The sequence below is a fragment of the Nocardia amamiensis genome, from assembly GCF_015477605.1.
GTDB lineage: Bacteria > Actinomycetota > Actinomycetes > Mycobacteriales > Mycobacteriaceae > Nocardia > Nocardia amamiensis_A.
Window position 1 is genome coordinate 1 of sequence record NZ_JADLQX010000040.1, and the last position, 53673, is coordinate 53673.

At 66.6% G+C, this 53673-nt stretch carries 68 protein-coding genes and 1 pseudogene; 19 read left to right on the top strand and 50 right to left on the bottom strand.

The window, feature by feature from the left end:
* Positions 1-108: 108 nt before the first annotated feature.
* From IU459_RS32605 to mobF, 3 genes are all read left to right on the top strand, one after another.
* Positions 109-1320 carry a hypothetical protein gene (locus IU459_RS32605; RefSeq protein ID WP_195133438.1) on the top strand — a complete coding sequence of 404 codons (1212 nt, stop codon included), beginning with the start codon at positions 109-111 and terminating at the stop codon, positions 1318-1320.
* 20 nt (positions 1321-1340) lie between these two features.
* Positions 1341-2234, top strand: a complete 894-nt coding sequence (locus IU459_RS39860; protein ID WP_324199116.1) for a hypothetical protein — start codon at positions 1341-1343, stop codon at positions 2232-2234.
* A gap of 334 nt (positions 2235-2568) precedes the next feature.
* Positions 2569-7275: a MobF family relaxase gene (gene mobF / locus IU459_RS32615; protein WP_195133439.1), complete on the top strand. Its 4707-nt coding sequence runs from the start codon at positions 2569-2571 to the stop codon at positions 7273-7275.
* 939 nt (positions 7276-8214) lie between these two features.
* Here the strand turns inward: mobF and IU459_RS32620 are convergent.
* Complete coding sequence (locus IU459_RS32620) at positions 8215-8841, bottom strand: hypothetical protein (protein WP_195133440.1); 627 nt, start codon at positions 8839-8841, stop codon at positions 8215-8217.
* A gap of 364 nt (positions 8842-9205) precedes the next feature.
* Here IU459_RS32620 and IU459_RS32625 point away from each other — a divergent pair, with 364 nt between their 5' ends.
* From IU459_RS32625 to IU459_RS32635, 3 genes are all read left to right on the top strand, one after another.
* Complete coding sequence (locus tag IU459_RS32625) at positions 9206-9922, top strand: hypothetical protein (protein WP_195133441.1); 717 nt, start codon at positions 9206-9208, stop codon at positions 9920-9922.
* A gap of 224 nt (positions 9923-10146) precedes the next feature.
* Positions 10147-10557: a hypothetical protein gene (locus tag IU459_RS32630; RefSeq protein WP_195133442.1), complete on the top strand. Its 411-nt coding sequence runs from the start codon at positions 10147-10149 to the stop codon at positions 10555-10557.
* Between the two features lie 114 nt (positions 10558-10671).
* Positions 10672-11166, top strand: a complete 495-nt coding sequence (locus IU459_RS32635; RefSeq protein ID WP_195133443.1) for a hypothetical protein — start codon at positions 10672-10674, stop codon at positions 11164-11166.
* Between the two features lie 27 nt (positions 11167-11193).
* Here the strand turns inward: IU459_RS32635 and IU459_RS32640 are convergent, their stop codons facing one another.
* From IU459_RS32640 to IU459_RS32830, 39 genes and pseudogenes are all read right to left on the bottom strand, one after another.
* Entirely contained in the window at positions 11194-11514 is a 321-nt protein-coding gene (locus tag IU459_RS32640) for a hypothetical protein (protein WP_195133444.1), read from the bottom strand.
* 6 nt (positions 11515-11520) lie between these two features.
* Entirely contained in the window at positions 11521-12279 is a 759-nt protein-coding gene (locus IU459_RS32645) for a hypothetical protein (protein WP_195133445.1), read from the bottom strand.
* 333 nt (positions 12280-12612) lie between these two features.
* Positions 12613-12921, bottom strand: coding sequence for a hypothetical protein (locus IU459_RS32650; RefSeq protein ID WP_195133446.1), 309 nt, complete (start codon positions 12919-12921; stop codon positions 12613-12615).
* Positions 12922-13368: 447 nt separating this feature from the next.
* Entirely contained in the window at positions 13369-13953 is a 585-nt protein-coding gene (locus IU459_RS32655; protein WP_195133447.1) for a hypothetical protein, read from the bottom strand.
* Positions 13954-14145: 192 nt separating this feature from the next.
* On the bottom strand, positions 14146-14676 hold the full coding sequence (locus tag IU459_RS32660; protein ID WP_195133448.1) for a hypothetical protein: 531 nt from the start codon (positions 14674-14676) through the stop codon (positions 14146-14148).
* Between the two features lie 38 nt (positions 14677-14714).
* Positions 14715-15827 carry a nuclease-related domain-containing protein gene (locus IU459_RS32665; protein ID WP_195133449.1) on the bottom strand — a complete coding sequence of 371 codons (1113 nt, stop codon included), beginning with the start codon at positions 15825-15827 and terminating at the stop codon, positions 14715-14717.
* Between the two features lie 116 nt (positions 15828-15943).
* Complete coding sequence (locus tag IU459_RS32670) at positions 15944-16282, bottom strand: hypothetical protein (RefSeq protein ID WP_195133450.1); 339 nt, start codon at positions 16280-16282, stop codon at positions 15944-15946.
* Positions 16283-16441: 159 nt separating this feature from the next.
* The gene (locus tag IU459_RS32675) at positions 16442-16777 is read right to left on the bottom strand and encodes a hypothetical protein (RefSeq protein WP_195133451.1); all 336 of its coding nucleotides are present in this window, start codon (positions 16775-16777) and stop codon (positions 16442-16444) included.
* Positions 16770-17438: a hypothetical protein gene (locus tag IU459_RS32680; protein WP_195133452.1), complete on the bottom strand. Its 669-nt coding sequence runs from the start codon at positions 17436-17438 to the stop codon at positions 16770-16772. Before IU459_RS32680 ends, IU459_RS32675 begins: the two co-directional genes overlap by 8 nt.
* A gap of 79 nt (positions 17439-17517) precedes the next feature.
* A complete protein-coding gene (locus IU459_RS32685) occupies positions 17518-17916 on the bottom strand; it encodes a hypothetical protein (protein WP_195133453.1) in 399 nt (132 codons plus the stop codon).
* Positions 17917-18055: 139 nt separating this feature from the next.
* On the bottom strand, positions 18056-18478 hold the full coding sequence (locus tag IU459_RS32690; RefSeq protein ID WP_195133454.1) for a hypothetical protein: 423 nt from the start codon (positions 18476-18478) through the stop codon (positions 18056-18058).
* A gap of 96 nt (positions 18479-18574) precedes the next feature.
* Positions 18575-18829, bottom strand: coding sequence for a hypothetical protein (locus IU459_RS32695; protein ID WP_195133455.1), 255 nt, complete (start codon positions 18827-18829; stop codon positions 18575-18577).
* A 92-nt stretch (positions 18830-18921) separates the two neighbouring features.
* A complete protein-coding gene (locus IU459_RS32700) occupies positions 18922-19602 on the bottom strand; it encodes a hypothetical protein (RefSeq protein WP_195133456.1) in 681 nt (226 codons plus the stop codon).
* A 52-nt stretch (positions 19603-19654) separates the two neighbouring features.
* Complete coding sequence (locus IU459_RS32705) at positions 19655-19900, bottom strand: hypothetical protein (RefSeq protein WP_195133457.1); 246 nt, start codon at positions 19898-19900, stop codon at positions 19655-19657.
* 78 nt (positions 19901-19978) lie between these two features.
* Positions 19979-20362, bottom strand: coding sequence for a hypothetical protein (locus IU459_RS32710; protein ID WP_195133458.1), 384 nt, complete (start codon positions 20360-20362; stop codon positions 19979-19981).
* Between the two features lie 34 nt (positions 20363-20396).
* The gene (locus tag IU459_RS32715) at positions 20397-20594 is read right to left on the bottom strand and encodes a hypothetical protein (RefSeq protein ID WP_195133459.1); all 198 of its coding nucleotides are present in this window, start codon (positions 20592-20594) and stop codon (positions 20397-20399) included.
* Between the two features lie 17 nt (positions 20595-20611).
* Positions 20612-21160: a DUF4913 domain-containing protein gene (locus IU459_RS32720; RefSeq protein ID WP_195133460.1), complete on the bottom strand. Its 549-nt coding sequence runs from the start codon at positions 21158-21160 to the stop codon at positions 20612-20614.
* Between the two features lie 32 nt (positions 21161-21192).
* The gene (locus IU459_RS32725; protein ID WP_195133461.1) at positions 21193-21477 is read right to left on the bottom strand and encodes a hypothetical protein; all 285 of its coding nucleotides are present in this window, start codon (positions 21475-21477) and stop codon (positions 21193-21195) included.
* A gap of 70 nt (positions 21478-21547) precedes the next feature.
* On the bottom strand, positions 21548-21853 hold the full coding sequence (locus tag IU459_RS32730; protein WP_195133462.1) for a hypothetical protein: 306 nt from the start codon (positions 21851-21853) through the stop codon (positions 21548-21550).
* On the bottom strand, positions 21850-22050 hold the full coding sequence (locus tag IU459_RS32735) for a hypothetical protein (protein ID WP_195133463.1): 201 nt from the start codon (positions 22048-22050) through the stop codon (positions 21850-21852). The genes IU459_RS32730 and IU459_RS32735 overlap by 4 nt, the downstream gene beginning before the upstream one ends.
* 176 nt (positions 22051-22226) lie before the next feature.
* Positions 22227-23051 (bottom strand): DUF5131 family protein, encoded by an 825-nt coding sequence (locus IU459_RS32740; protein WP_195133464.1) that lies wholly within the window; start codon positions 23049-23051, stop codon positions 22227-22229.
* Complete coding sequence (locus IU459_RS32745; RefSeq protein WP_195133465.1) at positions 23048-23401, bottom strand: hypothetical protein; 354 nt, start codon at positions 23399-23401, stop codon at positions 23048-23050. The genes IU459_RS32740 and IU459_RS32745 overlap by 4 nt, the downstream gene beginning before the upstream one ends.
* Positions 23401-23688: pseudogene (locus IU459_RS38890) on the bottom strand (DNA translocase FtsK); the annotation flags it as partial. The gene IU459_RS32745 and the pseudogene IU459_RS38890, both read right to left, overlap by 1 nt.
* Positions 23689-24425: 737 nt before the next feature.
* Positions 24426-24593 (bottom strand): hypothetical protein, encoded by a 168-nt coding sequence (locus tag IU459_RS32755; RefSeq protein WP_195133467.1) that lies wholly within the window; start codon positions 24591-24593, stop codon positions 24426-24428.
* Positions 24593-25339, bottom strand: coding sequence for a hypothetical protein (locus IU459_RS32760; protein ID WP_195133468.1), 747 nt, complete (start codon positions 25337-25339; stop codon positions 24593-24595). Before IU459_RS32760 ends, IU459_RS32755 begins: the two co-directional genes overlap by 1 nt.
* Positions 25340-25439: 100 nt before the next feature.
* Positions 25440-25955: a DNA N-6-adenine-methyltransferase gene (locus IU459_RS32765; RefSeq protein ID WP_324199117.1), complete on the bottom strand. Its 516-nt coding sequence runs from the start codon at positions 25953-25955 to the stop codon at positions 25440-25442.
* Complete coding sequence (locus IU459_RS32770) at positions 25937-26329, bottom strand: hypothetical protein (RefSeq protein ID WP_195133469.1); 393 nt, start codon at positions 26327-26329, stop codon at positions 25937-25939. Before IU459_RS32770 ends, IU459_RS32765 begins: the two co-directional genes overlap by 19 nt.
* Positions 26326-26607 carry a hypothetical protein gene (locus tag IU459_RS32775; protein ID WP_195133470.1) on the bottom strand — a complete coding sequence of 94 codons (282 nt, stop codon included), beginning with the start codon at positions 26605-26607 and terminating at the stop codon, positions 26326-26328. The genes IU459_RS32770 and IU459_RS32775 overlap by 4 nt, the downstream gene beginning before the upstream one ends.
* A gap of 48 nt (positions 26608-26655) precedes the next feature.
* Entirely contained in the window at positions 26656-27510 is an 855-nt protein-coding gene (locus tag IU459_RS32780) for a DUF6551 family protein (protein ID WP_195133471.1), read from the bottom strand.
* The gene (locus tag IU459_RS32785; protein ID WP_195133472.1) at positions 27500-27805 is read right to left on the bottom strand and encodes a hypothetical protein; all 306 of its coding nucleotides are present in this window, start codon (positions 27803-27805) and stop codon (positions 27500-27502) included. The genes IU459_RS32780 and IU459_RS32785 overlap by 11 nt, the downstream gene beginning before the upstream one ends.
* A complete protein-coding gene (locus IU459_RS32790) occupies positions 27805-28251 on the bottom strand; it encodes a hypothetical protein (RefSeq protein ID WP_195133473.1) in 447 nt (148 codons plus the stop codon). The genes IU459_RS32785 and IU459_RS32790 overlap by 1 nt, the downstream gene beginning before the upstream one ends.
* A complete protein-coding gene (locus IU459_RS32795; RefSeq protein ID WP_195133474.1) occupies positions 28248-28589 on the bottom strand; it encodes a hypothetical protein in 342 nt (113 codons plus the stop codon). Before IU459_RS32795 ends, IU459_RS32790 begins: the two co-directional genes overlap by 4 nt.
* The gene (locus IU459_RS32800) at positions 28586-29161 is read right to left on the bottom strand and encodes a WhiB family transcriptional regulator (protein ID WP_195133475.1); all 576 of its coding nucleotides are present in this window, start codon (positions 29159-29161) and stop codon (positions 28586-28588) included. Before IU459_RS32800 ends, IU459_RS32795 begins: the two co-directional genes overlap by 4 nt.
* Positions 29162-29210: 49 nt before the next feature.
* On the bottom strand, positions 29211-29501 hold the full coding sequence (locus IU459_RS32805; RefSeq protein WP_195133476.1) for a hypothetical protein: 291 nt from the start codon (positions 29499-29501) through the stop codon (positions 29211-29213).
* 150 nt (positions 29502-29651) lie between these two features.
* A complete protein-coding gene (locus IU459_RS32810) occupies positions 29652-30038 on the bottom strand; it encodes a hypothetical protein (RefSeq protein WP_195133477.1) in 387 nt (128 codons plus the stop codon).
* 5 nt (positions 30039-30043) lie between these two features.
* Positions 30044-30406 (bottom strand): hypothetical protein, encoded by a 363-nt coding sequence (locus IU459_RS32815; RefSeq protein ID WP_195133478.1) that lies wholly within the window; start codon positions 30404-30406, stop codon positions 30044-30046.
* Positions 30407-30521: 115 nt separating this feature from the next.
* Entirely contained in the window at positions 30522-32246 is a 1725-nt protein-coding gene (locus IU459_RS32820) for an FtsK/SpoIIIE domain-containing protein (protein ID WP_195133479.1), read from the bottom strand.
* 1 nt (position 32247) lies between these two features.
* Positions 32248-32607: a hypothetical protein gene (locus IU459_RS32825; RefSeq protein WP_228838847.1), complete on the bottom strand. Its 360-nt coding sequence runs from the start codon at positions 32605-32607 to the stop codon at positions 32248-32250.
* 11 nt (positions 32608-32618) lie between these two features.
* Complete coding sequence (locus IU459_RS32830; protein ID WP_195133480.1) at positions 32619-33140, bottom strand: hypothetical protein; 522 nt, start codon at positions 33138-33140, stop codon at positions 32619-32621.
* 448 nt (positions 33141-33588) lie between these two features.
* Between IU459_RS32830 and IU459_RS32835 the strand changes: the two genes are divergently transcribed.
* Entirely contained in the window at positions 33589-34443 is an 855-nt protein-coding gene (locus IU459_RS32835; protein WP_195133481.1) for an AAA family ATPase, read from the top strand.
* A 44-nt stretch (positions 34444-34487) separates the two neighbouring features.
* The gene (locus IU459_RS32840) at positions 34488-35399 is read left to right on the top strand and encodes a phosphotransferase enzyme family protein (RefSeq protein ID WP_195133482.1); all 912 of its coding nucleotides are present in this window, start codon (positions 34488-34490) and stop codon (positions 35397-35399) included.
* 39 nt (positions 35400-35438) lie between these two features.
* Here the strand turns inward: IU459_RS32840 and IU459_RS32845 are convergent, their stop codons facing one another.
* From IU459_RS32845 to IU459_RS32860, 4 genes are read right to left on the bottom strand one after another with little or no spacing between them, the layout of a single operon-like run.
* Entirely contained in the window at positions 35439-36518 is a 1080-nt protein-coding gene (locus tag IU459_RS32845; RefSeq protein WP_195133483.1) for an HNH endonuclease, read from the bottom strand.
* Positions 36515-37855: a helix-turn-helix domain-containing protein gene (locus IU459_RS32850; RefSeq protein WP_195133484.1), complete on the bottom strand. Its 1341-nt coding sequence runs from the start codon at positions 37853-37855 to the stop codon at positions 36515-36517. The genes IU459_RS32845 and IU459_RS32850 overlap by 4 nt, the downstream gene beginning before the upstream one ends.
* 14 nt (positions 37856-37869) lie before the next feature.
* Positions 37870-38277, bottom strand: a complete 408-nt coding sequence (locus IU459_RS32855) for a hypothetical protein (RefSeq protein WP_195133485.1) — start codon at positions 38275-38277, stop codon at positions 37870-37872.
* A complete protein-coding gene (locus IU459_RS32860; RefSeq protein WP_195133486.1) occupies positions 38274-38549 on the bottom strand; it encodes a hypothetical protein in 276 nt (91 codons plus the stop codon). The genes IU459_RS32855 and IU459_RS32860 overlap by 4 nt, the downstream gene beginning before the upstream one ends.
* Before the next feature lie 96 nt (positions 38550-38645).
* Between IU459_RS32860 and IU459_RS32865 the strand changes: the two genes are divergently transcribed.
* The gene (locus IU459_RS32865) at positions 38646-39395 is read left to right on the top strand and encodes a ParA family protein (RefSeq protein WP_195133487.1); all 750 of its coding nucleotides are present in this window, start codon (positions 38646-38648) and stop codon (positions 39393-39395) included.
* Complete coding sequence (locus IU459_RS32870) at positions 39395-40381, top strand: hypothetical protein (protein ID WP_195133488.1); 987 nt, start codon at positions 39395-39397, stop codon at positions 40379-40381. The genes IU459_RS32865 and IU459_RS32870 overlap by 1 nt, the downstream gene beginning before the upstream one ends.
* A 6-nt stretch (positions 40382-40387) precedes the next feature.
* Here IU459_RS32870 and IU459_RS32875 read toward each other — a convergent pair whose 3' ends face one another.
* Positions 40388-40705, bottom strand: a complete 318-nt coding sequence (locus IU459_RS32875; RefSeq protein ID WP_195133489.1) for a hypothetical protein — start codon at positions 40703-40705, stop codon at positions 40388-40390.
* Between the two features lie 325 nt (positions 40706-41030).
* Positions 41031-41216, bottom strand: coding sequence for a hypothetical protein (locus tag IU459_RS32880; RefSeq protein WP_195133490.1), 186 nt, complete (start codon positions 41214-41216; stop codon positions 41031-41033).
* Between the two features lie 88 nt (positions 41217-41304).
* On the opposite strand from IU459_RS32880, the gene IU459_RS32885 reads away from it, so the two are divergent.
* From IU459_RS32885 to IU459_RS32900, 4 genes are all read left to right on the top strand, one after another.
* Positions 41305-41484 carry a hypothetical protein gene (locus tag IU459_RS32885; RefSeq protein WP_195133491.1) on the top strand — a complete coding sequence of 60 codons (180 nt, stop codon included), beginning with the start codon at positions 41305-41307 and terminating at the stop codon, positions 41482-41484.
* A gap of 192 nt (positions 41485-41676) precedes the next feature.
* Positions 41677-42108 carry a hypothetical protein gene (locus tag IU459_RS32890; protein ID WP_195133492.1) on the top strand — a complete coding sequence of 144 codons (432 nt, stop codon included), beginning with the start codon at positions 41677-41679 and terminating at the stop codon, positions 42106-42108.
* Positions 42109-42328: 220 nt separating this feature from the next.
* A complete protein-coding gene (locus IU459_RS32895; protein WP_195133493.1) occupies positions 42329-42922 on the top strand; it encodes a CopG family transcriptional regulator in 594 nt (197 codons plus the stop codon).
* A 546-nt stretch (positions 42923-43468) separates the two neighbouring features.
* The gene (locus IU459_RS32900) at positions 43469-43840 is read left to right on the top strand and encodes a hypothetical protein (RefSeq protein WP_195133494.1); all 372 of its coding nucleotides are present in this window, start codon (positions 43469-43471) and stop codon (positions 43838-43840) included.
* Positions 43841-43852: 12 nt separating this feature from the next.
* Here the strand turns inward: IU459_RS32900 and IU459_RS32905 are convergent, their stop codons facing one another.
* Entirely contained in the window at positions 43853-44089 is a 237-nt protein-coding gene (locus tag IU459_RS32905) for a hypothetical protein (protein ID WP_195133495.1), read from the bottom strand.
* A gap of 609 nt (positions 44090-44698) precedes the next feature.
* Between IU459_RS32905 and IU459_RS32910 the strand changes: the two genes are divergently transcribed.
* Positions 44699-45637, top strand: coding sequence for a replication protein RepA (locus IU459_RS32910; protein WP_195133496.1), 939 nt, complete (start codon positions 44699-44701; stop codon positions 45635-45637).
* A gap of 148 nt (positions 45638-45785) precedes the next feature.
* Here the strand turns inward: IU459_RS32910 and IU459_RS32915 are convergent, their stop codons facing one another.
* On the bottom strand, positions 45786-46901 hold the full coding sequence (locus IU459_RS32915; RefSeq protein ID WP_195133497.1) for a hypothetical protein: 1116 nt from the start codon (positions 46899-46901) through the stop codon (positions 45786-45788).
* Positions 46902-46993: 92 nt separating this feature from the next.
* Between IU459_RS32915 and IU459_RS32920 the strand changes: the two genes are divergently transcribed.
* Positions 46994-48085, top strand: coding sequence for a hypothetical protein (locus IU459_RS32920; protein ID WP_195133498.1), 1092 nt, complete (start codon positions 46994-46996; stop codon positions 48083-48085).
* A 210-nt stretch (positions 48086-48295) separates the two neighbouring features.
* On the opposite strand, the gene IU459_RS32925 is transcribed toward IU459_RS32920, so the two are convergent.
* Both IU459_RS32925 and IU459_RS32930 read right to left on the bottom strand, forming a co-directional pair.
* Positions 48296-48940, bottom strand: a complete 645-nt coding sequence (locus tag IU459_RS32925; protein WP_195133499.1) for an HD domain-containing protein — start codon at positions 48938-48940, stop codon at positions 48296-48298.
* Positions 48937-50013, bottom strand: a complete 1077-nt coding sequence (locus IU459_RS32930; RefSeq protein ID WP_195133500.1) for a helix-turn-helix domain-containing protein — start codon at positions 50011-50013, stop codon at positions 48937-48939. The genes IU459_RS32925 and IU459_RS32930 overlap by 4 nt, the downstream gene beginning before the upstream one ends.
* Positions 50014-50187: 174 nt before the next feature.
* Between IU459_RS32930 and IU459_RS32935 the strand changes: the two genes are divergently transcribed.
* The 3 genes from IU459_RS32935 (at position 50188) to IU459_RS32945 (ending at position 52998) form a co-directional block, all read left to right on the top strand.
* A complete protein-coding gene (locus IU459_RS32935) occupies positions 50188-50460 on the top strand; it encodes a hypothetical protein (protein ID WP_195133501.1) in 273 nt (90 codons plus the stop codon).
* A gap of 266 nt (positions 50461-50726) precedes the next feature.
* A complete protein-coding gene (locus IU459_RS32940; protein WP_195133502.1) occupies positions 50727-52562 on the top strand; it encodes a hypothetical protein in 1836 nt (611 codons plus the stop codon).
* Positions 52563-52572: 10 nt separating this feature from the next.
* Positions 52573-52998, top strand: coding sequence for a hypothetical protein (locus IU459_RS32945; RefSeq protein WP_195133503.1), 426 nt, complete (start codon positions 52573-52575; stop codon positions 52996-52998).
* Positions 52999-53673: the final 675 nt, after the last annotated feature.

A 53673-nucleotide genomic window follows, 5' to 3' on the forward strand; every position in this document is an offset into this window, starting at 1 on the left:
GTTAGTTCTTTACTTACTTGATTCTTTCCTTCCATTTTCTTTCCTTTCTTTCTTGCCCTGACGGGTATTTTTCTGATAGGGTGAGAGGGTACCAGACGAGAGGCCGACATGAAAGGCGACATCATGACCGACGAACGGCGCACACCGCTGTCCGAGCGTGTTCCGGTTGGGGAACAGGTCGGGACCTGCGAATTCGTGATGGATGACGAGGGGCACCAGTGCGGGCGACCGGTTTACGCGAAGTCGCTGCACGGCCGCCGCCCGAAGTACTGCAACGAGGTCGTCAACGGCATTCTTCACAACGGGAAAAATGCCGCAAAAGCCCGTGAGCTGCACGGATTCAACGCGGCACCGGCTATCCGCCCCGTCCAAAAGCAGGAGTTCCCCGCCCCTTCACGCGTCGCCGAGCCTATTTCTTCCGAGCCTGCTGAATCTGCGGCCAATACTTTCGTTACATCTACTTCCGTTACATCGCACGCCGCAGAGTCGACCAGCGAGGAGCCCCATCGGCCGGTGACCGAGGCGCGCGAGCAGTTCGCCGCGCTCGTCGAGCAGTTCCAGGCCGCCGCCGAGAAGATCGCCCAGGCCGCCGAGAAGATCGCTCCGGAAGCTCGCGCTGTAATCGGGGCGGCCGGGGCGGCCGGGGCGGCCGAGCGCGAGATCATCCAGATCGTGACCGCTGCAGAGGAGGAGCTGGTCCACGCGAACGCGCAACGCAAGGTCGCTGAGGAGTTGGCGCAGGAGCGCCGCAAGCTCGCCGACAAGCACGCCGAGGAGCGCCATCGGATGGCGGTTGAACGCGACGAGGCGAAAGCTGCGGCAGAGACTGCGAAGGCGGAGGCCGATCAGGCTGTTGCCGAGGCCCAGAAGACGGCGGCGGACGCAATCCAGGCCGCTCGGGATGAGGCCGCCGAGGCGATTGCTGCTGCCGTAGCGGAGCGCGACGAGGCGCTGAGAGAAGCCGAGGAGCAGCGGAAGCGTGCGGATCGGATTGCCGCTGAGTCCGCTGCAACTGCCCAGAAAGCAGCCGAGGATACGCGAGCTGCTCATGACCAGGTCCAGGCCGCTCAGCGGGCGCGGAAGCACGCGGAAGATGAAGCTGTGCATCTGCGGAAGCAGGTGGATCAGCTCATCGACAACCTGGAAAAGGAGCGTAAGCGCCGCGACGAGGATGACGAGCGGTACCGGACGCGGCTCAAAGAGGTAACCGACTACTACAGCGCAATGCTGAAAAATGCCACTGCGGCGGCACACAATGCCATGCAGGTGGAAGAAATCGGGAATATTCCCTCTCCGACCACCCCGCGTGCTCAGGGCTGATTCCGAGAGAGGGCTTGGACGTGGTGAACAACCCAGCAGCGGCGGCGCGGGCGGACATCGGCGCGGGTTCTGCGATTATCGAATTGCCTTGGACAGCACCGCCTCTCACGCTGAACCAGCGTCGCGCGACGCGTGGCGCCATGTTCGCCCGCGCCGCGAAGATCGCGGATGTCCGCCAAGAGGTCTACGAGCGGGCTATGGCGGCGCGCCTGCCTCGCGGCCTCAACCATGTCACGGTGACGCTGCACTACCGCCCGAGAGACAATCGGCGGCGGGACACGGACAACCTGGTCGACACTGCCAAGCCTGCCTACGACGCCCTCACCGACGGCCGGCCTGCAAGGCTCTCGCGGCCGAAGGACCCCAAGAAGAAGCCGAGGCTGATCCCTGCCCAGCTCGGGTGTGGCCTGGTGCCCGATGACACCCCTGAGTTCATGGCCAAACCCGAGCCGATCATCCACCGCGCCGAGAAGGGCAAGGGCGGTGCGATGTGGCTGGAGATCACCTGGGATGCGCAGTCGCCCGACAGCGTGCCTGCAGAGCCCGCTCCCGTGCCAGATCCGGTTGTGGTTCCGGTTGAGCAGGATCATCCCGTCAGAACGGCGCACAGCGCCCCGAAACGTGCCAGCCAGAACAGGCGGCGGACAGCCCAGCGAGCTGCTTTGCACGCGGTTCCTGCCGTGGCCATTTCTTCCCCCGACATCGCGGTGCCAGCGACGCCAATGCCTATTTCTTCCCCAGCTTCGGCGACTTCGAGCGGCAACGGAGCAGCGCCTGCGGCGACGTCGGCTTTGCGGGACACCACCCGGTGCGCGGTGTGCGACGGGGCGATCATGCAGCCGGGGACCGGCCGTCCGCGCCGTTTCTGTTCGGGCGCCTGCCGCGTGCGCGCTCATCGGGCAGCGAAGAAGTAGAACGGGACGGCATTCGTCGTCGAAGGATCGGGGGGCATCGCTCCGGGCTTTTGCTGTGCGTGGGAGTCGTTGCGGCAGGGTGATTCCTGGGGGGGCGCGGCGAGACCGGGGCGGCGATGACCTTGGATGCCAAGTGGATACACCGGTTGCCTTCCCACTGCCCCTCTTCCACACTTGCTGTCCGTTCACCATCCTCACCTGACATGCACCCATCACCTGCAGCCATCCTCCTATAACCCCAAATTCGCCTACGCCCACCACCATTCAGCAATAACCGCGCAAACCTCATACATTCTTGGCCGCTAAGGGTTTGCGTACCGTGGATTGTGTGGTCATGACGCTGCACAAGCTGGCAGCGGGCGAGGGCTATCTGTACTACGCCCGCTGCATTGCTGTGGGCGACGGCGATGATCGCGGACGCGCCACGCTGGCCGACTATTACGAGGCCAAGGGCGAGGCGCCGGGGCGGTGGATCGGGTCGGGGCTGGTCGCTTTCGCCGGGATCGAGGCCGGGGACGCGATCACCGAGGCGCAGATGGCCGCGCTGTTCGGTGAGGGTCGGCATCCGGATGCCGCGGCGATCACCGCGCGGTTGAAGGCGGACGGCGTGACGCAGCCGTGGGTGATCCGTGAGCTGACCCGGCTTGGGCGGCCGTTCTACCGGTACCGCGAGCGACCAGACTTTCGGCGTGAGTGCGCGGTCGCGATCGAGGCCTGGAACATCGAGCAGGGCAATCCGCGCGATGAGAAGGTGCCCGAGGAGGTGCTCGAGCGCATCCGCACCGAGGTCGCGTTGCGGATGTTCACCGCGGAGCACGAGCGGGCGCCGAAGACCGATACCGAGTTGTCGGGGTGGATCTCGCGGAATCTGCGGCCGCCGAAAGTGGCGTTGGCGGCGGTCGATCTAACGTTCTCCCCGGCCAAGTCGGTGTCGGCGGTGTGGGCGGTGGCGCCGCGCGAGGTCGCCGAGAAGATCGAGGCTGCCCACTATGCCGCGATCAGGGACGCGCTGGCGTATCTGGAGAAGCACGCCGTGTACACCCGGCTGGGTGCCTGCGGCGTGCGGCAGGTCGACACGGAAGGGATTATCGCGGCCGCCTACACCCACCGAGATTCCCGCGCCGGCGACCCTGATCTGCACACCCATGTGGTCGTCTCGGCGAAGGTCCGCACCTTGGACGGCAGTTGGCGAGCGATCGACAGCAGCCAGCTCTACTTGCACAACGTGGCCGCCTCCGAGGTCTACAACACGAGACTGGAGGCATATCTCGGTGAGGCGCTTGAGCTGGCGTTCGCCGAACGCCCCGGCCAGGTCGCGGGTAAGCGGCCGGTGCGGGAGATCGTCGGTGTGGCCGCGGAGCTCAACGAGCTGTGGTCCAAGCGCAACACGGAGATCACCGCCCGAGTTGGCGCGGAGAGCAGCGCATTCCAGGCCCGGCACCAGCGGGAGCCGATGCCGAAGGAAGTGTTGCGGATGGCGGGGACGGCCACGATCGCGACCAGGGCGCGCAAGCACGCGCCGCGGGCGCTGATCGAGCAGCGGGCAGCGTGGTGGGCGGAGGCGGTGCAGCTGCTGGGCGAGCAGCGGCTCGAGGCGATGTTGGCGCATGTCCTGGCACGCGAACACGACGGCGAGCGTGTGCGGGAGTTCGTCGACGAGGCCTGGATCGACGACATCGCGCGGAGGGTGATCGCGACGGTCTCCGAGTCGCGGGCGACGTGGCGGATCCCGCATGTCCGGGCGGAAGCAGAGCGGCAGATGCGCGGCCGGCGCATCGACGTCGAACAGTTGGATGAGATTGTCGAGCGCGTGATCGATACCGCTCTGGCGGAGCCGATCTCGATCCCGCGTGGTGTGCACGACACCATCGCGGCGCCGGGCGTGCTGGCTCGCCGCGACGGCACGAGCGTGTACGTGACTGCCGGATCCACGCTGTACACCTCGCCGCAGGTGCTGGCGGCCGAGCGACGGCTGCTCAAGGCGAGCACCCAGTACGGCGGTCGCACCATATCGGCGGCCGCCGTTGAGGTCGCTGAAGTCGAGTACGCCGCAAATAACCAGGGGCGGCGGCTGAATCCGGGACAGCGTGCCCTCGTGCAGGCGTTCGCGACTTCCGGGGCTCGGTTGCAGGTGGCGATCGCCCCAGCCGGGACGGGCAAGACAACGGCGATGCAGGTGTTGGTGCGGGCGTGGCGGGCCGAGGGTGGCTCGGTGATCGGGCTGGCGCCGACGTCGGCGGCGGCGGGGGTGCTCGAGCAGGAGGCGGGGGTGAGCGCGTCCACGATCGACCTGCTGGTCACGGTGGCCGCCGATCTGGAGTCCGGTGTGCTGGACGAGCTGGATGCGCCGGAATGGGTGCGCAGCATCGACGAGCGCACGCTGGTCATCCTCGACGAGGCGGCGAAGGCCTCGACCGCCAATCTCGATGCGGCCGTGGCGTTCCTGCTGCGGCGCGGCGCGTCGATCCGGGCGATCGGCGACGACCAGCAGCTGGCGTCCGTGGCGGCGGGCGGGGTGATGCGCGACATCGCCCACACCAGCGACGCGCTGACCCTGACGACGGTGATGCGGTTCGCCGATGCCGGCGAGCGCGCCGCGTCGCTGGCGGTGCGAGACGGCGATCCGGCCGGCCTCGCCTTCTACGCCGACCGGGACCGTATCCATGTCGGCACGATCGGATCGGTGACCGAGCAGGCCTTCGCCGCGTGGGCCGCCGACAACGCCGCGGGCCTGGACTCGCTGCTGCTCGCGCCAACCCGGGATCTGGTGAGCGAGCTGAACGCGCGGGCCCGCGCGCAGCGGCTGTCCCGCACTCCCCTACCGGATGATGCGCGTGAGGTGGTGCTCAGCGACGGCCTGGCCGCCAGCGTCGGCGACACGATCGTCACCCGCCGCAACAACTACTCGGTGCGCATCTCGGCGACCGACTTCGTGCGCAACGGCTATCGCTGGGTCGTGCGCGAGGTGCACCCGGACGGCCGGATCACCGCCGCGCACACCCTTTCCGGGCGCCTGGCCACGCTGGACGCCGACTACGTCCGCGAGCATGTGCAACTAGGCTATGCGAGCACCATCGACTCCAGCCAGGGACTGACCGTCGACACCTGCCACGGGCTGATGACCCGTCGCGCGCACCGTGGCCAGGTCTACGTGGTGCTCACGCGCGGCCGATCGGCGAACCACATCTACATCGAAACCGGCCTGGATCCGGCCGGACCCGCGGCCTACACGATCGACGCGGTGCACCCACCGACCTACCTGGACGTGCTCACCGAGGTGTTGAACCGCCGCGGTGGGCAGGTCTCGGCGAGCACCGGGCAACGCGAAGCCGAGGATCCGCGCCGCCGGTTGCAGGCCGCGGTCGGCGCGTACGCTGACTCGATCGGCGTGGTGGCCGAGCACCTGTTCGGCGCCCGGGCGCGCGCGGACATCGACGCGGCCGCCGATCGCCTGGTCCCCGGTCTCACCGACGAATCCGCCTATCCGACGCTGCGGCAACACCTTTGGCTGCGCGCCGCCCAGGGTGATGATCCGGTGGCGCTCCTGACCGAGGCGGTGGCGGCGCGAGAGCTCGACACCGCGACCGACCGGGCGGCGGTGTTGCACTGGCGCATCGGCGACCGTGTCGAGCGTGGACCGCTGCCGTGGCTGCCGACCGTGCCCGCGGCGCTGCGCGGTGATCCGGAGTACGGGGCGGCGCTGGCGGCCCGCGAGGACCAGGTGCAGGCGCTGGCTGCTGAGGTCGCGCAGCAGGCGCGGTCCTGGACAGAGAAGACGGCGCCGATGTGGGCGCGACCGCTGGTCGGCGCCGACGCGCAGCTGCTCGAGGAGCTCGCGGTGTGGCGGGCCGCGCGCGGGATCGCCGACAACGACCGCCGGCGCACCGGCCCGGCCGTGCGGGAGTCCACCGCACAGGGTGTGCAGGTGGATCTCGACCGGCGCGCGGCCGCCGTGCTCGGCCACCAGGCCCTCGACGTGCGCCGCTGGAAACCCTTGGTCGACAGCCTGGATCCGAAGATCACCAGTGACCCGTACTGGCCGACGCTGGCCGCGGAGTTGTCGCGGGCGGCTGCGACCGGTGTGGACGTGCCCGCAGCGGTGCGTGCCGCGGTCGACGAGCGGGCGTTGCCGGTCGATCAGCCCGCCGCGGCGCTACGGTGGCGTCTAGCGCCTGAGCTAGACGAACGCAGCGACGACAAGACCAGCGCGTTCGGTGCGGTGCTCGACGAGCTGCGCGGCAATAAGCTGCGGCGAATGACGGATACCGAGTTGGCGCGGCAGGTCGAGCAGCTGCGCAACCAGGTGATGTTCGACCACACCGCCCCCGCGCTGACTGGCGACAAGACCGGCCAGGCCGTCGCCGAGACCCAAAGGGCCCAGCAGCGCCGCGTCGAGCAAGCCGCCGCGATTCGCCGCGCGCAAGAGCTCGACGCCGAACTCGTCGAGCTGAGGCAGGAGAGGTACCGAATCGGAGCTGCGCTGCAGGCAGAGTGGCGGCGCCTTCATGAGGCGAACAAGTGGCAGGTCCTCGCTCGCCGCAAGGCCACCAACCGGATCGCCGAGCTGGAGAAACAACTCGAGGAGCACGACAAGCTCCAGGACCCTGCACAGAAAGCTGCCGATGCCGTCGCGCTGAAAATAGTTGAGCCGAAACACCGCTGGTCGCAGGTCATCGCCGAGGCAGACGATCCCCGCCGCCACGCCGCCGAGCTCGACGCCGCAGCCGACATCGACCGCAAGTACGCCAAGGAACGCGCCGAGGCGATCGTCCGCGCCGACAACAGCAGCGCCGAACTGGACGCTGCACTCGACGAACAGCGGCGCCGCACCGAGCAGGCCGACCCGGAGCGGGATCTCGAGGACCGCGCCCGGGCGGAACTGAAGCGCCTCGGACACCCCGCACAGCCGGAAACGGCGGCCGCCGCGAAGAAGTCACCGCGCCGCCAATCCAGGACGACGCGCGCCTGGGATCCCGGTCCCTACCGAGATATTCCGTCGATCGGGCCATCTCACGGCAGTGGGCCTGGCTACGGCCTGTAGACCGGGTTTGATGCGGGCGAGTGCCTGATAGTCCATATAGTCCATATGTCGCCGCGTCGAAGTTGGTTGGATCACGGGCGTCACCGTGGCGGCGTTGGCTTTCCGCGAATTCGGGCGCACTGCGCGATGACAAGGGCGTACTGGTCGCGAATCATCTTGGCACTGGCCTACCCGGTGGAAAATGCAATCGGTGGGCCCGGACGCGCCCGAGCCCACCGACCTGGGGATGTCGCACGCTCCCTACGGCAGAGCGCGTAGCCGGACCGATGTGGTTCAGTCCCAACCTCGTGGTCGCCCTTCCGCCCGGCGTCCCGGGCTGGCCGGACCCTTATCCACGTTTCGGGCTACCCGGTGGTGCAGTCGATCTCACAACCCCAGCAGGGAAGACGCTACGCCAGAGCACCGACAGAATCCGGGTGGTGCCGAGATTCGCGCCCACGAGAATCTCGCGGGGACATGTGGTGTCGAGATTCGTGACGACCAAAGCCACGGCGTTCTTCGGCGGTGTACATATGGTGATCGGATGGAACTCCGACGGCTTGTCAGGTTCGAACATCTCTGAGCCTCCGGGGCTGACTGCGCCGGTGGCTGCTGTGGGGATCGACCAGAGACGGTGACACCGTGGCCTAATGCCTGGATGGTGGCGGGGTTCCTGAGCGCGGGGAAATCCGTGGCGCGACTGGCAGTGAGCGAGGACAGCGAATATTCACCGAGACACATAGTGTCGATGGTGTTTCCCCTGGAAGTTTCGGGCTCCGCTTGCGCTGCGCTCCGCGTTCTCGCTGCGCCCGAAGCATACAGGGCCGGGCCGGTATTTCCCGATCACCACTGATCATGCGGCGTGGCGTGGGCCGGGGACGCGCGGCCTCCAAGTGCGTCCATCACGGCCGGGTCGGCGGTGCCGAGAAATTCGTCGAACAGGCAATGGCACGGAGCGCTCTAGTCGGCTTCTTTCACACGGTCTGTGAGGACGCTGCGGGCAGCATCCACGGAAGCAGTGCGGATGTACCGGAGTAGAGCGAGGGTTCGAGGGTTGAGGAAGTAGATGGCTGCGCCCAAAGTAGTCGCCGTCACGCCCAGCGCGGTGAACCACGGTGGGGTGTGGTCTTCGTAGACGGTGCTGGCGACAATCCCAGCGACCAGGCTGCCGCTGACAAGTCCGATGGCGACTGCGCGGTTGATCAGTATTCGGCGGGCTCGTGTCAGCACACGCTGTTCAGCTGCGTGCTCGTCCGAGGAAGCCTCGGGCTGCCCCGCATCGTCGGTTGCCACACGCATCTCGGCAAGCTGGAGGGCAATCTGCCGCTCGATCGTCTCCTTGCCCTCCAACTCTTCCGGCCAGTCACGGTAGAGCTGAACCAGCGTCTCGAGATGTTCGTGCGGTGGCTTGCGAACATTCCATCGCGCGACGACAGCCGCAATGAACGCGGCGGCTATCACCCCCACCGGTGCAAGGACCGGAAGCCAGTCCACAAGCGCGCTTCCCCGAGGAAGGTCGGAGGCGGCAATCCAATGCAGCGGAACCATGATCGAATGTTCCCAGCTGTCAACGTCTTTCGCCTCCACGACGTCAGCCCACCTGAAGAACTTCCTGATCGACCGATTGGCCGGAGCGAGACCGAACCCAGGGACGCCGGTGCGCAATCCAGGCCGCAGACGGGAGTGGAAGTGCCTCACAACCGATCGCCGCCGCGAGCCTGGCCTCACCTGTTGACCGGACTAAGAGCCTGATTGGTGTCGGTAGGCGTGGCTATGGTGGGTCTGGGCAACGCACAGGCCCCTCTCCGAGCCGACCCGGTCCCCACGCGGCCGACACGGCGACCGAGGACAAGACGGCTCCGCCTCAGTGCGAACGGCACATCCGACGTGATCACCTGCTGTCCAGGGCTGACCTCGCGGAGTGCGTGGGACTCTGCTGGAGGACAACCTGATGACACGCAGCAACCACAACCGCCGCAAAGAGGTCCGGGCCTACATGGCACGCCACGACGGCGTGACCTACACCCAGGCGCTGAGGGCGCTCGAAGACCAGGCAATCCCAGTGCCCACCGACGGCCCGTTCATGGACGTCGACCCCACATACGGCAGCGACGTCAACCCCATCTGTGGCCACCGGCTGAGCAGCCGCTGCGGCGGATGCGGTGTATGCCGCACCTGCGATGGCTGCTACTGCGACGACTTGAGGCAGGAAGCGGACCTCGAGGCGTACTCGGCGTTGATCGCGCGCGAACACGCCGAGCACGTGGACGAACCCGACCCGACATGCCCGACATGCGAATACGACCGGGAACGGTCGAAGGACTTCACCGAGTGCCCAAAGTGCAGCCAGCCACTGCAAGGCTTTTGGCACTTCAGTGAGCACACGCCACCGTATTGCTTCAAGGACAAGCCGCACCCGCCAGGTTTGGACTGGTCGCATCTGATCGGCAAGCGCATCACGATCGACACCCACTGGTGCTACCAGGGCAAGATGGCTGAGTTCGCGGCGAGCTGGACCGGCACCGTGACAGGGCGATTGAGGGCTTCGAATACCGGCGCCTTGACCGACCACTACGACATGCGCCTCGACCCCGCCGTCCCTCAGCCGAACAACAGCACCGGAACAATCCAGTTCGACCCACGCGAATTCACCATCACCGAGCACTGAGCCCGGCAGCGCCACCCGCCGGGGCCGCATTATCTGTCCCGGCGGGTGGCCCTTTCGTCGGCTAGTCCGGAGAACATTTTCGTGCCTGAAAGCGGAAGTTTCGCAGGTCAGACTGCTCCGTTCGCCCGACAGAACGTTCCCGGAGATGTATCTTTGTGACAATAAATCTGCTCAAAATTTAAACTTGGGGAGTTTCCCCATGTTTCCTAGCAGGGCGGGGAACGATGTCGGCAGTTGAGATTCTGGGGAACTTCGCCGAGTTGGCGACGCGCGTCGAGAAGGCTGGTGGGTGCCTGTCCGTCCAGATGTACGACCTGCGTGAACTGGTGCAAGCGGGCCGGCTCGATGACGGTCCGATCGGCCAGATCAAACACAACCTGGACCAGGCAGGCCTCGCCGCCACCACCCTGACGCGCCAGCAGAACGACTGGACCCTCGTCTACACCAGGCACTCCCCTATCGGTCAAGTCATCCTCGCCGCCGGCGGCGGTCACGAACACTCCGACGAAACCCTGCGTACGGCGATCAAGAAACTCGTCGCCTCCGACACGGCGATGCAATCGAGTGATCGCGAGGAACTCGACGCGCTTCGAGCCACCGTCGATCAGATCAAGGCACTGGTCTCGGCCATCTGAGATCCTGTGACGGGTTCCGCTGGTCAGTGGGCTGAAGCCGAGATTCACGCGTGTGTCGACCAGCAAGGAGAGACACCGATCGCTGGCCACATCCCGGGTGGAAGGTACTGAAAAGTGCAGGGACGGAAATATTCCGATGAGCTGCGGGAGTCCGCGTTGGAGATGCTGCAGCAGGCCTACGACGCGGGGATGACGCAAACCCAGGCATGCGAGTCGGTTGCGTCGCAGTTCCTCAGTCGTCAGGCCTCCTCGGATTGGGAGGATGCACCGTCGGTGCACACGTTGCGGTACTGGGGGGCCAGTTGGGGGATCTTCGCTGGGCTGCCTGGAAGGCGTGCGACCAGCGAAAGGGCCGCGGGCACCACCGCTTCGGGCGCTGAGTCCGGTGAGAGGGGTGTGGACGATTTCGACCGGATCGTCTACGGGGAGCAGGTGCGCACGGCGCTGTTGGCTGAGCACGAGTCTGCAGCGGCCGAATGGGACAGCGAACGGTCTGGTCTGCTCACCGAGATCGAGCAGCTGCGCGCCGAGAACGCCCAGCTGTGCCAGGAGAAGGACGCAGTAGCCCAGCTCGCCATGTTCTACCTGCGGCGCAACCAGAACGATTGACATGACAGGCGTCCAAGCCGAGGCTCGTCATTCGGGCTGAACAGCATCCCACGGCACCCATTGACGTAGAGCGACTCCGCTGACGCCGTTCTTGGTCATCAGCTGAACCTCGATCTCACAGAACCACACTGGCGCGGTCCCAATATTGAACCGTGCCCACCGGTAGGCGCGCCCCGGGATCCATTCCTCTCCGAGGTGCAGGTCGAGGGCGAATGCCTTCTCCCCGAGCGTCACCGGCATGACGCGCTCCGGCGTCCGCACCGGCAGCACCCACATCCGCCGCGGGTCCACTCTTACCGACCTCGGCGGCTCGAGGTGCCGGATGGCCGAATACCGATCCTCATTCATCGTCGATCACCCGGTCCGCGCGATCGACGCCGGCGCCACCGCGGCAACCGGGGCTCGCCGGGTCCAGCTGCATCGTTGGGTACTGGTACCGGCGAGCTGGACGCGGGTGGTGCGCGGCCGCCGCGCGGTGCGGCCGGTGACCTGGATGTCGAACGTCATCGTCTGCAACCGTCCACGCCCGCGACTCAGTCCATCGTATTCGGCGAGCTCGCATCGTATTTCGAGATCCGGACGCGCCCATCCCGCGCCGGTGACGACGAGGACACCGTCATGGCTGCGCAGACGGGCGAGCACGGCACGCATCCGGCTCGGCGGCGCACCACCGGCGACGTCCAGGACGACGACGTCGACACCGTCGAGCAGGACCGCGGCGACCGTGAGCGGGTCCTCGCCTTTGAGATCGGGGATGTGAGCGAGCTTGGTGAGGTCACCGTTCATCTCGGTGAAGGCCAACAACCCGAGCTGCGGCTGACCAACGACCGCGACCCATTCGCCGGCCGCGGTGACAGCGGCGAGCAGGCCGACCAGCGGGGTGCGGCGGCCGGTGCAGGCGACTACGCCGCCGCGCGGCAGCCCACCCTCTGGCAGCGCCTCACCGAGCCCGCCGGCCACCGGGATCACCGCAGTAGATGACCTGGCGAGCAGCGGCGGCGGTTCGGTTGCGCCAATGCGGCCGGGGATGGCGGCCATGCGGGCGCGCAATTCGGCGAGCTGCTGGTCCCGGGGGAGACCAGTCAGCGTCACCACGTCCGCGTCGTCGAACACATGTTCGAGTATTGCATACCGATCGGTCCGTGTGCGGTTGGTCAGCCCTCCCAGTAATGCCGCCGGTCTGCCTCGATGACATCCGCTACGACACCTGCAGCGGCCGAACTGGATCCGGCGCGGTGGTGGCGCCGAAACCGGTTCACGGCACGATCACCAGGCAGTTGAGCGCCGCCCCGACCCCAGCTCATGGGCTTCCCGCAACCCAAATCTGGGACGACAAGTCCGCAATGCGGTTACGGTGCTGCAGCAACTGAAACGGGATGTCAGTTCGGGGGTGAGGATGTGGCCTGGCCTACCCACATTCACGATCATGGACATTGGCGCGCTGACCTACTGTTCGCGCTTCAGCAGTGCGCGGACACGCCGCTCGGCGTCGGCAATCTGTTCGCCGGTGAGTTCGCCGTGCTCGGCGCGCAATCGCTCGAGCTCGTCGACGAATTCGCGTTCGGCTTCCGCTTCGGCGTACTGGGCGGCAGTCTCGGCCGGGTGCGCCCGCTGCCACACTGCCAGGGCTTCGGCCTCCTGACGCAGCAGCCGGGACGTGCACGCCTTCGCGATCCACGCCGAGACATCGCCGGCGGCCTCGGCCTGGACCAGCGCGGCCAGCCGGTCGTCGACAGTGATCGTGAACTCAGCCATGGTTCACCTTCGCATCTTCGGCGAGATGACACGCGGCACATGAGGGGATATCTCGCGAACCGCGCCCTCACTTACACGGTGTAAGTAATAACTTGCTCTTCGGATCCGTGCGTGTTCACCGTGCTCTTCGGATCCGTGCGTGTTCACCGTGAATGAAACGTCTTCAGCGGTGTCCGCGCCCGAGATCAGGCGCGCCGGAATGTCGGTCCGCTGGACCAGAACCGCGCCATGTGGCTGCACACATACCCGGGGGTGGGCGAGAGCGGAGGGCACCCCCACCCCACCCCCGGGGGATGGGGTGGGGGTGCCCAGGAGGTGGGGGTGGGTGGCCTGCCTGGTCGAGTGGATGCAGGACCGCCTCTCTGCGCGTGTCAGGGTGCAATAGGTGTGCCATCGCATACCCCTTATGCGTATCTATGGATGCTTGCCGGGGAGGAGATGAGCGAGTCAATCCGGCAGCTGCGCGATCGGGTGCAGGTCGGCGAGCGGAGTCGAGTGGACATACAGGTCGTTCAGGTCGAGATCCCATTCTTTGGGGTCGATTCCGGCCAGGTCCCACACGCGCCCGGATTCGGCGGCGGTCCAGGCAGCGGCCGGGGTGGAAAAGTCCCCCACTTGCAAGGTTGGTGCACCGATCCGAGGAATAACCACTTCCCATTTGCCGCCCGCCGCCCAGTGGGCGAGCACGTCCAGGTGCTCTTCCAGCTCGAACGCCACCACATCGGGCATCTGACCCCGCTCGCGTTCGGCGGCGTACCAGGATGCCAGTGCTGCGTGTGCGTGCCCGATCGCGGCGCGGTCCTCGGTGTGCATGTGGACCACGAAATTCCCGCCGCACTCCATCGCATGCGTGGATATCGCGCGGTCGGTGGCGGGGTTGTACGCGGCTCCGGGGTGGCGGCCGCGGCTGAGATAGACCACCGACCAGGTGCCGGCGTATTGGAACCCGACCCCGATGCGATCGTCCGTGCTGATGGCGGAGTCATCGGGGACGATCAGCAGTTCATAGGTGATGTCGAGAAAGGTTGTCATGGTGCGCTTCTCTCCTTGATCGGATGTGGGGGCCGGGGGCATGTCGCTGGCACCCCGGCTCCGCCGTTGATGGCGGGTCGCTCGGGCTCGATTCGTTTTCTGGCCGCGTGTGCGACCATCACTCGCGGAGACCGGCCACATTCCCCGTGGCCGGTCTCTGCTTTGTCGGTCAGTCTTGCGACGGCGCCTGGATCATGACCGGCCGCGTTGAGCGGCGCTGACACGTTCGGCGGCGATATCGAGGCGCAGCCGCTCAACGCGCGGGAGTTTGGAGCGTGTCTCCCAGTCGTTGCGTCGCTCCCTGAACTCCTGGGCCAAGGCCTCGCAATGCTGGAACCAGGACCCATCACCACTGATCGGGTACTGGTAGCGGGACTTCTCTGCGTACTCGATTTCTGCCACCAGGTCATTGGTGGACAGCTCCTGGGGCGAGGTGACCGAGTCTGGCGTCTTCAGCAGCTGCGGGCAGAATCCGTCCTGCACCTGGAGGCGCTGGCTCTCCCGGTCCTGCTTGGACTTGGCCGCGTATTCGCGATTCCATTCGTCCCGTTTGGCCTCGATCCGTTCGATCTCAGCGCGTTCGGCTGGCGACAGGCGGCGGCGGGCGACCCGCTCGGCCATGCTGTTCCACGGGTCGATCTCGACCCAGGCGATCAGCCCGGCAAACGCGGCCGCGCCAGCGGCGATGCCGACAGCGGCGGGGCGTATATCGTTGCGGTTCATCTGGTTTTTTCTCCTTTTGTCCTTGTGGGTTGTCCTGGTCAGCGCACGCAATCGGATTGGAAGGGGAAGCAGGTCTTGTCCATCGGGAAAAGCACTCCGCTGCTGGGCTTGGGGGCAGGCGCAGGGGGTTGCGGCGCGGCGGGTGCCTGCGGGACTGAAGTGTCGACGCCGGCGGCGGGTGGCGGGGCGGGCTCGCTGCTGGCGGGCTCATCGGAGGGCTGCGAGGCGGAGACGTGGCTCAGCACGCCGACACCGCCGGTGAGCAGGCACGTTGCCGCGCCGATGAGAACGACGTTGCGGATCCGGTGGCTGCGGTCCGCAGCTCGCCTCGCGGTGGTTGAGGCCAGGTGCATCGCGGTCCGGGGGTGAATCTGTTCCTCGGGGCTGCGGCCGAGGTCGCCGCGGTCGGCTGTGGTCGCGGCGGTCCGGGGCGGTGTCGTGGTTCCGGTCGGTGCCTGGGGGATTACGGCGGTGGGTCGCAGCGGCACGACCACCCCGTCATCGTCGGCGCCCGCGGCGGGGGTGGGGTTGGGAAATCCTTCGGCGGCCAAGGCGTCGCGGGTGACAGCATCGGCCTGGTCCAGCGCGGAAAGAAGGGTGTGGGCGCGCTCGACGGTCCAGTTCTGCGGGTGCTGACGGGCGGCGGTGTGCAGCCACTTGGTCAGTGCGGTGTCATCGCCACCGAGCAGGACGTCACGGCCCGCCGGCATCGGCACCGACCCTTTATCGAGGGTGATCCGGCCGCCGAACGGCTCCACCAGGACCAGGCCCGGCACGAACACGTCGAGACCGCAGCGGGAGACAACGCCTTTGAGGTTGAACATGGCGTCGGCGAGCTGGTTGAGCGGGTTGGTGTCACCGTCGCGGACGTGCACAGGGTCGCCGTCGATGCCGGGCAAGGACCAGCGAGGGTTCACGTGGCAGGCCAGGGTGCCGTTAACACCGCGCTTGAGGATGCCCTTGACCTCGATGCATACCAGCGTGTCGGGGGTGAGCAGCACCAGATCGACTTCCTGGCTGTCGCGGCCGCTGCGGTCGGGAATGTGGCTTCCCGAGATCGCGACACCGGGGATGCCGCTGGCTTGGAGCCAGTCGAGTACAGCCCGTTCCGCACCCGACATTTTCGGGCGGGTTCCGTTGATGATCAGCATGAGTTTTTTCCCTGTTGTGAGGGCACTTCGTGGTGCCGTGAACGTGTCGTGATGGTGAGGCCCGCGTTCGGCGTGTCGAAAGTGCACACCTGGCCTGGCCGGGTCGGCGGCGGGCGCTACAGGCCCAGGCGCCGGGCGGGTTCGCAGAACAGCCAGCAGGTCGGCGTCTCGTCGGCGGCCGCAGCGGTGTCCACGTGCTTCGGGGCCTCGGTGGCGGTGCAGAACATGGCGCAGTTGGTGCTTGCGGGGGTGGTGGGCAGCGCGTCGGCGGGAGCGCGGTCCACGGTCAGCAGCATCGAGAAGTACAAGGCAGCCGCGGCGACGAACACGCCTGCCAGCAGTGCGGGGGTGCGGAGCAGGAATGCGATCACGCGGCCGGCGCGGCGGCGCAAGGCCAACGCTGGGCGCAGCCAAACGGGAGCGGAGCGGCGGGAGGTGCGGGGCTGAATCGACATGATGGTCGGTCCTTCCGGAGATAGCTCTACGACTTATAACAGTTTAACAGTTCAATCTGTTGACAGTCTAGAGCTGCGCGGGATCTCGGCACCCTGCCACGCAAACGGGCCCGGAGCGATTCGCTCCGGGCCCGTGTCGGATCTCGAGCTACAGCGGGCTCACCGCGGCTCCCAGACCCGGATCTTGTCGACGAGCAGGTCCCAGACCGCCGAGTCGTGCTCGGCCAAATCGACCAGGGCCTCGACCATGTCGCGGCGGCTGATGCTGCCGACGCTGCGGGTGCTGGCGCGGCCGCTGGTGCGCACACGCAGTCCGGCCTGTTTGGCCAGCTTGGCCAGCAGGTCGTTCCAGTGATCGCTCTGCTCAGGCGACATCTTCAGCGTCCACGTCAGCCAGTCGGATCGGTCCTCCACTGCTGAGGTCTTGGCTGGGTTGAGCTTGGCTCCGCTCTTCAGCGCCTCGGTGATCGAGCCTGCGCGTTCGCCGCTAGACATCGGTCTTGTCCTTTCCGTTCGGGTTGATGCCGAGCTCGGTGAGCACGTCGGCGTATGCGGAGTCGACGAGGGTCGTGCCGAGGCTGTACCCGATGGACTCTTTGAGCGTGATCATCGTCTTGAACTGTGGGATTCCGGCTTCACGCAGCTGCGCGGGTACATCGGTCGAGTGCCCGGCACTGAGCCGGACCTGCACCAGCAGCACGCGGGGGAAGACCGGGTTGTGGCGATCTACCTCACCGGCCAACTCCAACGTCTGCGGCAACTTCCTCACATCCGGCGGATATGGCTTCATGGGCATGATCAGGTTCGTCTTCTGGTCCGTGTCGGGTCGCCACAGCGTCTCCCGCAGCAGTTTGTCGCGTTTGGGCTCGACATCGATGATCGAGTGCGGGTAGGACCGTTCGAGCTCATGCAGCCGTTTCGTGCGCCCACCTGTGAGGTCGAACGCGTCCAGCCGCGAGCTCGCAGCGCCGCCGCTCATCTTCAGCAGCTTCTCGCGGACCGCCATGATCCACTCGTAGGTGGTCAGGTCGGTATCGGCGTCGCCGACGAACACCGGTCCGAGACCGAGCAACGACATCCAGATAGCCAACTGCGCGGCGGTGGTGGACTTGCCGGCACCACCTTTGAGGATTCCCACCACCGTCCGTTCAGTCATATCCGGATTATAGACTGTCAGACTTTTATAAGTCTATGTGATCGGTTCTGCGGCGAGTTAGGTCCGCGACCCAGCATCGTCAGCGCACGCGATATCCGCAGTCGGTTTCCAGAACAGCGCGGCTGGCACGTATCGATCGGATGGCGGCGGTCAGATGGTGCGCGACATCGTCTCCCGGCTCACTTGAGATCTCGCCGCCACCGACGAGTTCATCACGCCAGACATCGAGCACGTCACGCGCAATGATCATCTGTTCCTCTGCGGCGCCGAGTGCGTCGACAAACTGGTGCACCGCAAGGCTGTCGACCTCCAAACGCCACAGGCGCAGGGTTTTCAGGTCGTGACGCATCCCGGACACGACACGGCCGCACAGCATCGGCACGCGCCCGTTGACCGGCTCCGTGTCGACGGGGACCGGAGCTCCACAGGCGCCGGTCAGTTTTCCGTCATTCACGATCGGGAATCGGCAGGTCGACATTGCTCGGTCCTTTCAATTAATCGTTTATTTTGCCCGTGGCACCTCGGCCAACAAGCAAGAGGCCGGGAGCAGGAAAGTCCCGGCCTTTCACTTCAGGTTGGTCACCGCTGACGACTGGCGGTCTCTGCGGCCACGCCGGTCACTGCTGCTCTGTCCAGGTGTGGCCGTGAGTTGCGCGAAGTGCGGCGGCCAACCGGATCGGATCGGCCACCGCGGCGCGCAGGTCGTTCGCGGACGGGTGGGTCTCGCCGGTCAGCGCGACCACCAGGTCCGGCACCGAGGCATCCGCGGCCCAGGTGAGCAGCTGCTTGTACACGTGGGGTGTCGGGCCGGATACCCACAGGTCCGGGTCCGGCAGACTGCCGTCCGCGCGGGCGCAGGTGATTTTCACCGACTCGCGAGGCCATTCGTCCGGCCATACCTCGGGCGGGCCGAGCTCGGTGGTCTGCACGGCCAGCGCGAGCGCGCTGCGCAGGTCGGTGCAGATCGTCCGCGACGGGGCCAAGCCGGTGTCCGGGCGGTGCTCGAGCAGGCACGGCCCGGAAGTTGGGGTGATGTCCATTTCGCTCCTTGGGATTGTGATGATGGTGAGCGGGCCGGGGACGGTATGAGCGTCCCCGGCCCGCCATTCGAAGGCTGTTGAGGACTCAGCAGGGGGCTATTGCGATGCTGCCCACGTTTCTTCGGCCTTCTTGTACAAGCCGGCCGGCGGGAGTGCTGCCCCGACTTTGTCGAGCGATTTGGTTGCCGCTGCGGTGGCCTCTCGCGCCCAGTAGACCTCTGGTTCGTCGGGGTGGCTTGCCAGCGCGTCTATGCGGGTGGTGAGCCGTTCCACGGCTTCCTGAGCTTCCTGGAGCGCTATATAAGCGTCGGTGGCCAGGTCTTCGACGGTCTGACTGGCAGATGTGCCCATTGTCGTTGTCTCTCTGTCGTTTCGGGGGTTGGCGGCCGTCCTCGCTCGCGGTGATCCTCTCTCGGGACACCGACAGGAACGGCAGGGCGCGGTCAGTGGGTGGCCGCCTCCCATGCGACGTGCTCGGTTGCCGTTGATCCGTGATCGTCGGGAACGGGGGAGGTGAGTTGGTCCCACCACCGCATCACCCATCGGGCGTCGCCGAGTGCGGTGTGTTGCTCGGCTTCGCTCGGGGGTTCGGCGCCGGTCGCGCGGGACAGCTCGTAGCTGCGCATCGGCTCGGCGATGCCAAGGCGGCCTGCGGCCATGTTGCCCACGTCGATCAGGTGGTAGTCCCACCGCGGCAGCCGCCGATGACGGCGCAGCATCGCGTCCAGGGTGTCCGCGTCGAACCAGACGTTGTAGCCCGCGAACCGGGCTCGCCCGTTGGCGCTGGGAGCGGTCCAGTCGTCGACGACGGCGGCTGCGGCGGCCTCCGTCAGGTAGAAGACGTCATCTTCTCCGGTGCAGGTGATCGACGACGGCGGGGTGTCACGCACCAGCGGAGGAATCGGCGCGTACTGCGGGTGCCGCTCATAGAAGCGCCCAACATCGAGCGCGCGGGGATCGGCGTGGGACAGGTCTACGTCTTCGATCAGGATCGTGATCTGCTTCTGCCAGCCGTTGGGTTCACGGCGGATCAGCGCGATCTCCCACGGCCGGCGCAGACCCGGATCGGTATGGGTGGTCTCGATGTCGACGAAGACCAGGGGAGAAGCGGCAATGGATGACACGGAAGACCTTTCGAGTTGAGGAGATGTTCTGGTCAAGCGGTTCATGCCATCGTCAGAAGGCATTCCAGCCGTGGGTGTAGCCGAGTGCATACCCGGCCGCCGCGCCGACGACAGCGACAGCGGCCGCGGTGGTCGGGCGAATGCGGATCCGGCGCGCACGTCGGGCGGGCGGCCAGCTCGGCGCACACAGCGGGCACAGGGGGTTCGGCTTCACCGGACCGGACTGGTGGTGCGCGAGCTCCGGAGCGAGCGCCTCGCCTGGCATGGCGATGTCTTTGGAGTGTCGGCGTCTGGACATTGCTTCTTTTCTTTCCTCATGCCGCTGGGGGCGGCGGTTCGAAGTGCGTTGAATCGCATTTGCCGGGAAGGGCATTGGTCAGTCCTGCTCGGATTCGTCGCCTTCCAGCTGGTAGCAGGCGGTGCGCCAGATCTGCGCCGCCGAGTCGTAGCCCTGCTGCGCCTTCAGCCGCGAGAACAGATCGGGAAACGTGTGCTCTCTCGGCTGGTCATCGTCTTCTGCCGCGATCAACTCGGCCAGCGCGTAGGGGTCGGTCGGCACCGGGGGCAGCACCGACACACCGTCAGGGGTCGGTGACCAGGTGACGGTGGTTCCCTGCACGTGCGCGGTGTTGACGAAGTCGCTGGTGAGCGACCAGGTTGCATGCTCGGCCTGGTGCGCGAACACGAATCCGAGGTGCACATCCGGCAGTCCGGGACGGTGCACGGTGGTGACGTACGGATAGTCGGTAGTGGCAGTCATTTTGAATCCTTCAGTAGTGGTAACCGGGTCCGCCTTATCGCTCGCGGGGGCTGATTTCCGGTATGCGGGGCTCAGGTGACCGCCCTTGGCTCACCCGCAGAGCTCGGTACCATTCGTCGCGCGCCAGCCGCTTGGCCTTCGCCTCCTTGGCGAGCTCGGCGATGCGCTCCAGGCGAGCATCGATGCGGGCCATCCGCTTCTCATGCCCTCGCATGAATTTCTCATGATCCATGACTGGTTTCCTTATCTTCAGGCCACGGTGAGCGTGGCGGTGGCGGTCGGGGGACCGGCGAAAAGCCCGTCCGGGGCTTTGTCGATGCGGCTGGGCAGTGGCTTGAGAATGTCTTTGTGCCCGTTGCGGACGCTGCAAAATTTGAATGGCCCCCTCGGGTCGAACATCTCCCGCATGTGCGGGTCGACGTGGTGGAGTGCGAAATCGCTCATCTCCAGCGGGCCACCGGTGGCTCGGACATACTCGTAGCCCTCCCACAACAGGCCGAATTTCCAGAGCGCCTCGGCGTGCTGCCACCACTCCGGGCACCACACAACCTCGCTGATGTCGGTGACCTGACGTGCGTGGCGCTCAGCGAGAAAGCCGTCGACGAACCGCCCCAGCGACGGGAACGCCGGTGTGAATCGGATGCCACGCAGGATCTCGGCCAGATCCTGCACGGCCAGCGCCGGTTCTGTCTCCCAGTCGGGAGCCTCGGGAGCGTGGTAGCGATCGATGCGTGCCTGGGCGGCGCGCACCACCGCCTCGAGGCGGTTGGCGACAAGATCCTGACTGGTGATGGGCATGGTGGTCTCTCCTTCTCGAGCTGCGTTGTGGGTCACCGCTCGCGGCTGTGGCCGCGCTGCTGCGCGCGAGCACGTTCTTGCTGCCGCCGCACATACAGGCGGCGGCAGCGCTCGGCTTCGAGCTGCTCAGCGTGGGTGAGTTCGCGGACGCTGACGGCGGAGATTTCACCGGCGCGCTCCGCCACCTTCGCGGCGGCCAGTCGCCTCTCCAGCTCCTCGCGGCTGTAGACGCTGATCGAGGTTCCCAACTTCCAGGCCGGGTTGGTCGCGTACCCCTGCTCCGTGGGGGTAATGCTCAGAACGTATTTCGCGGTCATGGTTCGCCTCTTTCGGGTTGGTGTCCGGTGCCGCCCGACTTGTGCAGCCGAGCGGCACCGGGGTCTGTGGTCAGGCGGCGGTCAGGCCGCGCTCGGCGAGGCGGGCCAGGATGTGCGAACGGACAGCAGCCGCGACCGCCGCCGGGTCGGCGGGCGTGTAGCCCTCCTCGGCGGGGCCTCCTCCGCCCTGGGTCTGGATGTCGATCAGCTCGTCGAGCTCGGCGGCCGCTCCGGCGGCGCCCTCGACGTAGTCGCGCATGGAGCTCCACATGGAGCTGCCGGGCATCGAGGTCGCGCCCAGGGCCAGGGACAGAACCGCGTCTACCAGGGCGACGGCCTGGGTGGTGATGGCGGCGGTGAGGTTGGTGTCGGTCATCGCTGACGGCCTCGACTACGTGCCTGGTCGCGTTCGCGTTCGCGCTCCTGCCGCTGCCGGGCTTGGCGCTGCTCCACGGCAAGCAGCTGGTCGATCAGCTCGCGGTTGCGTTTGATCATGGCCGGGGCCTGCGCGACCAGCTTCCGGTTGCGCGCGAGGAATTCTGGAGTCAACTCGACGTTGGTGGGGTCCTGCATCGGGGCGGCCCTTTCCGTTGGGGGTGATGGGGGCGGATCGGGCATGTTCACGATGTCCGTCCCGCCAAAACAAATCTAACAGTTTAGACTGTTAGACGTCTAGATATTGGTGGGTGTGTTTCGTCGAAGCCGGGGTCCGCAGCGGGTTCACGCCGCTGCGGACTCCTGAAATCCCATCAGCGACTGGGCATCTCGTCCCAGATCCGGCCATCGAGCAGCCGCCCGCCCGACTTCGGCCTGATGCCGCCGACCTGCTTGAAGAAGAACGGGATGCTCCGCTCCTGGCAGCGGTCGCGGATGTCGCGGGCCCAGTCCAGATCCAGCGGCGTGAACCCGGGTCCGCTCTCGCCGCCGACGATGACCCAGTCGATGCCGTCGAGGTTCAGGCTCGGCAGCGGGCCCAGCAGCGGCTCCAGCGACAGGAACCGCACCGCGGCCGGCGTCGCCCGGAGATCGTCGGCGCGCCAGCAGTACTCGTCCGACTCGATCGAGGTGCCGATCCAGACGTTCGACAGTGGCCAGGGCGCGTTGACGGCCAGCCAGTCGGCGACGTGGTCACCGTCGTTGCCGTCCTCGAACCCCATCGACTGCGCGATCCGCTCACGAATCGCGGGATCCGACAGCAGCTTCGCCAACCGGCGCGGGCGCTTGGTCAACACCTGGAACGTGTGTTGCTGCGCCGTGCCCATGACCGCGAACACCGACTCGACGAACCCACGGTCGATCCGGGCGTGCCCGAGATCGGACATGCTGTTGACGAACACCATGCGAGGTCGGCGCCACCGCAGCGGCTCCCCCAGCACGTCTTGGTGGACCGCGACACCGAAACCTGGGCCGGACGTGCGCGGGTCGCCATCGGTCTGGTACTTCGATGAACCCATCGCCTTGAGCCGCTTGGCCATCGCCAGGGCGTAACAGCGGCTGCAGCCAGGTGAGATCCGGTCGCACCCGGTTGTCGGATTCCAGGTGACCTCAGTCCACTCGATGCTCGTGGAAGTCATCGCGCACCCGCCGCTTCGGGCGTGGTCTCCACAACGTGGTGGATTGCCCAGTCGACGGGCTTGCCGTGCTCGGTGGCGTAGGCGATTTCGGCGCGGGTGGATTCGCCGTGGTACCGGGTGTGGTCGGTGACGACGACGATGCGGTCGGCGAGGTCGATCTTGCGGCGGTGCAACTCGTCGAGCGCGGCCTTGGCGGTGCTGTCCTGATCGCCGGCGTCGACGACGACGAATGGGGCGAGCACGATCTCCCCGCGGCCAGTGAGTTCGGCAGCGGTCGCCAGCATCAGGTCGAAGAATCGCATGCTGCCACACAGCGTCGTCACGACAGGCGGGCAATTGGTGCTGGTCATCAGCGGTTCTCGCCCTCGTGGTCGTCGTCCTGTTCGCTGGCACGCAGGTCGGCCAGCAGCGAATCTAGGTCTTCGGCGCGCACATGCACAGCGCGCGCTTTCGACCCGTCGGCCGGACCGACGATGCCGGCCTGCTCCATCAGCTCCAGCAGGCGTGCGGCCTTGGCGAATCCGATCCGCATCCGGCGTTGCAGCATCGCCGCCGAACCGAACTGCGACCGGACCACGAGATCGACCGCACGCAGGAACATGTCGCGGTCGTCGCCGATCTCGTCGGCGTCGAGGTCGACGATGTCGACCTGGGCGTGTTGCTCGATGCGCTCGGCCTCGGCCGCGGCGACGATGTCGGGCAGGCGGCGGCTCCATCCGGCGGACCATTCCCGGCGGTCGTCGAGGTCGCGGTCGAGGAGCTGTCGCGGCATCATCAGGCCGAGAAAGCTTTCTCCGCAGCGGATCAGCAGGGCGCGGCTGGCCGAGTGCGCCTCGACCTCGAGTGCCTGGCCGTAGGCGTTGGACGCGGCGCTGAAGCGCGCCATCATCTCACCACCGACCGACATGTCCGTGAGCAGCGTGGCATCGCTGCCGTGCTGGCGGGCGATGAGTCCGGGGATGGTGCAGAGGGTGCCGCCATCGGTGGGCATACGCGGCACGGTGAGTGCGTGTCCGTCGATCAGGCCAGAGCAGTCGGTGATGGTGATCCGGTCCTTCGTGATGTCCAGGCGCAGCTCGAATTCCGGGGTGTCGCTCTTCTCCTTGCCCGCAGTGAAGATCTGCAGGATGTTCTTGATGTCGGAGGGTGCGATGTCGACGGTGCACGGGTACTGCCCGGGTTCGTCGGCGCTGTCCAAGACCGACGCGATGGCCAGGCCGGCGGTGAACATGTCGGTCGCCGTGACAACGATGTTCTGCCGGTCGACGGCGAGTCGAATGCGGTGGATGGGCGGGATCTCGCTGTCGGTGCAGGCGTGCACGCGCACAGCGTTGAGGGCGTGACGGAAGTCGGCGGTGCCGACTTTGACGGTGGTCATGATTCGGTCCGATCGAGGTCGATGATGTCGGTGATGTCGGTGATGTGTTCAGGCCAGGCCTCGGCGCTTCCGCAGTCGCGGCAGGCGATCGCGATTCCGGTGTCGGTGTCGACTTCGTCGAGTTGTGCGCCGCACAGGCACCTCAGCGTGGTGATCCTGCGCATCAGCTGGCCGTCTTCTCGAGCAGCGGGAGGTCGGGGAACTCGTGCAGGGTCAGCGGAACACCTTCGGCGATCTCGGTGCGCCACTGGAACAGCCACTCGTCCATCGAGCTGCCGTCCTCCCATGCGCCGACGAGGTTGCGGGCGGCGCGGTCGGCCGCGGCCGGGTCGACGCGGTGCAGGACCGACAGAAGGTAGATCAGGCCGTATGCGGTGACGTGACGGCCGATGAGCGCTCCCCGCAGATGATCATCGACGGTGCGGGCCAGATCGGGGTGGTCGGTGCGCAGGGACTTCGTCACTGTGGTGATGAAGTCGTACTGGTCGGTGAACTTGAGCTCCTGGTCGATCTCGGTGGCCAGAAGTGAGAGCGCGGGCTGGGATTCGTCGCCCGCCCATTCCGGCCACGGCCAGTGGGTGTCGTCCTCCGCCATCAAACGGCTGCTGACCGCTCGGACCTGCTGGGCCTGCTCGGCGGACAGCTCGGAGGCGTGGGTGAGCACGGCCCAGTCGATGGGCAATTTCTCCAGCTCGGTGGCGTAGCGGCGCAGGTCCAGCCATCCGGAGCGCGTGACCAGCAGCCCGGTGGGGATATGGGTCAGCGAGCGGCCGTGGTCGGCGAAGGTGAGAGTGCCGTCCTGGCGGGCGGTGAGCGTGGGCGCGATCGCGAAATGCGCGGTCACCTGCTCGGCGGTGATGGTGATCGGGGAACCGTCGCTCCACCGGATCTCGAGACTGATCAGAGCCATTTCTTCCTCCTGGATTGGGTGTTTTCTTCCGGGGTTGGGGGATTTATGCGGCGGCGGCCGCGCGCCGGTGTGGCGAATCGCTCGATGTTCGTCTGCAGGCTTATGACGCCTCCCTCAGCCGGACGAACCTGCCCGCCACACCGCAGGTCGCCAACCTGGCGGCATCGAGGGCGCCGTAGGCAACCAGGCACGATGGCGCGCCGGCGTTTCCGGCTGCTCGGGATCCGTCGGGCAGGTAGAAGTGCAGGCGTCCGTGCAGGAACAACACGGCGGTCGCGCGTTCCCACACGGTGTTGATGAACCAGCGGGTCTCGGTGCGCGCGAACACGATGGCGGTTCCTTGGCCGTGCTCGGCGAGCTTGGACAGCCAGCGGTCGACGGCGGCGTAGGGCGGGTTCAGCCAGACCCGACCTGTCCATTCGGCGGCGAGGCCGTCGTCCGGTGGGGCGATGTGCTGGCGCGCGGTGTCCCATGGCCGGTCGATGGCTGCGCACGGGTCGAGGTCGAAAGGGCCGAGCGCTGTGAGGATCCCCGGCGGGGTGAGCCACATATTCGACCCGGCGCGGGTCGAATGGTGGCCGCCGATGCTGGTCAGGGTCATGATGCCGTCGGCCACTGCGCGAGGATGCGCTGGACGTTGGCGTCGACGCGGGCGCCGAGGATGATCTGGTCGGCCTCGGTGATGACCACCCGCGGCCGGTCGCGGTGCCCGCAGGGGTTGGTCCAGGTCTGGACGCGGCCTCGCCAGCGCGGGACGCCGCGGGGTTCGCCGCAGCGGGGGCAGCCGGTGGAGATATCGACGGTGCGCAGCGGCCCCCATGCGCCGAACAACCACCAGGGGCCGCCGACGCGGTCGCGGAGGGTGACAGAACGCAGGGATCCGGGCTCGAGGGCCTCGGTCTGGGCGTGGCGGGCCATGGTGTCGGGTTCGCGGCGCGCGGCGGCGGCCTCGCGCCGCACCCAGCGCCGGTACCGGTACATCGCGATCATCGGTTGTTTTCCTTCCTGTACTGCTCGGCGTGGCCGTTGATGCGGCGCAGCTCGAGCAAGGCGGTGTGCATCTGCGTGTGGAGGGTGTGCGCGTGGTGAATTTCGTCGGTCCCCCAACTCGGGGTCGGTGTCATCTCGCCGCAGCTGCACGACCCGCTGAACAGCTGACGGCCGGTGGCGTCGGTCTCTCGCGGCGACAGCTGCAGCTGGTGTTGCTGCTGGGTGGGCGCGGCCGCCGTCGCCATACGCGAATGACGTTGGCGGTGCAGTGATTTCATGGATTCCTCCCTGGGTGCGGATTCCCTGGACGAGACGGAAGTGGGAAGTCAGCGGCGCAGTTCGTCGCGGTTGAGCTTCGGGCCGCGCGAGGAGTTGTAGGCGCCGATCATCACCAGAGCGACGAGCGCACCGTTCTGGCCTTTCTCGGTCTCCTTCAGCGCCATCGCGCGGGCCTTGACCTGCCGCGGTGCGAGGTCGACGAGGACCTCGCTGAAGCGGTCGTGGTCGAGTTGCTGCTCGTAGCTACGCAGAATGAGGGCCACGCCGGCGACCAGCGGGGCGTCGACGGCGTCGAGGCGGTGTCCCCAGACGTCGACGATCAGCCGCAATGTGTTGCCCAGCAGCAGCTTTCCGCCGCTGCGGTGGATCCGCTCGAGGGTGCTGGTGCAGCGGATGACGCCGTCCTTGGCGGCCTCGGCGACGGTCAGCCCAACCTCGCCGACGATTTCCTCGATCGCGGCGACGGTCGGGTCCGCGGCCGCGCGGCGCGAGCGCCACCGGTCCCACGTGGTCAATCGCCGCGTCTTGGCGTCGATTTCGTGGAACAGCCGAGCCTCGTCTGCCACGGTCAGACCGGTGTGGACGTTGGCGACGAGTGCCATGTCCGGGTCGATCAGACGGGCGGCTGCGGCGCGGTGCTGACCGTTGATCACCGCGTAGCGGGCCAGGGATCCAGGGCCGCGATCAGCGACGTCGAGGACGCCGACCAGGCGGCGATCCCACGTCTTGGCCATGGTGCGGGCCCGGGGCTTGTCGAGCTCGCGCTGATAGCTGGCGTCGACGAACATCTCGGCCACCGAGATCGCCGAGATGTAGACCTCCGGCACCGACGCGTCGGCGTATGAGGTATCGAGGGAGTCGGATCGGTCCAGGACCGCGGTAGCGGTGGTGTCAGAGGTCATGATCGGTCTCGGTCTCTTCGTCGATGGGAAGGTTCGTGGTCAGTGCGTCGGCGATCCAGTCGCTGTTGTGGGCGATGGCCTCGCGGATGGCGTCGTTGACGGCCTCGACCGTCGCCGGTCTGCGGATGTGCACGCGCATCCCATCGGGGTGGGAGTCGGTGAGGATGTAGCGGTCACCGTGGTCGACGACAGCGATGCTGATCTCGCCGAGCTTCGGGGTCGATCGGTGGCCGCCCAGGCCGAGTTCGGCACGGCTGCGGGCGAACAGCTGCTCGACGCGGGGCGAGTAGGCCATCACCGACCACCTCCGGCGCGGCGACGACGCCGAGCGCCGAGGTCGACCGTCTTGTCCAGCCCGGACAGGTAGCCGTCGAACTCCTCACGGTGCGCCTCGATCAACGCCGCGATGGCCCGCAACTCGGCTGTCATCCGAGCGGCCTCCGGTTTTGTGCTGCGGCTCAGCCCCGGCGGATGGATGCCGGCGCGTTGGAGCTCCCGCTCGAGCACAGCGATCGGGTACCGCTCCCACGTGCTCGAATACTCCACTCGGCCAGCGCACGTCATGCACACCGTGAAGGCGGTGCGTTGCTGACCGATTCGTTTGACCCGCGCCGTCAAATCGTCCGCGGTGATCGCTGACGCCACATCGACAGCGGGGCGTCCGCACTCGGTCAGCTCCTCGTCACGCCACGGCAACGACGGCCGGAGTACGTGATCGAGGGGTTCCTGGTTGGCACTCACGGCAGGACCTCCGTGCTGGTGTCGAATGCCGCGACAGCGGTGTCGAGCTGGTGGGCGATGCGGCGCTGGAAGTCGAGCAGGTCGAACGCGAGATCCTCGTCGTCACCGGCGTTTTCGATGTCGTTGAGCGCGGTGGCGAGGTCGGAGGCGGCGCTGTGGGCGCGGTGTGCGGCCTCCAGTGCTCGACTGATCGAGCCTGCCTCGATGGCGGCGGCCAGGTGCAGGGCGGCGGTGAACAGTGCGCCGGCGTCGGCGGCCGCGAGCGCGGGCAGCGTGGTGGACTCTGGGCAGGCCACGATCAGCTCTTGCGGCGCGGCGCCGTCGATGCTGGTGTTCATGCCACGGCCTCCGCGTCGTCCGCGTCGTCGAGGGTGATGGCGAGAATGCGGCGGGCGAGCGTCTTGTGCACGTGCTGCCAGCCGTCCTCGCTGTCGGCGAGCTTGCAGATCGTGGAGAACCCGACACCGGCGCTGGCGGCGATGCTGCGTGCGCTGCGTCCGGCGTCCATCAGGTCGTTGATGTGGCGGCGAACGTCGGCGACTGGCATGAGGCCCCTGCAGTCCTCGCAGGTGTTGAACTTGGTGCGGGTGGTGAACACCGTGTCGCACTCGGTGCAGCGGACCCTGTACGCCGGGGAGCGGCCGAATCCCAGCCATGCCTGCAGCTCGGCGCGCTCGTCGGGATTGGAGGTGCGGTATCCGCCGGCGACGGCGTACTGCTCGTTGGTGCGGACCGCGATCATGCCGCAGACCTCGCGGACCGGGCAGCCCGCGCAGATCCTTTTGGCTTCGGTGGCGGGGTCGTCCGAGGAGATCGGGAACCACAGGTCGGGATCGGGGTGTCCGGCGCAGGCCGCCTGATTGCGCCAGTCGGTGCTGGGGGCCGCGGCGTCGAGATCGGTGATGGTCATGACTGTGTGGGCCTTTCGAATTCGTGAGATGTGGTGGTCGCTGCGCGGGTCAGCGGGGAACGCGGCCGGTGCCGACGAGGCCGCGCAGCTGCTCGGGCAGGCGCTCGCGCACGGCGGCGATCAGGGTCTGCGGGGTGATGGGCAGGTCGCTGGTGTCGAGCACCTCGAGGTAGAGGGCGCTGCCGGCGCAGTCGAGTCGGGTCGCCTTCTGGATCAGGGTTTCGGGGTCGTCGAGGTCGGCCAGCAGTGTCAGCAGCTGCCGGGCGCTGGCGGCGATCTTCTCGGCGAGTGCGACCTCGGTGCCCGCGCTCGCGGCCGCCGACGCCGGCGCACTGTTCATGTCGTCGGATCGGTGGTCGCTGATGTCGAGTGAGTGAGCGTCCGTGGTCGGCGAAGGTGGGGTGGTGGTTCGCATTGGGGCGGCCTGTCTGTGATGATCTGAGGGGGACGTCCCAGCCAGGTTCACGCTGGCTGGGGCGTCCCTTTTTGTTCAGAAGGTGGAGTAGTTGCGTGCCGGTACGAGCACGCCTTCGTCGATGAGCAGTGCCATGGCGGCGGCTTTGATCCGGCAGATCCGGGGGTTGTCGCCGGGGCATTCCAGGTGCTGGCGGGTGATGGCCTTGGCCTGGTCGACGCTCAGCCCGCGGCCGGTGTCCTCGCACGACCAGGTCGTGATCGTCATGTCCTGGCCGTGGATCGGTCCGGTGATGACGAGCGCGCCGCTACGGCCGCCGTTGTCGCTGGTGAGGGTGTTGGCGTGCATGCTGGTCCAGGCGTCGATGACGTCGTCGACGAGCGCGGTGAGCATGCGCACCTGGCGGCGCAGGTCGGCGACCTCGTCGTCACGGTGACGGCGGAACGGGTGCAGGATCGTCATGGCGCTCACCGCACCGTTTCGACCGGGTACCACGGCCCGGTGCTGATCTCGTTGCCGCGGATGAGGACCTCGCGGGCCATCAGCTGCGGGGTGTAGTCCTCGGGCCGCACGCCGTAGTCGCCGACTGCCTGGCCGATTACGTCGAACATCTCGTCGGCCGCGCGGGCACGGTCGTGGAAGACGGTCGGGGTGGTGTGGTTCGGGGAGGCGAGGCGGGTGGACAGCTTGCGCCACCAGCGGCCGTTGGGCAGTTTGATCGCGTACTGGTGGGTGACCGACGAGATGGCGGTCAGGGTGTCGATCAGGGCCTGCTCGGCGGCGGTCGGCGGCGCGAGCAGAGTGCGGGCGAGATCGAAGGTGAGGGTCATGATTTGCCTTCCTGAACTGGTGTTTTCTCTGTCGCCCACCCGTTGTGGGGGTGGGAGTTCAAGGCGGAACCGATATTTAACAGTTTAGACTGTTAACGGTCCAGATGCCTGGGTTTCAGGCGAATTCGTCGGCAGCGTCGATGTCGTCGTCGGTGTCGTCGCTGCGGTTGTCGTCGCCGAGCTCGTCGAAGTCGATGCCGTCGAGCGGCTCGTCGGCGCCCTCGCGCTCCTCGCGCTGCTGGTCCTCGGCCAGGGCGTCACCGATCTTCTTGCTCAGCTCCTCGGCCTCGGCGTCTATCTCGGCCAGCAACCCCGTGACGTTGGGGATCTCGCCATCACCGCGGCGGCGACGCGCGGAGTCGATCGACACCACCGGCTTGCCCCCCGCGGCGAGCTTCCCGCTGATCGTGGTGGCGGCCTCGGCGGCTTCCTGCACATGCGGGTGCGGGTAGGGCGGGTAGGTCTGCGCGGCCCAGGCCAGGTTCTCGTCGGAGACGAAATAGGCGCGCACGCGCACGATCTGGGAGCTGGAGTCGTCGAAGACGTAGGCGATGCCGGCGCTGCCCTGGTCGGGGATGTTGGTGTTGTCGGCGCCACGCTCGGCGGCGTGGTGATCGCCGTAGACCATGACCATCTGCTCCGGCGAGCTCAGGCGCATGCCGATCCGGATCTGGAACAGATCCCGCAGCATGTCGAGGATCTTCTTGTTCGCCAGCTGCGTGTACCCGGAGATGGAGACGCCGATCGCGCGCCCCAGCCGGGCGATCGACACCAGCAGCCGCAGGAAGGCGGTGCGGGTCTTCGGGTCGTCGAGCAGCTCGGCGATCTCGTCGATGATCAGGTGATACATCGGGGCGCCGGCGGTGATGACGTGCTTGGACAGGCCCATGGCCTCCATCTCGCGGCCACGGTCCTCGATCACCGTCCAGCGCAGCCAATCCAGCATCTGCTCGGCCGAGACCGCGTCGGTCGCGGTGCGGTGCAGCAGGCCCTTCATCCGAGCGGCCTCGACACCGAACTTCATGTCGATCATCAAGTTCACGAGCAGGCCGTCCCGGGCGGCGGGAGCGGTCGCCATCAGCAGCGACGCCACGAACCCGGACTTGCCGGAGCCGGGCAGGCCGACGCCGAGGATGTTGCGTTCGAACAGCGGCACGAGCCAGTGCTCGCCGTCTTCGCGCATGCCGGGGTTGAGTTTCTTCAGGTCGACCGGCTCGGCGGGGACCGGCACAGGGACCAGGTCCTTGATCGGGTCGAAGTAGCGCAGGTCCAGGCAGATCACACGGCCGCGGGAGGCGACCACGCGCGCGGCGTCAGCGTCGAGGGCGACTGCGATGCGCTTGAGCTTCTCCTCGTAGTGGCGACGCTCCTGGCCGTCGCTCATGCGCAGCCGCAGCCGCAACCCCACCGGCACGGACTGGATGCCGCGGTCGGGCGGGTAGGAGCTCTGCGACGGCATCAGCTGCGGCCACTCCCCCGGATCGCCGTTCGCGGGAACGGGCAGCCGTCCCAAACCCAGTGCGGCCCACTTCTTCACCGCATCCCATGGGGTGGACAGGATCTGCACCGTCTCCTGGACGTCTTCGGGGAATTCGGTGACCCAGTCCGCCCACTCCCGGGCAGCATCCCGCTCGGCGCGGGTCACCTGTGTCTTCGCCGACCACCGCGACCACACGGCCCGCGCGCCGAGCGCACCCGCCCCGGCCAGCAGCGGCGCGACACCGACCGACCCAGGCACACCCAGGTTTTCAGCCGTCTTGTACACGGTCGCGATCGTCATGAATCCGATCCCGGTCCCCAGCAGGGCGACGGGAGCGATGAGCTCTGGTTCGATGTCCATCTCAAGCCACTTCCTCGGTGGTGTCAGTGGCGGTGAGGTACCGCCATTGGATTCGGGTAACGAGGCTGTCCGGGCGGCAGCCCCGGTGGGTGGCGCAGAAGAAGGTGACGAACTCCTCCGGCGTCATGTCCGGGAAGCCCTCGGCCACGAGATCGGCCTGGCTGATCGCGGCCAGCGGTTCGCGGCTGATCGCGGTGATCTCGACCTGCGCGATGCGCACCAGCGGTTCACCGGCCTTGCGGCCCATCACCTTCCGGCACAGCGTGAGCTGGTCACCGACGCGCGCCATGCGCCAGCCCATCCGCCGCGTCACAGTCTTTTGCCGGGCGACCACTTGGGGTTCGGTCAGGCTGACCGACATGAGCCGCGCCATCACGCGGCCTGCTTCCGGGTCAGCCGCAGCTCGATCTCTTCGATCCGATCCGGGGTCCAGGCGACCCGGGCCTTGCCGGCACCGAGCTCCCGCGCCAGGCGCTGCGCGCGGCGGTCCCAGTCCTGCGGGGTCTGGCTGGTCAGCATCCGCACCCGCAACACGACCTCACCGCCCTCGCGGCGCGTCGAGATCAACCGCGGCACCAACTGCTCACCGAGGAGGTTCCGGGTGAGGCCGGCCGTTTCGACCGCACGCGCCCATCGGCGCCGCCGCATACCGCCGCCGCTCGAGGCCCGCAGCGCCAGCACCAGCATCGCGACCGACGCCGCCACCACCGCTACCCCGATCGCGGGCGGCACCACGACCTCCACAACCCGATCAGCCCAGTCCGCCGGCCACATCGGACGAGTGCAGATCCCCAACCCGACCGGGACGCCGACCAGCATGAACACCGTCTTGCAGCGCGACGACTTGGCGGCGCGGCGTGAAGATCTCGATGCGGAGGAACGTTTCGGAGCCATGTCCTCACCGTCTTCCTGCGCGGCGGCGTGTCGGGAGTTGGCAAGGGTTAACAACCCGTGCGGCGGTGGCGCCGACCCGGCGGCAGCGCACCGCGAGTTCACCCACTGCCCAGCGATCTGAATTGATCAGTTGAGAGCGCAGAGCGTTCGAGTCGACGACGTTCGAGCCGCTGCCGTTTGTCCGCACATGTCCCGGCTCGGGGGATGATTCGCCCGGTTTCCAGAGCACTTCGGGTCGAGTTCGCAAATTCATCGAGCACCCCTCCAAGGGGGAGATCCGGGTCACATTATGTTCAGATGGTATCAACTGATCTATTCAGATGTAACCCTTGAACATCCCCCTGACTGTTGGTACAAACCCCCCGATCTGCGCTATCGCCCGCTGATTCACACGGACTGATAGCGTTTGGTTGCCTCACAAGCGCAGATCAGAGAGGGCTCAGCCGGGATGACTGAATCGACCAGTAGCGAGGCCCGGCGGTGGCAGATCGCGCGTGAGCTCAGGACCGAGATCGAGTCCGGTCGGCTTCGGCCTGGCGAGAAGCTGCCGTCTTCCCGTGCGCTCGCCGAGAAATGGGGAGTCAGCCTCGGGACGGTCAACCAGGCGATGGAGCAGCTCGGGCACGAGGGGCTCATCAGTACCCGCCCGCGATCAGGGCGTGTGGTCGCCGACCGCGCCGGGGCAGCTGGTGACCGGCCGCGGACGCCGCAGCCACGAGTCGTGTACATCGGTGGCTATGCCGGAAGCGGGAAAACGGAGGTCGGCCGGGTTCTGGCGCGAGAGACCAAGTGGGCGATCCTCGACAAAGAAGTACTCACCCGCAGCGTGGTGGACGCAGCACTCGTCCAGCTCGGTAGCACGATCGCCGATCGAGAATCCGCGCTCTACCGCGATGTCGTCGAGCCTGCCGAGTACCAGTGTTTGGCGGCCGCGGTGAGCGAGAACATCGCCTACGGGGTGAGCGTCATCGCCATCGCGCCGTTTCTCGAGCAGTTCGCCAACCGCGCCTGGTTCGAGCGCCAAGCCGCCTGGCTCGCCGAACAGGGAGCCGACATGTCGGTGATCTGGGTTTCCTGCAGCACCGAGGTGATGCGGTCTCACCTCGAGCGACGCGCGGCCGCCAAAGACACGTGGAAGTTGGGCCACTGGGATCAATACCTCGCCGGCGTCGACGCCCAGTTCGCTCCGGCCTGGCCCCACACCGTCATCGGCAACAACCTCGATGACGAGCCGATCCAAGCCCAGGTGAAGACCGTCCTGCGCCGCCTCGAGCCCCTCCCAGGAGCGCACCGGCCGCAGTGATCCGGCAGTCGGCAGCCTCAAGCCTGTCCCCTAGCCTGGACGTCGTGGCTCGCTCATCGGCATCCGCGTTCCTGCCCGACATGGTTGACAAAGTGCTGATCTCAGCGTGCCGGGCAGCCGGGCTGGATCCCGCCGATGCGGTCATGCTTCGACTGGGAGAGAACATGCTCTACCAGCTGGCCGCAGCGCCGGTCGTTGTCCGCATCGCACGCAACCTGCAGCATTGGGACGACGCCTCCAAGGAGGTCACGGTCGCGAACTGGCTTGCTGCCCAGCGATTCCCCGCCGCACAGACCTACAGCATCGGTGACCGAAGCCAGCCCATCGAGATCGACGGACACCCCGTCACGTTCTGGCGTTTGATCCCAGGGCGAGCAGCCGACCTCCACGAAACCGGCATCCTCGGCGAGCTGCTGCACCAGCTGCACCAACTCGACCGGCCAGCCGGGCTGACGCTCCCCGCCGTGCAGGCATTCGGGCACGTTCCAGCGCGGCTGGCCACCGCGCCGATCCCTGCCGCGGACGCCGATTTCTTGCGGCACCGAGTACGCGAACTGGAGCAGGAACTAGAGGCGCTGACCTTCCAGCTGCCGGTGACCGCGCTGCACGGCGATGCCCACGTGAAGAACGTCATGATCACCGACGACGGCCAGGCGGTGCTGATCGATCTCGAGGCGTTCGCGTTCGGGCCGGCGGAGTGGGATCTGGCCAAGACCGCAGCCGAAGCGTCGATGGGGATGCTCGCCGAACGGGACTATGCCGCGTTCGCGGGTAGCTACGGCTACGACATCACCACCTGGTCCGGATGGCCGATCCTGCAAGCCATCCAGCAGGTGAAGATGGTCAGCTGGTTGTCGCAGAACGTCGATCACTCCGCACGCGTCCGCAGCGAATACGACAAGCGGATCCGCACGCTGCGCACCGGCCGGCTAACCGAGCCCTGGCGTGGTCTCTGAAGGTCCCCGCAAGCGCTACGTGGCCACCTGCCAGCAGGCTCAGTCGCCGAGCTGGTCGGCATCCGCGTCGCCCTCGAGCAGAACGTCGAGGTACTGCCACTGGTTCTCGGTCGGCTCGGACACGTAGACCGAGGCGTCGGTGATCCCCTCCTCCCGGGAGAAGGTGGCGGAGAACTCACCGGAGAAGTCGAAGTCGGCGTACCTGCTCGTCGTGTGCGGTTCCCACCATTCGCGGTCCTCGACGTCCTCCTCGATGTGGGCGGTGAACGTGCCCTCCAGATCCCCGGTTATCTGGACCTCGCCGTTGACGTATCGCAGCTCACGGACGTACAGCCCGATCGGATTCGAGCTCGGCTGCTGCCACGCCTGCGTGTCGCGGAAGCGGTTCGCAGTGCCGTACCGGATCCAGTGGTCCACCTCGTCGTCGACGCGCTCGCGGACCTCATCACGCACACAGCCCAGCGCGTAGACGATGGGAGTGTCGAGGACATCTTCGAGGATCACCAGTGCGCGCCGTGACGTCACGTCCCACTCGATCATCGACCGTTCCTCGGGCAGCTGGACTCGCCGGCCTTCGAACTCGACGACCGGTCGCCGCTCGGTGTAGTCCTGCCAGTACGGTGCGTCGAGGATCTGCGGGAACCGTTCCCGGAAGACAGGCAGGATCACCGCGCCGAACTCCGCGACCGAGTCTGCGACCTCGTCGTTGCCGAGGTCGGCCGCGGTCACCGCGAGCAGCGCTCGAACGACGCTGTCATTGGCGCGGAATCTTGTGAGGTGGCGTTGGACCCGCGGGACGGCGTCAGCGGCCGCCTTGATGACGGAGGCGATTCGGGGGATATTCCAGTACTCGTCGTTGTTCTTCTCTTGGTTACAGGGCCCGCAGATCGGTGCGAGGTTGGCCGCCGCGTCCACGTCGAAGTCGGCGCCGAGGCCCAGATCCCCGACCGGGCCCGAGGCGGGATTGCGGGGGACGATGTGGTCGATCTGCAGGCCCCGGAATGTGGTCGGTGTCTTGCACCAGTAGCACTTGTGGCCCCACGCCTGAACCAGAGCCAGCAGCAGGAGCCGGTTGTGCGTAGGTGACGAGTGTGAGTACCGCGCATCATCGGTGGTCACGAACGACGCACCGCCACGATCGCGGGATGGTGGGTGTGCATGAGGTCGACGAACTCCAGGAGCGCGGGATGACGTGAGCCGCCGGCGGGGAGCCGGTTGTAGAAGTCGTGCAAGTACTGCAGATATCTCGCCGACCGCAGGTCACCGCCGTTGACGACGGCGGCCGCGGCCAGTGCTCCGGCGTCCTCCCAGTCACCAGCGACCAGCGATGCTTCGGCCGAGACCATCTGGATGAACGCCCGGGTCCGGGGTGGGGTGTCGTCGGTGAGGGCATCGCTGACGAACGTGCGGGTCTGGGGCACGAGCTGCAGATCGCGCCAGCAGTGGCTGGCGTCGCCGGCGAGCTCGGCCGGGTCGTAGTAGCCGATCCAGGTCGGCTCGTCGCCGTGGCGGCGTTCGAAGAGTTGCTCGGCGCGGTGGATCGCGGCCGCGGTGCCCTTGCGATCGGACAGGCTGGCCAGCCCGCGCGCCTCCATCATCACGCACATGGCCTCGACACTGGGTGTGCCGTGTCCCCGCAGAGCGGACTGCGCCGCCCTGGCGTACATGACCGCGTCGTCGAAGCGGTGGACGAAATTGCTCTGATGAGACAGGTTGGCCAGCAGCCGGGCGCCCATCCGCATGTCCCCGGCTTCCTCGGCGAGGCGAAGGCCCTGGATGAAGTATCTGATCGCGGCCGGGTGCCGTCCGGCGTCGTAGGCGCTCCAGCCCAGCAGCTGAACGACTTCGGCGGCCGCGGAGAAGATCTCGCGGCGCACCCGCTGCGGATGCACGGCGTGCAGCTCGGGCACGACCTGGGTGCGGAAGAACTGCAGCAGCGTGCGCCGCACATGCCCACCACCCCGGGCGAAGTCCATCGACATCATCGCCGCGACCGTGTCGCGGATCCGGGCGGCGATCGCGACCCCGTGTACCGGCCCGGCCGCCTCCACGGTCAAAGTGGGCGATTGCGCGAACAGGTACCCGGTCACGACCTGGGACGCGCCCATGCTGGTGATCGCCCCCGCGGTGACCAGTGCCGGATCATTGCCGCTGTCACTGTCGGCCAACCCGTCGAGCACGGTGATCGCAGCGGCGACGTCGCGCTGGTACTCCCGCCCTCGAGCGAGCGGATCACCGGCATAAGGCAAATGCAGCACCTTCGCCAGCAGCCTGGAATACAGGTCGTCGGGCACGACATGGCCGTTCTCCCACCGCGACACCGACGTCTTCAGCGAGGCCGGAGTCATCAGGTGAACACCGTCGCGGTCAGCGGCCTCGATCAGGGCCGCAACGAGAATCGGGATCGACCATCCCCTCGCTTTCCGGGCTGCCCGGATATCCTCGCCTCGCATCATGCCGCTGGTTCGTCCTACGGGATGGTGTCGGTCAGCGTGCCCGAGTCGATGTCGAGCAGTACATCGGAGCGGTCGGTGAGGACATGCCAGCGACGCGAGAGGCATTCGCGCACAGCGTGCGCCGCCGACAACAATGCGTCGGCGTTCGACTTCCCCGCCAGCAAGGTGCCGATATCACCGGCGGAGGCCTCGTCGCAGGCGGCCACCAGCGTGTGTGGCATCCCCACCAGGGCGGCGAGGATGTCGTGCTGGTCGGACGGAATCAGCGCGTAGGCGGCGGTCAGCACGGCGGCGGGAACGACAATGGTGTTGCCCGACTCGACAGTCGCCCAGGTGATGGCGTGGGGATACGGGTCGCGGCGGCACCAGCCGCGCACAGCGGCCAGGTCGAGCACGACCCCGGACAGGGCCGTTGCGCTCATGCGGCGCCGGCAGCAGGGTGCTCGTCAGACGACAGTGGCGGCAGGCCGAGAAGCTCGCGGCCGCGGTTGATCATCTCCAACGGCGGCCGGCCGCCGTAGACGGATTCGATGGTGGCCAGGGACTTCTGCCGATCGACAGCTGCCTGGATCGACTCGGCGACGAACGCGCTCACCGACTCGATCGTCCCGCCGTCGCGCCAGTTGTCGAGAGTGGCCGCGACCTCTTCGGGCACGGTCACGGTCACTTTGCGGGTCTGCCGCCTTCTCGCCATACCCAAATGCTACTCCGGTATGCACATGTGAGACCGTTGGTGCGCTAATCTCCCACATATCGCCCGCCAACCATCCCGTCGCCGGGAGGATCTTCCGTGACCGACACCGTCGTTCCACTCTCCTCACTTCGCTTGCCGAAGCCGTACGTCATCACTCTCGGCAACCTGAAAGGTGGCGTAGGCAAGACAACTTCGGCGTTCTTCCTGGCCGCCTACTTCGCCCAGGTGCACGACCTGCGGGTGCTGATCGTGGACGCCGATCCGCTGTCGCAGACGGGCTACGCCTGGTACCGGTTGCTGCGCAACGCCGAGATCGAAGTGCCGTTCAACCTGATCCACTTCCCCTCGCGGCACATCGCGGACTGCATCGCCGACAACGCCGCCCAGTACGACGTGATCATCATCGACGTGGGCGGCGAATCCGACGCCATCCTGAAGGGCGCGATTCCCTACAGCGACGATCTCATCATGCTGGCGGGCGCGACCGGGGCCGACATGAAGCGCATCCCCTCCACCTACAAGGCATGCGAGGAGGCCACCGCCGATACCGAGCGGGAGATCGAAGTCCACATTTTGATGACCAAATGCCCGGTCACCATGAAGAACGGCGAGAACGTCTCCAGTGAATACCGCAAGTACCGCAAGCGGGCCGAAGACTCGGGGTACGGGGTGTTCCAGGCATACATCAGCAACTGGAAGTGGTACCGCGAGGCCGCTGACGGGGATATCGGCGATGGCGCGGAGAACCCCCTGGAGGACCTGGGCGAATACAAGCAAGTCGGTGACGAGCTGGTGGCACGGTTCCGCACGAACTCGGCCGCAACAGAACAGGAAGTGAGTGCCTGATGCCCCCACCCGTTCGGAAGCTCGGCGGCAAGAACAAAGGCGGCGCGGACTCACAGCAGCCCCAAACCCTGGAGCAGGGGGCCACGCCGCCGGTGTCCCCACTGCGCGACGCCGAATGGAGTCGCGACATCGCCAAAGGGCAGCAGGCGGCGGGAGTAGAGACCATCACAGCGCAACCGGCCACCCCGGCCGAGGTCGCGGCCGGCCCGCACGCTCCCACGCAGGCCCCTGTACCGGCGTCGCTCGCGGGCATCATTCCCGACCACTACGAGCAGCCCGACGCCACCGGGGACCTCACCGCAAAAGAGCGCGACGACCTGGCCGCCTGTGAGGCCGCCCTGGACGTGGCCCGGGTGGCGTTCTACATCGCAGGCAAGGCCCTGCGGGTCATCCGGGACGCGAGGCTGTATCGGGCCACACACGCCACGTTCGACGACTACGTATCGGACCGGTGGGGGATGCGCCGCGCCAACGCGCACCGGCTGATCGAGGCCGCCCCGATCGCCGAACCCATCGTTATGTCTCCCATGGGAGACAAAATCAACGAGCGTCAGGCGCGCGAGCTGGTGCCGCTGAGCAAGCACCACAGCGAGCAGGCCGCCGCTGATCTGTACCTGGCGCTGGCCCAGCAGGTCGCCGCCGCCAACGGCAAAGGCCCGAAGATCACCGGCGAACTGGTACGCCAGGCCGCCGAGGCCACCCTGGCCGAACTCCCGCCGGGCAGCGAGTGGAACCGCGAAACAGCCGCCGAGGTTGCGCGAACCGTCTTGGCGCAGGTGACCGGCCAGGCCCCAACTGAGGAAGCGGCCGACGACGACGCCGAGCCACATTCCTGGTTCGAAGCCGAGACCGGCCGAATCGCCTCTCTGGCCGACCGGGTGGCCAAGCGCGCCGACAAGCATCCCGCGGAGGCGAAGGCCTTCGCGGCGGCGCTCATGGCGCACGCCAGGCGGATCGAGAAAGCCGTCAGCAAGTCCGCCCAGTAGGGCTTCTCAGTCGGGTTCGAGCATCGGGAACTGGGCGATCCAGCGGTGAAACTGGGCAGGGTCTTGAAGCCTCCGCACCTGGCGGTAACTATGCGCTTCGGCGTTGGCGCCTACCAGAAACTCGAAGGCACGAGCACCGTTCTTCGCGGCGGAGAAACAGTGCGATACGGACTCGACTACCAGCGATAGCGCTGCGCCGTCCACTTCGAAGTGGAGGTAGTCGTTGACGCGAGGCAGCGCTTCGGCATTGACCACGAAACACACGCTTTCGCTGGTGTCTTCGCCGTTCTCGTCGACCATCGGAAAGATCACGGTGTAGCGCACAGGGCCTGCGTCGCGTCCGCGTGGCTGCAAGGGATAGACGGGAGCGCGTGTCCCGCGGGGTCTGTCGCCGAGCGCCATGTCGCGTCCTCGCTGTGGAATCGCAATCTGTCTACCGTGGCCGCCGCCTCATGCCTACCGTGCGGGTCGATGCGGTCGGACCGAAGGATCCATGAGCGTGCCCCGCCACAGCGGCCGATCCGACGATATACCGAAACATCAACGCTACGAAGACTTTTCAACACGAGGCCGACCGGTGGCCAGCGAGCGCGCCAGCCCCAGATCCCGCAGCACTTACGGGCTAGCTGTCCCGCGCCCTAATTGCCCATCACGCCCGAATCGCCGGGCCATCCGGGAGCACGGCGATCGGGTCGTCCAGCCAGCGTTGGATGAGCGCGTGGACGACTGTGGAGCGGTCGGATCCGGCGTCGCGGGCGGCCCGCTCGAGCGCGTCCCATGTGTCCTGCGGGATGCCCCGCAGACCCCGGACCGGATAGCGGTGCTGGTTTGCCATAAGCCCAGCGTATCGGGTGGTTGACCACCCCGCAAGCGGCCTGCTACGCTGAGGTGGTCAACCACCCGGAGCGCAGCAGGGAGACGCCATGGGCACCACCTACACCCTCGGTCAGCACATCCGCTTCGACGGCACCACCTGGCGCGTCAACAGCGTCCGGGGCATCCCGGGCGCACAGGTGGTCGATCTGCGTGACATCGACGGCGGCCGCCACTGCCAGTCGTGGAACGCCGGCATCCTGGCCGACATGATCCGCCGGGGCTGGTAACCCCAAGCGGGGCGCCGCATTCGCCCCATAAACCGCGTTGACGAGACGAAGGCCCACCCGATCCGGTTCGGGTGGGCCTTCGTCGTAGTCGCGTTCACGCACCTGGCTCCGCGGCCCCACGTGGATTCGAGGCCTGCGCGCCGAAAGCTCGGGATCTTGTGCGAGTGCGAGCGTGGTGGACATGCTGGGTGTATGCGGGCCCGCGATATAGAGATCGGGTGCACATACCTCGTGTTCGTGCCGTACCGGCTGCCGACGAGCCGCTACCCGTATCGTGACCAGCCCGGCACGCCGGAGTGGTCGTGGTGGTGGATGACGGGCTGCCGGTTCCGACTGACTGTGACCGCGGTCGACGCCGCTGGTGATCCGCCGATGGTCGAGGGGCTGCGGGTCACCGAGAGTTCGTGGGCCGAGCTGGAACTCTCCGATGAGCAAGCCGCCGCGCTCGGTCTGCCGTATGGCCGCTATCGCGTGCGCGGCCAGATCGTCGACGACAGGGATTGGCCTGTCGCACTTCCAGAACTGCGGACGCTGCGGATCCCGGCGCGCTGGCTTCGCCCCACCGGCGGACCGCCACCCCGAACCCACATAGATCTCGACACGCTCGGCCCGTGGGGTTTCTGACCCCCAGTGTCGCTTCCCGAGCTATCTGGCGGGCCTCACCCACTGGGACCTGCGGTTCGCCACTTCCGCACATGCGATGGGACGCGAACCGCCCAGAACGTCGCCGGAATGTCAGTACTGGGCTTGCCGCCACCGACATTAACGATATCGCTTATTGTGTTCGCCTCTTGCTCCATGGATAATTAACGATATCGTTTATTCCCTATGGAGGAGTTGGCTCATGACCTACCCCGAGGATCTGCGCACGCCGACCGAGGTCGACGACGACGACCTGAATTCAGCGCTGGAGGAGGCGACCGAGGATTGGGAGCGACCGCGGCCGGGCCGACCGGAGATCGGTGGCGCCGCGCTCATCCGTTTCGGTGATCTACTGGCCCGTGTCGACGAGCGCTCCCGTGAAGAGAGCATCAACCGGGCGGAGCTGGTACGTCGCGCTGTGCGCGCCTATCTCGAGCCGGTTGAGCCGACCATCGAGGCGGTGCGGCGGCACCTGCGCTCCGGGTTCACGACTGTGCTGGTCACGTCCGGAACTTCGGCCCCGGCCGCTTGGCTGTGCCGGACTCCAGAGGAGGCTGTCGAGATGCTCGACAGCTGGGCCGACATCTGGACCCGCGATGGACGTTGCGAGATCGTGGCCCGATCGGATCGCCATGTCGCTGCCAGGACGACCGACGAGTCCACGGAGGGGATGACGATGACGTGCGCGATCGTGGACGCAGCGCCCGTCAAGGGCGGCCTGGTCCCCCGCGTCAACAAGGGCGAAGCGGACCTGTGCAGGCGTTTGGGGTTGGACCCTGACGACCTGTGGCCGTAACCACCGAATCAACCCTCGCCTGACCTCAGCCTCACCAGCACCCGAACGGCCACCTGCAATGCGTGCAGGTGGCCGTTCGGTCCGTCCGAGGTGCTGTCTACGACGTGGTAGCGCCAGTGGTGGACACTATCCAGACTCCCCCAGCACCCGGCGCCCCCGCACCAGAGATCACCATCACCGCCGCAGTCGGATCCGGCACCCACACGCCGAGCGCCCCGACAGCGCCAGCGGCGCCGTCGAGAAGATGAAGATGAATGGGATGGGCTCAGAGATTCGTGGCTCGTCAGCGCCGAGAGTTGAAGCTGGGCAACGCCGACTGACGGCTATCCGCTAGGCCGCGGCCGCCACAGTGGTTATCGCCTGCGGGGTTGAAGCCACCCTTGCCATCGGGCCAGCGGGAGCCCCAGTGATGCATATGTCGGCATTCATGGCGTGGTTGACCTGGCTCATCCCGTCGACGGCGTATCTCGCCGGGATAGGTTTGGTCGTCCTCGCTGTGGTCTTCATACCTGCATCCCGCCGCAAGGATGCTTCTACTGTGGGCTGATGGCAACCGCAATCATCGAGATGGACGACGTCTTGTTCGCGCGGATACAGCAGGAAGCCGGGGAGAACTTCTCGGAATGGGTCTCCAAGGCGTGCCGGTCTCGGTTGCTGGCCGACGCGGCCCGGGACGCGGTGGTCTGGGAGCGCGAACACCCCGTCGAGGCCGCCCGGGAGCGCGCCGAGGAAGCAGCCCGATCCCTGGAATCCGAAGCCGAACACGAGATTCAGTACCAGGCCGAGGAAGCGGCCCGACGCCGCGGCGGTGACCATGCCGAGCCGACTGCTGAGGAAATCGCCGAGGCCGAGCGGCGAGTGCGTGCTCTCTTCGAGCGGGCCGACCGCCGACTTCGTGAACGCGAAGAAGGCGACTGAGACTGGAGCAAGTTAGACGCGCGCGACCATGCTGTCGAGGAGCGCAAGCATGGCATGGATCTGCGTCTGACCTTGGATTGCGTGAACTTTCGCCCAGGCGAGCAGTACGGCTCGCCAATGCCTGCGCGTGAGGACATCTGACCACTCGTCCTGCTCGGTAAAACTGTCCATCACATCGAGCACCGCCCACATTGCTTCGTCCGCCTTCGCGGCAAACTCCTCGGCGCGGTCTGCGTGTGATCTCGTCATGAGGCGAAACCGTACGGAACCACGCACCGCAGCGCCTAGATCGCCGTGACGCAAGATCCGTGTCGGCGGCGCGTAAACCCGAGACGCACTGAGACGGGAAAGGCACGGGAAAGCGTGGGCTGGATTTGGGCTGAAACTGCTGCGTGACCGGAAGTTGCCCTGTTCAAGGCGAGAATTCCTGTGATGTGGGCCGGAATCCATTCACAGCCACGGCCAGCCTACTAGAGGTAGTTCTTAACAGGAAAGAACTAAAGGCGGACGCAATTTTATGCGTGTCACCTGCGCAGATCCAGGGGCGCGGTCGGCAAGGTATGCGAGTGGGTCGGCAAGGTATGCGAGCAATCCTGGGAAAACACGGCCGCTCCGGTCGGCAACGTATGCGTGGACAACTTGCTAGCAGCGGCGTCGGATCCACAGATTGGGGACTGGTCGGCAAGGTATGCGAGGACAACTCCGCTTCGGGGCCGGTCGGCAACGTATGCGTGGATAACCGTCTCGGGTCGGCAAGGTATGCGAGCCAGAGCGCTCCTGGTGCTGTGGGCCGCCCGGTCGGCAAGGTATGCGAGTGGTGCCATCACAACGGCGCAGCGCTCTGGCAGGCTGGCCCTCATGCCCCGGCAGAAACGCAGCGACCTGGACTTCTTCAACGCAGCGGTCGAGCTGTGGGATGCCGAGCCCGAAATCGGTTATCTGGCCAGGCTGTTCACCCAAACTTCCCTGCCGTATAAGGAACCCAAGAACAATCCGGCGGCGTGGCGACGGGTCAATGGCAACACCCAGCTCATCGTGCGGCCCGGGGTCATTTTCGGCCCGGACGGCGAGGCAGTCTCGCTCGGATACCCGTTCGGCAGCATCCCGCGGCTGGTCCTGACGTGGATGAGCACCGAAGCGGTCCGCACGAAAAGCCGGGACCTGGTGCTGGGTGCGAGCCTGACCGAGTTCATGCGCAAAGTCGGGTTGATCAAGGATCATGAACTACCCACCGGCGGCAAGAATGGCAACGGCACACGCGCCAAGCAGCAGATGGAACGCCTTTTCCGATCCACCGTCTCTGTGGAGTACATCGGCGACGAGAACCGGCAGCTGGGCGCCCAGATGTCGGTGGCGTCGGGATATGACCTGTGGTGGAAACCGGGCTCCGAAGATGACCAGCCGTCGCTGATGGAGTCCATGGTGCGGTTGTCGCCGGAATTCTTCGAGCAAGTCGTCGAACGCCCGGTGCCCGTGGACATGCAGGCGCTGATGCTGCTGCGCGAATCACCGATGCGGCTCGATATCTACACCTGGCTGACCTACCGCATGTCGCGGCTGAAGAAGCAGACCACCGTGCCGTGGGCCTCGCTCAAAGGCCAGTTCGGATCCGAGCTGGCCGACACCAAGCAGGGCAACTACCAGTTCAAACGCGATTTCAAGAAGCGGCTCGCCGAGGTGACAACGGTGTACAAGGAGGCGAACGTGGACGTCACCGACTCAGGCCTGGTGCTGCGCCCCAGCCTCACTCACGTACGCAAGAGTCCCGGCTTCCTGGCCTTGGAACGCGGCAAATAGTCCGGTCAGTGCCCATCAGGCAATGGAAGGCGTACGCCGCCGATCGGGTCGAGCAGGATTCCCCCCTGCTCGACCCTGGTCCGGATCATCGCCGCACCACCCACCCAGGCCAATGTCACAGCGAGGATGGGGTTTCGAGGCGACGCGCCTAGCCCATCGCCTTGACCAAGAGCGTCGTGGTCGGGTCGACATCCTCAGCCCAAGCAAGGGTCGGCAAGTCCGCGCCCTCCAATCCCGTGAGCTCGAGAGCGGCTTGCCCGGACAGATGGGCCGAGTTGATTGACTGGCCGTTGGCGATCGCGGCATAGAACTGGGCCGCATAGTTGATCGCGTCACCATCACTGATCTCGTCGGCCATGCCGATCGCGAACGGCGCAACCTCGGCCACCAGATCCTCGATCTGGGCAGCGGACTTGCACGAGTTCAACAGCACCAGCAGCGGCGGCGTGTCGGTGGCCTTCACCGCCCGGGCGAACGCACGAGCAGTCACAGCTATACCGATATGACGCGCGTCCTCGTCAGCCTCGAACTCGATGAAGTCCTCGTTGCTATGACCAGAGAAATGGACCACATGAGGGCGGAACTTGGTGATTCCGTCGAGCAGATCAGCCGTTGTCGCCGCAGTGCGCACGTCGAACTCGATCTGATCGCGACCGAGCGCGGATTCGACAGCGGAGCGGATCCGCTGCTGCTCACGCCCCACTCGCAAATCCCCCTTGGACGCGGCGCCGAGCAGCAGCACACGAAGCTTCTCGGGCTTGGGCGCGGGCAGCTGCCGAAGCACATGCTCGACAGCTGTCTCCGTTTGGGCAATCCGAGATTCGAACGCGGCCTGCTGGCGAGCAGCCTGCTGCTCGTCGCGCTTGCGCTTACGCTCGGCAGCGTCAGCCTCGGACTTACGTTTACGTTCGGCCGCAGCGGCATCAGACTGACGTTTGCGTTCGGCCGCGGCAGTCTCAGATGCTTCGGCCTTGCTCAGGTTGAGCGCCAGCGCCTGCTCTTCCTTGGCATACGTGCTGGCCCGACGCTGCCAACTATTCGCCTGCTTCCCGGCATCTTCGGCGCTTTTGTCCTTCCGCGCGGCCTCGCTGAGCTTGCTCTTGGCCGTCGACGCACTCGACGTCTTCGACGCGGCGAGACGCAGCGCCGCAGCATCGGAGCGGAAGTTCGACTCCTTCGTCCGGTACTCCCCGGCCTTCTTCTCGGCCTCGAGGCGCTGCTTCCGCTTGTTATTGAGCTGATTCCGATACTGACTCGAACTCAACGGGTTTCTCCTCAGTCCAGTAGTTCGTGCCCGGCGACTACCGAGCCCTCCGACGCTACGCCGAGGCTCCGACACACCTGCAGGAATCATCGATGGGCCCGAACTCGGGTGCCATCCTCGACGCGGCGAAGGTAATCGGTGATTCAAGCGTTCGGGAGGGGCGAACAGTGTCCACTGCGGTGAAAGTCAAGAACGGTGCGGAACCGACCGATCAAGAGGCTCAGCGCTGGCTCGCTGCGACTGAGTTGGCCAGCGATCAGCGGGCAGCCATACTGCTGACGCGCGCGATGTTTCCGGCACGGTTCGGGTTCGCGCAACGAGAACCCCTGATCCCGCCGGCCGCGGACAGTGATTGCGCTGCCAAGGTGATGTGGCTGCTGAAAGTTGGGCAGACGCCCACGCCTGTTGCTGTTCTGAAAGCGGCGTCCACCAAGTCGGCGAAGAAGCTGGCCAGAAGGAACGAATGGTTCGCCAGGCAACAGCGTGCGAAGAAGGTCATCTCCACGACCAAGGACGTGACCGCTCTCAGCAAGCTTCTGGCCGAAGCGGTGGCAGCACATTGGTGCGAGCACGGCACCGGCCCGCACTGGAGCGAGGCCGTGGCCGCCCCCGAGGTTGCGCAGTGGTGGACCGAGGCGACCGGCATGGCGTATCTCGGCAAGGACTTCCGACAGGCCATCTTCCTGACGGCGCAGAAATTGGGGTGGATCGCGTTCAACACCCAGGAACGCTCCCTGTGCACCGGACGGCGGTTCCACCGACGCCACCTCGCCGCCGAAATCTCGAAGGCTCCGCACGAGGACATCGGCTACTTCACCGCCGCCTACATCAGCATCCATCAAGCCATTCACGGCCACAGCCCGAATTGGGCGCAGATCGCCGAAGCAGCCACCGACCAGAACGGTCTCCTGCTATTCCTCGATGCCGATGATGCGACGGCACAATCCCGGTGGATCGCCACTCATGGCTGGATCGTCCTGCGAGACGGAAGCATCCAACCGGGAAAGCGCGTCGCTGCAGAGGCTCGCAGTCGAGGCCACAGCATGCCAGTGGTGGACAAGATCGAGACTCCCCCAGCACCGGGCGCCCCCGCACCAGAGATCACCATCACCGCCGCAGTCGGATCTGGCACACCCGCGCCGAGCGCCACGACAGCGCCGGCGGCGCCTACATCGGGAAGATGACGGGGGTTCGGAAGAGCTCGGTGACCCCGGCCGCGCTGGCGCCTACATAACCGCTGCCCAAGCACACGACCAAGCGGTGGAGCGCATCGTCCTCGGACGCGCGCCCATCTCCGAGTGCGCTCCTCCACTTGAAACGGTCACCTGCAATGCGTGCACGTGGCCGCTCGGTCCATCCGAGGCGTTATCACGTCCTTGATTCCGTCGAAGACGCTATTGGGCCAGCCGGACTGGGCGCTCGCTGGCGGCGGGAGTGCCGAACCGTTTGGCGAAGTCGTCCCACCACGCGCTCGGCGGCACGGTGAGCGCTGCCTCGGCGAGCGCCTTCCCGGTGGCGGTCGTGATCAGCGGGATCATGCTGTGGATGAACCGGCCCATTGCGGCAGCCCCGCGGCCAGCCTCCTGGTATTCGCGGGCCTGCAACAGTAGGTCCAGCTTGTCGGCGTCACGTGAGCACAATGCCTCGGCACTGGCACCGGCCCGTTTGGCGGATTCGTGTTCGACCACCGCAGCACGGATACGGGCGGCCAAGTCGGCGGGCAGGCCGGCGGTCTGATCGGCAACCACCTCGGTAGCCGATACTTGGGTCACATAAGCCTTCCCGGTGGCCTGCACATCGCCGTAGCGGCTTTCGGGCACATCATGGAAGATGCCAAGCACTGCGGCCCGTTCCGGATCGGCGCCTTCTCCGACAGCGATCACGAACGCAAGCACGGCGACCCGCCAACTGTGCGCAGCCACCGATTCGCCGTTGGTGATTCCCGCGCGCAGCCAGCCCGCACGCGGCAATACCTTGAGGTAACCCAACTCGTAGGCGAAGGTGATCGTTTCCGTCGCACCGTTCCCGTCCGTGCTCATGCCATGCTCCCGATCAGGTAGTGGACTTGCTCAAGTCGTTGCCGCGCCCGAGCGCTGAGGCTGTCGTCGGAGGTGGCTTTGTCGACGGTACTTGAGATGGCCGACGCCCACCGTGGTTGCGTGACAAGCATTCGCCGCGTCCGCGCCAGCGCCCACAGACTGTGGGCACACAGCTCGCGGTACGGAGCGCTGACCACACCCGTCAGTAGCGACGGCAACAGCAATTCTCCCGACCACGCGTCGGACTTCGTGCGCACCATGTCCGCATCCGAAGCCCACGGTGTGCCGAACTCACCGACCCAGTACGCCCAGTACCGGAGATTCGCCAACTCCGTCTCCGCGTCGGACAAGCCCTCGTCCACGAATCGTTGCAGCGGTTCATGATTCCCGGTGCTGGCCGCCCGGACGGCCGCCGACCGGGCCACCGCCCACTCTGGCGACCAGCGGCGCAGGTCGGCCTCACTTGCCTGCCGCTTGATCTGGCTGGAAGCCCATCCTTCAGCATGCTGGAACGCAGCGTCGTGGGAGGCGACCAGAAACACTGCCTGCCGCCGGAGCATCGCGCCCTGCTCCCCGTCACCTGCCGATTCAGCCAGCGCCCGCAAGCTTGCCACCGCCTCGGTGCGCTGGCTGACTGGGATGTGCAGCACTGCCGAGGTGCCTTTCAACTGGCGAGGAATCGCCCCGGTCAACGGCCACGTCAACATCTCCGTGATGGCCCGGTCTGGCACTGTCAGGCCAAGCGGGTGCCGTTTTGGGTCGCGCTGATCGAGCCCGGACAGGATGTCATCAGCTTGAAGTGCCGTCTCAAATGCGGCGACCAGTTCAGAACAAGCCCCATGGACCAGTAGTGCGCGTGTCACTTGGCGCAGACGGGCGAACGGCAACCGGGTCAATGGGTTTCGACCTTGTTCCCAGGCGCCGACGGTCTTCACCGCCACCCCCAGCAGCTCGGCCAGCTCATCCTGGCCGAGGCCGATCTGGCGGCGGATCGCAGCCAGCACCGCGCCAGCGACCCGGCCATCGAGTCCACTCCCATCCGCAATGGGAGTGGAGTGAGCAACGACCGCCATCTGGACTCCTTGCTTGCTGAAAGTCCTATTCGTGGTGAGTCCCGCCCTGGTCAACCCAGTCATACCGTGGTTTCGAGCAGGAACGACCGGAAACCACAGCGGGTCTAAGCATCTCATCCATTCCGATGGCTCGTCACCCGATCTTCCGGCCCATCTCGAAGAAAGGTTGTGGCCATGGCCCCACTTTTTCAGTCCCTCTCATCTCAGACATGCACTCTGAGTCGGGAGTTCGATGATCGAGAGTTCAGCGAGCGGTTGGATGCCGTGCTGTCTGCCGAGATTCGGAGACGGCTTGGTCCCGGTGGTATGGCGGCGATTGAGGAGTTGATGCACCTGCATCAGCAAGGTGTCCTTGATGCCGTTGTCGTTGAGGACGGCGAACTGAACTTCTACGTGGTCGAGCGGGAGTTCTATGTCTCTGACCAGGTTCCAACGCGCCCGTCGTGATGTTCTCGGCGACAGCGTGTTAACCGCTGCCAACTCCCGACACGCCGAGTGCTGCGGTGACGGTGTGGTGGAGGCGTCCGGTTCGAGAGGGCAGAGATTGTTTCAGCGTGCAGGGCCCGCGGGTTGCCGGGCTGACTCGGATCGACTGCCGCAGTACAATCAATTTAATAACTGTCAACAGTCTAAACTGTTAGAGTGTCAATGTCTCGGCATCGTGAACATGCCCGGGACCTCTCCCTCCGTATCTCGTCCCAAGGATGTCCCCGATGAAGATCACCTTGACGAAGAAATCCACCGAACTGCCCGCTGTGCTCGAGCGCCGCGTCCAGCAGGCGCGCACGGTACTGGCCCACCAGCACGATCCAGCGCTCCTCGATGCGCTGTCGGAGCGGGAACTGGCCGAGAAGCGCGCCTTGGCCGAGGCCGTACGCGAACACGAACTCAAAGACCAGTACGCGCGGTTGGACTCGGCCGCGGCGGCGGCGAAACGGACCCGTAGCACGGTGGCCGCGCTGGCGGACCGTGAGGCCGAGGAACTACTCCTGGCGCAGCGCGCCATCAGCGATGCCCGGCGCGCCACCAGCCCACAATCGCGTCTCGCGCGCCTGTACAAGCGCCGCACGCTGGTGCTGCGCATCCTGACCTCCGTCATGATCGCGGCGATGCTCTACTCCGCGGTCACCGTGCAGCAGAACATCGCCCCAGCCGGCGGGGTCACCAATCCCATGTTCTGGTTCTCCTACGCGCTGGAGGCTCTGATCAGCGGCTCGCTGCTGGCGATCATGCTCATCGACAGCGACACCGTCGAATGGCTGCCAGAGGTAGAAAGTCAGAAGGGCATCGAGGTGGCTCTGCTGGCCGTGACGATCGGACTCAACACCTTCCCCTACATCAAGAGCCTCGACTTCTACGGCACCGTCGTCCACACGATCGCTCCGGTCATGATGGGCGTCGCGCTCTCCATCCATGACCGAGCAACCCGCCGCTACGGGAACGCGATCATTCGGGCCACCGAGACCATCACCGACACCGACGAGATCACCACGCGGCTGGCCGAGCTGACGCGGATGACCGCCGATCCGATGGGCTCCTCCTTCGCACACGCCGACGTCGCTGTGCCCCACCACCGGACCGCCGAGCGTGTCGACCTCTCCCCCGCACCCGCACTGGAGCAGCCCGCACCCGCAGTGCGCGACGACGCGGAAACCCGCACCCCGCACCTGGAAACCCGCACCACTGCGGGTGCGGGGCAGCCCGCACCCGCAGTAAATCCCGCACCCGCACCCGCACCCGCAGTTGACTCCGCAGCGGCCCGCACCACTGCGGGCCCCGCACCTGCACCTGCACCCGCAGTGCGGGACAACTCGGTGGCCGCGACCCCGGACAACACCGCCGATTCGGCCGCTGAGCTGGCGTTGGTGCGGACCCGCACCGAAATCCCGCACCCCGCAGCCAGCGGCGACGCGATCGACACCGAAACCCGCACCACCAGCGCCACCGACGACCTCCACAGCACCGACCAGGGCTCTACTACGGGCACCGAGACCAGCGACAATGCCGACACCAGCATCGACGCTGGTACACGGCCCGCAGTGACCGAGGCGATCGACGCGGCGCAGGCCCCCGTCGATGAGCACGCCGGTGCGGCGGATGCCGACACCGCCACCACCGACGACCAGGCGCGCACCGACGCACCGGCCGCGGTGGGCGAGCGGCCCCTGTCGGGCGCCAAGCCCGCAGTGCGGGCCCGCACCACCCCGCACCAGCTGACGTCTCGCCGCATCAGCCCGGCGCCCGCACCGGCCCGCACCGGCGCTCCCCTCGTCACCGCGGCCGCGGCGGCCCAGCAGTTGCCGGAGTGGATGTCGCCGGTGTTCGAGCTCGCCGAGGAGGTCAAGGCACGCGGCGTCGCCAAGACCAAGACGGTTGAGGAGGTGGCTGCGGTCATCACTGCGATCGACGCGGGCGCGAAGAACAACGCGATCGCGACGGCGCCGGAAACCCGGATGTCGCACAGCACCGTCGCGAGCATCCGCAAGACCGCGGCCGAGATCCGCAACGAGCACCGCGGCGGCGGCCGCGTCATCGAACTGAGGAAGTAGAGAGGACGTCATGGACTGGCACCACCACATCACGCGGCTGATGCGCACTGTTGTCAAACAGGTGCACGACGAGCAGATGGAACACCGGGAGAAGGTCCACGACCTCTACCACGACCGGCTCGAAGGTGTATTCAAGGCGCTGGCCGAGCTGGAGGACGCCACAGTCGACGGCGTCGGTAACTACGCGAACTGGCCCGCGCTCGACGAGGACCAGATCCTGCGGATGCTCGAGATGCTGCCTGTGGTGCGCGAGAAACTCGACCTGATAGAGATCGAGCTCCTGGACGCCGCCCAGCACGCCGGCGTTTCCTGGGAAGCGATCAACCCCGTCTACGCCCCCATCCCCGCGGCCGCCGCGAAAGCCCGCTACGTCGAGCTGGCGATGCGGATCTACGGCAGCTCAGTCGTCGGTCCCACGAAAGACACCAACGCATGACGACGGCGCGGAGGGCCGCCAGGACGAACAGCTCTGTGACGGCACGGCGCATCACAGCGCGCCGTGCCGTGCAGGTGTGCACTTTCAAATCCGGAATGAGGCCTGATACAACAGCTCTCAGGCCCCTTACCACACCCAGCATGTACAACCTGCTGGCCCCACACACCCAGTGTGGGTGCGTGTCGCAAACGGCATTTTCGGTGCCATTGTGGTGGGGTGAGAACAACGATCGGCCGCTCAGCGGCCGATCCGACCGAAGCAAGACAGCAAGAAACCCCGGTCTCCCATCGTTTGGCCGCGAAAGAGATCCGGGGTTCCCGTTACCCAAGCTGGGTGCGAAGCCTCAAATGAGGGTCCGCGTGTATGACCATACAGCCCCGCTCGGACATCGTCCGAACGGACTGGGTCATTTTCACAGGGCGTGTCGCATTCCGGCTCTGACCAGAAGGACACCAGAGACGATGTGCCACCCGGCACCCCGAGCAAAACGATCGACAGTCGCGTCGAGTACGCTCCGCGGCCATCTCGTAGACCACGCACCGGATCAAGACTCCGGCGCGCGGGGCATGCGGCCGTTACCCGCCTGCCCCGCTGCCGCCAGACTCCGGTGCGCACCAGGACATTCCGTCACCGACCGGAGGAGGTGCTGCTGACCAACACCTAACTTCACCCTCG

Excerpts from the sequence above, each read along its gene's own strand:
- IU459_RS32605 (WP_195133438.1), top strand. The coding sequence starts at position 109 with ATGAAAGGCGACATCATGACCGACGAACGGCGCACACCGCTGTCCGAG.
- IU459_RS32860 (WP_195133486.1), bottom strand. The coding sequence starts at position 38,549 with ATGGCGAGAAGGCGGCAGACCCGCAAAGTGACCGTGACCGTGCCCGAA.
- IU459_RS32780 (WP_195133471.1), bottom strand. The coding sequence starts at position 27,510 with ATGACCTCTGACACCACCGCTACCGCGGTCCTGGACCGATCCGACTCC.
- IU459_RS32670 (WP_195133450.1), bottom strand. The coding sequence starts at position 16,282 with ATGTCGATTCAGCCCCGCACCTCCCGCCGCTCCGCTCCCGTTTGGCTG.
- IU459_RS32815 (WP_195133478.1), bottom strand. The coding sequence starts at position 30,406 with ATGACCCTCACCTTCGATCTCGCCCGCACTCTGCTCGCGCCGCCGACC.
- IU459_RS32630 (WP_195133442.1), top strand. The coding sequence starts at position 10,147 with ATGTCGGCAGTTGAGATTCTGGGGAACTTCGCCGAGTTGGCGACGCGC.
- IU459_RS32625 (WP_195133441.1), top strand. The coding sequence starts at position 9,206 with ATGACACGCAGCAACCACAACCGCCGCAAAGAGGTCCGGGCCTACATG.
- IU459_RS32770 (WP_195133469.1), bottom strand. The coding sequence starts at position 26,329 with ATGATCGCGATGTACCGGTACCGGCGCTGGGTGCGGCGCGAGGCCGCC.
- IU459_RS32810 (WP_195133477.1), bottom strand. The coding sequence starts at position 30,038 with ATGACGATCCTGCACCCGTTCCGCCGTCACCGTGACGACGAGGTCGCC.
- IU459_RS32820 (WP_195133479.1), bottom strand. The coding sequence starts at position 32,246 with ATGGACATCGAACCAGAGCTCATCGCTCCCGTCGCCCTGCTGGGGACC.
- IU459_RS32705 (WP_195133457.1), bottom strand. The coding sequence starts at position 19,900 with ATGTCCAGACGCCGACACTCCAAAGACATCGCCATGCCAGGCGAGGCG.
- IU459_RS32715 (WP_195133459.1), bottom strand. The coding sequence starts at position 20,594 with ATGGATCATGAGAAATTCATGCGAGGGCATGAGAAGCGGATGGCCCGC.
- IU459_RS32755 (WP_195133467.1), bottom strand. The coding sequence starts at position 24,593 with ATGCGCAGGATCACCACGCTGAGGTGCCTGTGCGGCGCACAACTCGAC.
- IU459_RS32885 (WP_195133491.1), top strand. The coding sequence starts at position 41,305 with ATGGGCACCACCTACACCCTCGGTCAGCACATCCGCTTCGACGGCACC.
- IU459_RS32680 (WP_195133452.1), bottom strand. The coding sequence starts at position 17,438 with ATGACTGAACGGACGGTGGTGGGAATCCTCAAAGGTGGTGCCGGCAAG.
- IU459_RS32830 (WP_195133480.1), bottom strand. The coding sequence starts at position 33,140 with ATGGCTCCGAAACGTTCCTCCGCATCGAGATCTTCACGCCGCGCCGCC.
- IU459_RS32650 (WP_195133446.1), bottom strand. The coding sequence starts at position 12,921 with ATGGCTGAGTTCACGATCACTGTCGACGACCGGCTGGCCGCGCTGGTC.
- IU459_RS32855 (WP_195133485.1), bottom strand. The coding sequence starts at position 38,277 with ATGAGCGCAACGGCCCTGTCCGGGGTCGTGCTCGACCTGGCCGCTGTG.
- IU459_RS32910 (WP_195133496.1), top strand. The coding sequence starts at position 44,699 with ATGCCCCGGCAGAAACGCAGCGACCTGGACTTCTTCAACGCAGCGGTC.
- IU459_RS32735 (WP_195133463.1), bottom strand. The coding sequence starts at position 22,050 with ATGCAGGACCCCACCAACGTCGAGTTGACTCCAGAATTCCTCGCGCGC.
- IU459_RS32925 (WP_195133499.1), bottom strand. The coding sequence starts at position 48,940 with ATGAGCACGGACGGGAACGGTGCGACGGAAACGATCACCTTCGCCTAC.
- IU459_RS32870 (WP_195133488.1), top strand. The coding sequence starts at position 39,395 with ATGCCCCCACCCGTTCGGAAGCTCGGCGGCAAGAACAAAGGCGGCGCG.
- IU459_RS32835 (WP_195133481.1), top strand. The coding sequence starts at position 33,589 with ATGACTGAATCGACCAGTAGCGAGGCCCGGCGGTGGCAGATCGCGCGT.
- IU459_RS32895 (WP_195133493.1), top strand. The coding sequence starts at position 42,329 with ATGACCTACCCCGAGGATCTGCGCACGCCGACCGAGGTCGACGACGAC.
- IU459_RS32730 (WP_195133462.1), bottom strand. The coding sequence starts at position 21,853 with ATGACCGACACCAACCTCACCGCCGCCATCACCACCCAGGCCGTCGCC.
- IU459_RS32675 (WP_195133451.1), bottom strand. The coding sequence starts at position 16,777 with ATGTCTAGCGGCGAACGCGCAGGCTCGATCACCGAGGCGCTGAAGAGC.
- IU459_RS32640 (WP_195133444.1), bottom strand. The coding sequence starts at position 11,514 with ATGAATGAGGATCGGTATTCGGCCATCCGGCACCTCGAGCCGCCGAGG.
- IU459_RS32890 (WP_195133492.1), top strand. The coding sequence starts at position 41,677 with ATGCGGGCCCGCGATATAGAGATCGGGTGCACATACCTCGTGTTCGTG.
- IU459_RS32900 (WP_195133494.1), top strand. The coding sequence starts at position 43,469 with ATGGCAACCGCAATCATCGAGATGGACGACGTCTTGTTCGCGCGGATA.
- IU459_RS32785 (WP_195133472.1), bottom strand. The coding sequence starts at position 27,805 with ATGGCCTACTCGCCCCGCGTCGAGCAGCTGTTCGCCCGCAGCCGTGCC.
- IU459_RS32880 (WP_195133490.1), bottom strand. The coding sequence starts at position 41,216 with ATGGCAAACCAGCACCGCTATCCGGTCCGGGGTCTGCGGGGCATCCCG.
- IU459_RS32800 (WP_195133475.1), bottom strand. The coding sequence starts at position 29,161 with ATGACCATCACCGATCTCGACGCCGCGGCCCCCAGCACCGACTGGCGC.
- IU459_RS32795 (WP_195133474.1), bottom strand. The coding sequence starts at position 28,589 with ATGAACACCAGCATCGACGGCGCCGCGCCGCAAGAGCTGATCGTGGCC.
- IU459_RS32710 (WP_195133458.1), bottom strand. The coding sequence starts at position 20,362 with ATGACTGCCACTACCGACTATCCGTACGTCACCACCGTGCACCGTCCC.
- IU459_RS32725 (WP_195133461.1), bottom strand. The coding sequence starts at position 21,477 with ATGACCGCGAAATACGTTCTGAGCATTACCCCCACGGAGCAGGGGTAC.
- IU459_RS32805 (WP_195133476.1), bottom strand. The coding sequence starts at position 29,501 with ATGAACAGTGCGCCGGCGTCGGCGGCCGCGAGCGCGGGCACCGAGGTC.
- IU459_RS32660 (WP_195133448.1), bottom strand. The coding sequence starts at position 14,676 with ATGAACCGCAACGATATACGCCCCGCCGCTGTCGGCATCGCCGCTGGC.
- IU459_RS32935 (WP_195133501.1), top strand. The coding sequence starts at position 50,188 with ATGGCCCCACTTTTTCAGTCCCTCTCATCTCAGACATGCACTCTGAGT.
- IU459_RS32685 (WP_195133453.1), bottom strand. The coding sequence starts at position 17,916 with ATGTCGACCTGCCGATTCCCGATCGTGAATGACGGAAAACTGACCGGC.
- IU459_RS32760 (WP_195133468.1), bottom strand. The coding sequence starts at position 25,339 with ATGGCTCTGATCAGTCTCGAGATCCGGTGGAGCGACGGTTCCCCGATC.
- IU459_RS32945 (WP_195133503.1), top strand. The coding sequence starts at position 52,573 with ATGGACTGGCACCACCACATCACGCGGCTGATGCGCACTGTTGTCAAA.
- IU459_RS32920 (WP_195133498.1), top strand. The coding sequence starts at position 46,994 with ATGGGCCCGAACTCGGGTGCCATCCTCGACGCGGCGAAGGTAATCGGT.
- IU459_RS32825 (WP_228838847.1), bottom strand. The coding sequence starts at position 32,607 with ATGTCGGTCAGCCTGACCGAACCCCAAGTGGTCGCCCGGCAAAAGACT.
- IU459_RS32740 (WP_195133464.1), bottom strand. The coding sequence starts at position 23,051 with ATGACTTCCACGAGCATCGAGTGGACTGAGGTCACCTGGAATCCGACA.
- IU459_RS32775 (WP_195133470.1), bottom strand. The coding sequence starts at position 26,607 with ATGAAATCACTGCACCGCCAACGTCATTCGCGTATGGCGACGGCGGCC.
- IU459_RS32940 (WP_195133502.1), top strand. The coding sequence starts at position 50,727 with ATGAAGATCACCTTGACGAAGAAATCCACCGAACTGCCCGCTGTGCTC.
- IU459_RS32905 (WP_195133495.1), bottom strand. The coding sequence starts at position 44,089 with ATGACGAGATCACACGCAGACCGCGCCGAGGAGTTTGCCGCGAAGGCG.
- IU459_RS32665 (WP_195133449.1), bottom strand. The coding sequence starts at position 15,827 with ATGCTGATCATCAACGGAACCCGCCCGAAAATGTCGGGTGCGGAACGG.
- IU459_RS32690 (WP_195133454.1), bottom strand. The coding sequence starts at position 18,478 with ATGGACATCACCCCAACTTCCGGGCCGTGCCTGCTCGAGCACCGCCCG.
- IU459_RS32720 (WP_195133460.1), bottom strand. The coding sequence starts at position 21,160 with ATGCCCATCACCAGTCAGGATCTTGTCGCCAACCGCCTCGAGGCGGTG.
- IU459_RS32695 (WP_195133455.1), bottom strand. The coding sequence starts at position 18,829 with ATGGGCACATCTGCCAGTCAGACCGTCGAAGACCTGGCCACCGACGCT.
- IU459_RS32745 (WP_195133465.1), bottom strand. The coding sequence starts at position 23,401 with ATGACCAGCACCAATTGCCCGCCTGTCGTGACGACGCTGTGTGGCAGC.
- IU459_RS32850 (WP_195133484.1), bottom strand. The coding sequence starts at position 37,855 with ATGATGCGAGGCGAGGATATCCGGGCAGCCCGGAAAGCGAGGGGATGG.
- mobF (WP_195133439.1), top strand. The coding sequence starts at position 2,569 with ATGACGCTGCACAAGCTGGCAGCGGGCGAGGGCTATCTGTACTACGCC.
- IU459_RS32655 (WP_195133447.1), bottom strand. The coding sequence starts at position 13,953 with ATGACAACCTTTCTCGACATCACCTATGAACTGCTGATCGTCCCCGAT.
- IU459_RS32930 (WP_195133500.1), bottom strand. The coding sequence starts at position 50,013 with ATGGCGGTCGTTGCTCACTCCACTCCCATTGCGGATGGGAGTGGACTC.